Raw genomic sequence first — 57,108 nt, 5'->3', positions numbered from 1 at the left:
GGATACCTGCGCATGCATGCGCCCCAACAACTCAATCAGCGTGTCCACTTCCGAGTCAGAAAGCCCACTGAGCAGTCGCCGCTCGCGTTCCAGTGCAACCTTGAGCACCCGTTGATGAAGCGCTTTTCCGCTGTCAGTCAGGCTGACGGTGTAGCGCCGTGCATCCTTCGGATCGACCTGGCTGCAAATATGCCCCGCCACTTCCAGCGATTGCAGTGAACGGCTGACCGCGCTCTTGTCGAGCCCGATCGTCTGACAGATTCGATTGGCAGTGATGTCACTTTCGACGGCGAGCATCGAGAGCATTCGCCACTCGACGACACCGATGCCGAAATGCTTGCGATAGCACTGCGATGCCCCTGCCGAGAGTTTGTTGGACAGGAAATTCAGCAGCGCCGGGACATAGCGAGTGAGGTTCAGTTGTGATTCTGCAGACATTGAGCAAACACCTTGGATCGGCGAGATCTTGAATATTGGTTGACACCGCAACTAAATAATCGGAGGATTTCTCTACCGAACGTCACGGGCGATGACCTGCATGATAGGTCGTCGCCCTACCACATAAAAACAATTATCAGGTCTTGGTCATGAACCCTTTCAATTCAATCGCCCTCCACGCACAAGCGCCCGGCTGACCCCTCCCCAGCCAAAGCCCTAACCAATGTTTTTTTCAGCAGCCACTTCAGTGTGGAGGGACAAGTCATGCTTCAAGTCAACGTCACCCGCAAAGCAGACGAAGCCGAAGGCATCTGCAGTTTCGAGTTATGTGCCGCGGACGGCAGCGTGCTGCCGGCATTCGAAGCCGGTGCCCACATCGACATTCACATTGCCGATGGCCTCACACGGCAGTATTCCTTGTGCAACGATCCCAAGGAACGCCACCGCTACCTGATCAGCGTACTCAACGACCCGAACTCCCGTGGCGGCTCCAGAGCGATGCACGAACAGATACGGTCAGGGCAAACCCTCACTATCAGCAATCCGCGCAATCTCTTTCCGCTTGATCGCTCAGCCAGCCGACACCTGCTGTTTGGCGGTGGCATCGGTATCACGCCCATGTTGGCCATGGCCTATGAGCTATCGCACCAGGGAGCCGATTTCGAGTTGCACTACTGCTTTCGATCCAGCGAACGTGCGGCGTTCGTGGCGATGCTTACGCAAACACCGTTCGCTGATCGCATCAAGCTGCACGACGATAGCGGTCACCAAATCCAGAAGCTGGATGCGCCCGCCCTGCTCGCCACCCCCGACGCTGGCACGCATCTTTATGTGTGCGGACCGGCAGGGTTCATGAACTACATCCTCGATGCTGCGCAGAGCGCGGGCTGGTCACAGGACCGCGTTCATAAAGAGTTCTTCGCGGCTGAGCCTGTCGATCAAAGCACCAATGCGCCCTTCGAAGTCGAGTTGGCACGCAGTGGCCAGGTTTTTCAGATTCCCGCCGAACGCACGGTGTTCGAAGTGCTGGACGAGGCCGGCATAGAGATCGAGTCGTCCTGCGAGCAAGGCGTCTGCGGCACCTGTGTAACCCGTGTATTGAGCGGCATCCCCGAGCACCGAGACCAGTTTCTGACAGTGGCCGAACAATCCGCAAACGACCGCTTCACCCCATGCTGCTCTCGCGCCAAATCCTCACGCCTGGTTCTTGATCTCTGAATCGAACAACAACATAAAACCTGGAGAACACCCATGAACATTCAATCGCTTGCCGAAGAAATTCCAGCGCCTGCCTTGCCTGATTTTCCCCTGAACCAGTGGTACGTCGCTGCGCTGGGTTGGGAGTTGAAGGACAAACCCGTGGGCCGGACACTACTGGGCAAACCTGTCGTGCTGTTTCGCAAAACCAGCGGCGAGGTTGCCGCGCTGGAAGACCGCTGCTGCCACAGGGCTCTGCCACTGTCGAATGGCACGCTCGAAGCAACGGGCATTCGCTGCGGATACCATGGCCTGCTGTTCGACGAAAACGGCAAATGCGTCGAAATCCCTGGCCAGGACAAGATCCCGAGCAAAGCCAAAGTACCCGCGTATCACGTGCGTGAACAGGATCAGATCGTGTGGATCTGGTTTGGCAGCGCGGCTCAATCCGAGCCGACCTGCGAGCCACCGATCTACCCTGTCCACAGCAGCGGCAAGTACCTGTTCGACGGCAGCGTGTACCACTACAACGCGCCTTATCAGCTGATTCACGACAACCTCATGGACTTGAGCCATCTGGGCTATGTCCACCTGCGCACCATCGGCGGCAACGCCAGCATCCACATGAATGCCCGGATGACTGTGGAAAGTGAAGACAACGTGGTACGGGTGGTGCGCCACATGCCGGACTCCGTTCCACCTCCCACCTACACCGCCGCCTACCCCTTCAAAGGCACCGTTGACCGTTGGCAGGAGATCGAATTTCACGTCAGTCATCTACGTATCTGGACCGGCGCAGTGAATGCCGGCACGGATGACCTCAATGATCCTGATCGCGGTGGATTCCATATGCGCGGCTTCCACGGGGTCACGCCAGAGACCGAAACCACCACTCATTACTTCTGGACCATTGCCACCAACCCCGAAAGCAATCCTGAAGTCATCAAAGCCAAGGTCGTTGAGCAAACGGTATTGACCTTCGATGAAGACAAGGAAGTGATCGAAGCCCAGTACCAGAATATGTGCCGGTTCGGCGCGCGCCCGATGATCGACATACACGTTGATGTCGGTGCCAATCGCGCCCGCCGCATCATCGAGCAACTGCGCCAATCCAGCTCTTGAATGCAGCTGCACTTGCTACCGCTACATAACAAAAACCTCCTCAAGGAAAAAAACATGTCTGGCAATCGTGGTGTGGTGTATCTCGGCGCTGGCAAGGTCGAAGTACAGAAAATCGACTATCCGAAAATGCAGGACCCGCGCGGTCGCAAGATCGAGCACGGGGTCATTCTCAAAGTGGTTTCCACCAACATTTGCGGCTCCGACCAGCACATGGTGCGCGGTCGTACCACCGCGCAAACCGGCCTGGTGCTGGGTCACGAGATCACCGGTGAAGTGATCGAAAAGGGCAGCGACGTCGAGAACCTGAAAATCGGCGATCTGGTTTCCGTTCCGTTCAACGTGGCTTGCGGGCGCTGCCGTTCCTGCAAGGAGCAACACACCGGCGTCTGCCTGACCGTCAACCCGGCCCGTGCCGGCGGCGCCTACGGTTACGTCGACATGGGCGACTGGACCGGTGGCCAGGCTGAATATGTGCTGGTGCCGTACGCCGACTTCAACCTGCTGAAACTGCCGGACCGCGACAAGGCCATGGAGAAAATCCGCGACCTGACCTGCCTCTCCGACATCCTGCCAACCGGCTACCACGGCGCCGTCACTGCCGGCGTCGGCCCTGGCAGCACCGTTTACATCGCTGGCGCCGGTCCGGTCGGCCTGGCCGCCGCCGCATCGGCCCGTCTGTTGGGCGCTGCCGTAGTGATCATCGGCGACGTCAATACCATCCGCCTGGCCCACGCCAAGGCCCAGGGTTTTGAAATCGTCGACCTGTCGAAAGACGCGCCGCTGCACGAACAGATCGCCGCGTTGCTGGGCGAGCCTGAAGTGGATTGCGCAGTCGATTGCGTTGGCTTCGAAGCTCGCGGCCACGGCCATGACGGCGTGAAACACGAAGCCCCGGCCACGGTGCTCAACTCGCTGATGGGCGTGGTACGCGTGGCGGGCAAAATCGGCATCCCCGGCCTCTACGTCACCGAAGACCCGGGCGCTGTCGACGCCGCCGCGAAAATGGGCAGCCTGAGTATCCGCTTTGGCCTCGGCTGGGCCAAATCCCACAGCTTCCACACCGGCCAGACCCCGGTGATGAAGTACAACCGTGCGTTGATGCAGGCGATCATGTGGGACCGCATCAACATTGCCGAAGTAGTGGGTGTGCAGGTCATCAGCCTGGATCAGGCGCCGGAAGGTTACGGCGAGTTCGATGCGGGCGTGCCTAAAAAATTCGTCATTGATCCACACAAAACATTCAGCTCGACCTGAACCCTGAATTTCCCGGCCGACTCACGCCACTCCGGAGCCGAGTCACCGGCTCCGGGGCACCTTGCATGCTCCACTGACCAAAAAAACAAGAAGGTATCGACATGTACTCACTTCAATCCCTGCTCGACGGGGCGGTTTCGGCTGCCCGTCGTTCCCCTCCTCTCTCTATCAACAGCCTCGGAGCCTGACGTCATGAGCCAGTCGATTGGGCAACAGCTGGACGAAAAACCCATGGTCAGTTTCCAGTGGGGCGTGATTGCGCTCTGCTTTCTGATCAACATGCTGGATGGCTTCGATGTTTTGGTGATGGCATTCACCGCCGCCTCCATTTCCGCCGACTGGGGCCTGAGCGGCACTCACCTCGGCTACCTGCTCAGCGCCGGGCTTGTCGGAATGGCTATCGGCTCGTTGTTTATCGCCCCCTGGGCCGACCGTTTTGGGCGACGGCCACTTATCTTGCTGTGTGTCGGCATTGCGGGCCTCGGCATGCTGGCGTCATCCAGGGCGACATCCCCGGAAATGCTGGCCGTATTACGCCTGATCACCGGACTTGGCATCGGTGGCATCCTGGCCAGCAGCTACGTTATCGCCGGGGAGTATGCAAACAAAAAATGGCGCAGTCTGGCCATCAGCCTGCAATCCACAGCCTACGCACTGGGCGCAACGATCGGCGGTCTGATCGCGGCGCAGATCATCCCATCCATGGGTTGGCGTTCGGTGTTTTTTTACGGTGGCGTAGCGACGCTGTTGACCTTGCCGATCCTTGCATTCTGGTTGCCCGAGTCCCTGGCTTTCCTGCTGTCACGCCAACCCCGGCGCGCACTGGATCGTATCAATGCCGTGCTGCAACGAGTAGCGATCACTTCCCTTGAGCGGTTGCCCGAGGCACTGCGCGAATCCAGGAAACCGCTACGCGCCACCTTTGCCGAGCTTTTCTCGCCAGCCCTGCTCCGCTCAACCTTGCTGGTGTGGACCGCCTTCTTTCTAGTGATGTTCGGTTTCTATTTCGTCATGAGCTGGACGCCGAGGCTGCTGGTTTCGGCCGGTCTGTCGAATACCCAGGGAATCACTGGCGGCGTGTTACTCAACGTTGGCGGCATTCTCGGCACCTCGCTGATCGGTTTGCTGGCGGCGCGCTTTCGTCTGTCCCGCGTGCTCATGGCCTACCTGCTGGTCAATGCGGTACTGCTGGCGGTCTTCGTGCAATTCACTGCCAACCTGAACCTGGCCTTCGCCCTGGTGCTGCTGATAGGAATCTTTGTCAACGGCTGCGTAGCCGGGCTCTATGCCCTTACTCCGAGCATCTACAACGCCACTCAGCGCGTCACTGGCCTGGGTTGGGGCATCGGCATTGGTCGCGCCGGGGCGATTCTCTCGCCATTGGTGGCTGGTCGGTTGATCGATGCGCAGTGGCAGCCTGCCGATCTTTACCTGCTATTTGCCCTGTCCTTCGTCCTTGCAGCGCTCGCCGTCTGGCTGTTGAAGCCACAGCGGCTGCTCCAGCTGAACACCGTCGGCAACGCCTGAATCGACCGTCCATAACAATAAAAGCAGGACACATTACATGCAAAAAAACACTGATTGCCCTTGGCGCTACTGCCTGGGCATGGCGATAGCCTGCGCCTCTTCCACCTCCTACGCAGGGTTCGTGGACGACAGCAGCGCTACCCTGACCACGCGCAATTTCTATCTGGACAGAGACTACAAGGGCGACAGCCCTTATTCGGCCGCTCGCGAATGGGCCCAGGGATTCATCCTCAGGGCCAATTCCGGCTTCACCGACGGGACGGTCGGCTTCGGCCTGGACCTGACGGGCATGCTGGGGCTCAAGCTGGACTCATCGCCCGATCGAACCGGCACTCAACTGCTGCGCTACAACCCGAGGACCCGAGAGGCAGCAGACGAATATTCCGAGCTGGGCGTGGCGCTCAAGACGAAGATCTCCAAGACCCGCTTATCCATTGGCACGCAGTTCCCTGCTCTGCCGGTGATCAACGCGAGTCCTGCGCGGTTGCTGCCGCAATCCTTTCGCGGCGCCTACGCGACTTCCGAAGACCTGGACGACCTCACGCTGCACGCGGGACGCATGGATCGAGTGAACCTGCGCGACTCCACCGACTATCAGCCCATATCACTGGCGTCGCCCAATGGCCGCTTCAAACCAGGCGCCAGTTCCGAACGCTTTGACTTCATCGGCGGCGACTATCACTGGTCCGACACTTTGACGCTGCGCTATTTTCACGCCGAACTGAAAGACATCTACACGCAGGACTTTGCAGGAGGCATCCATCTGCTCCCACTCGGCCCCGGCAAACTGAAGACCGATGTGCGGGTCTACAGCAGCCGGGAAAACGGACGGGCTGAAGCCGGCAAGGTGGACAACCTGAACGCCGGTGCCATGTTCAGCTACCAGATCGCAGCCCACACCTTGGGTCTGGGCTACATGTATCTGACGGGCGACACGGCGATGGCCTACATTGCCGGTGGGGAGCCGACGGTACTCAGCGACGGCACCATGAGTGCAGACTTCGTCAACCCCAAGGAGCGGACCTGGGTAGCGCGTTATGACTACAACTTCGCCGCTGTGGGCCTGCCGGGGCTAACCGGCATGGCCCGCTATTTGAGAGGCAGCCACATCGACCTGCCTCATCTGGGGGGCAGCAACCTGACGGAGTCGTCGAAAGATCTGGAGCTGGCCTATGTCATACAGTCAGGCCCGGCCAAGAACCTCGCTCTGCGCATTCGCCATGCGTTGTATCGGAATGAGCAAAGTGCAGCCTCGACATTCCGCAGTGACAATGAAACCCGGATCAACGTCGACTACACACTCAAGGTCTGGTGACAGACAGCAGGAAACGCGTCTGTCCTCATGCATCCATGCGGATGCATGAGGGCAAACCCGATCAATGCGTTGGAAACACCACACCGACCTGCTGCGCATACTTCAGCCACGCCGCTTTCAGCCGCTGTACCGTCTCCGGTTGGGAAGCCGCCAGGTCGGTAGTTTCGCCACGATCTTGCCCTACGTCGAACAACTGCCATTGCAGCGGCTGCGCGTTATCGCCAAACCCTGCCTGGGGTCGCATGCCCAGCAGTTTGAGATTGCCTTCGCGATAGTACGCATTGCCGAACAGTTCGCCGGCCAGGCTGTCGTTGCCGTGTGGGCCGCCTTTTCCGGCGAGCATTGGCAGCATCGATTTGCCGGTAATCGGGTGTTTAGCGGTATCGGTAGGCAGAGGGATATCTGCCAGTTCGAGAAAGGTGGGTGCCAGGTCATCCACCCGTGCAACGCCGCGTTCTACACCCTGACGCTGCATTGCCTTGGGCAGATGAACAATCGCCGGCACACTGATGCCGCCTTCTGCGGTGGTGCCTTTGAACAGATGGAACGGTGCCGCGCTGACTTCGGCCCAGCGCAGGCCATAGTCGATCTGTGAACCCTTTTGCCCGAGGTTGGCGTAACTATTGTCGGTGTGCGCGCCCGGTGGGTAGAACTGGGCATGGTTCTCTCCCGCTGCGCCGTTGTCGGACATGAATACGATCAACGTGTTGTCGTACTGTCCACTTTGACGCAGGTATTCGACCAAGCGGCCGATGTTATGGTCAAGGTTATCGACCATGGCGGCGTAGATTTCCATCTTCCGCGCCTCGACACTTTTCTGCTCGAGGCTCAGTTGCTCCCATCCGGGCAGCTTGGGGTTGACCGGCAACGGCTTCGCAGGCTGTGCGTCGCTCGCCATGAGGCCGAGGTTTTTCATCCGTTCGATCCGCGCTAACCGAACGCTGTCATAGCCCTGATCAAATCGCCCTTTGTACTTGTCCAGGTACTCCTTGGGTGCTTGCAGCGGCCAGTGCGGCGAGGTGAACGCTGCATAGGCGAAAAACGGTTTGCCGTCCTTTTTGCTGTTTTGCAGGTAGCTGATCAATTTGTCGGTGTAGAAGTCCGACGAATAGAAATCCTCCGGCAACTCCACGGCCTTGCCGTTTTCGCGGTAGTGCACCTGCTCGATTTTCGTCGGGTCGACACTGGCGGGTTTGAAGTGCGATGCACCACCCTCCAGCAAGGTGAAGGACTGCTCGAACCCGCGCTGATCCGGGCCTTGATCCGCCTCAAGGCCCAGGTGCCATTTACCGACCATGAGGGTGCTGTAGCCGCCCTGTTTCAACAGTTCGGCGATCGAGTAGGAACGCTGGTTCAGATAGCCTTCATAACCCGGTTTGCCCCGTTGAAAGGGCTGCAAGGCTTCAGCCATGGTGCCGAGTCCGGCGAGGTGGTTGTCGGTGCCGGACATCAGCATCGAACGCGTGATGGAACAGGTCGGCGCGGCGTACATGTTAGTGAACTGCAAGCCATCCTTGGCCAGTTGATCCAGGGTTGGCGTATTGATATCGCCGCCATAGCTGCCCAGGTCGGAGTAACCCAGATCATCGGCGACGATCAGCAAGATATTGGGCTGGGCTGAGTCAGCACTGGCCGCCATGGCCAGGCTGCTGCCCAGTGTCAGCACGGCCGTCAGCAAGGTTTGAGGCAGACGCAAAAGAGGCATGTGTTCTCTCTTATTGTGTTGATCGAGGAGGGTTTTCAGCGCGGCTTACTCTTCGAATATCGCCACCGCACGAACAAACCCCGCCGATGCGTGCTTGATCTTGTAGGGGAAACACGACACCACGAACCCACTGGCCGGCAGCGATTCCAGGTTGGCGAGTTTTTCCATTTGCCCGTAACCGATATCGCGTCCGGCCTTGTGCCCTTCCCAAATGATCGAGGCATCGCCGTTGGCGGCAAAACGCTCACGGGTGTACTTGAACGGTGCGTCCCAACTCCAGGCATCGGTGCCGACAACCCGCACACCACGTTCCAGCAAATACATCGTGGCTTCACGACCGATGCCTACACCGGCATCCAGATATCCCGGTTGACCGAACAACGCTCCGGCACGGGTGTTGATCAGCACGATGTCCAGCGGCTGCAATTCGTGACCGATGCGTGCCAGTTCGGCTTCGATCTCGTCGGCAGTTACTACATGACCGTCCGCCATGTGCCGAAAGTCCAGCTTCACCCCCGGTTGCAGGCACCAGTCCAGCGGTAACTCATCGATGCCAAACGCTGGCTGACCGCCATCGGTGGTCGAGGCGTAATGCCAGGGCGCATCCATGTGCGTGCCGCTGTGGGTGGTGATCTGCAGCCGCTCGGCCGCCCAGGATTCGTTGCCCGGCATCTGTTCGAGTTGCAAGCCTGGGAACATCGCGGCCATTTCCGGCCAGCCTTGCTGGTGATCCATGTAATCGATCTTTGGCAGCAACGGCGGCGGATCGGTGTAGGGGTTGTTGTCGAGGGTGACCGAGAGGTCGACGAGACGACGTTTAGGCTTGGTGGGCAGTGACATGAAAGGTCTCTCCGGTCAGCGACAGGTGTCGAGGGGCTGCGGGGTTGAGGGAATTGCGGACCAGCGCGGCAGCGTTGCGGTCATGATTGAAACCGACGGCGCGGGCCTGCGGGGTTTTCAGCGGTGGCATGTGTCCGAACAACGCTTCCAGCCCAATGTCGGGCGCAAAACTGATCAGTTCTCGGCGCTCCTGCCCATAGCGCTCGGCCAGTGCGTCGATCACCTGGGCGATGGACAAATGCAGGACCGGCAACTGCCACACCCGCTGAGTGCCCAACGCGGCGCCATCCAACTCCGCAGCGTGGATCAGGTTGTTCACACAACAGCGCGCCGACATCCACCAGGCCGTCGCTTCTGGCGAGACCGGGCATTGATAGGATTCACCCTCGGCAAATGCACGCATCAGGTCGCTCATGAACGCCGAACGCAAGCCATTGGGCTCACGGGGCCGGGCGACGATGCCCGGCAGACGCAAAGCGCGACCATCGACATCACCGCGCCGGGCAAGATCGCTGACGGCGCTTTCGACCATGGCCTTGTGCGTGCCGTAGGACAATTCGGGGCGCAGTTCGGCAGCCTCGTTCATCCGTTCCGGCAGATGACCGCCGTACACCGCGACGCTGCTGGCATACACCAAAACCGGTGGCTGGTTCTTGTTGCGCAACTGGTTGAGCAGTTCAAGGCTGGCCAGCAGGTTGACCTGATAGCCGAGTTCGTACTGCTCTTCCGCCGCGCCACCGGGGATGCTGACCAGATGGAACACCACGTCGATGCCGTCGGCCAACACCCGGCGCATCAATGCCGGATCGGTCACGCTGCCGAAATGACGGCGCAGACGGGCATCCTCCGGCAAGCCCTGCAAGTCCCTGTCCAGCACCAACAACGAACCAATGTTCTGGCCGCGCAAATTGCCCCGCGCCAATAAACACCGCACCAGCTCTCGTCCGACAAAACCATTGGCTCCGGTAATCAACACACGCATAGGGCGCCCTCAGCCTTGAGCCTGAACGACACGTTGATCGATGGCGCCGAACAACGACTGACCGTCGCTATCCAGAACATCCATGTGCACGCGATCACCAAAGCGCATGAAGCCGGTTTGTGCGGCGCCGTGCTCGATCATCTCGATGGCGCGACGTTCGGCAATGCAGGCCGAACCCGCACTGCGCTCGGCATTCGAAACCGTGCCGGAGCCGATCAGCGTGCCCGCGCCCAGCCGGCGAGTCAGCGCGGCGTGGGCGATCAACTGGCCAAAGTCGAAATTCATCTGGCCGCCGTGGGGCTGACCGAACCATTGGCCATTCCAGTGCACCTGCAAAGGCAGGTGCACGCGACCGTCACGCCAGGCCTCACCCAACTCGTCCGGGGTAATGGCCAGCGGGGCGAAACTGGACGAGGGTTTTGCCTGGAGGAAGCCGAAGCCGGTGCGCATTTCCCGGGGTGCCAGGGCGCGCAAACTGACGTCGTTGATTTGCAGGATCAACTTGATGTGCTGCAGCGCCGTTTGCGCGTCGCAACCCATCGGCACGTCGTCCACCAACACCACGAACTCGCCTTCGAAATCGATACCCTGGCTCTCGCTCGGCAGCGAAATGTCGTCGCGCGGGCCAATGAAATCGTCACCGGCGCCCTGATACATCAGCGGCGTGTGTTCGACGCCGTCGATGGGATCAAGGTTGAACGCCTTCTGCATCAGCGCACCGTGGCTGAGGAAGGCCGAGCCGTCACACCACTGATAGGCACGCGGCAAAGGCGCCATGGCCTGGCTCGGGTCGAAGACAAAGGCGTCCGTCGCCTCGCCCGCATTCAACTGACGGGACAGCGCCTGCAAGCGCGGTTCGCTGCTGTTCCAGTTTTCTATGGCTTGTTGCAAGGTCAGCGCCACGGAACTCGCATCCAGTGCCCACGCGAGATCCCGCGAGACCACGACAAGCTGACCATCACGACTGGCGTTTTTCAGAGTAGCGAGTTTCATGCCGATGCTCCCTGGCCATTGCTCAACTCAGCGGCGAAGCGCCCGTCGAGAAGAATGAAGACCATGCGCGCCATCGCTTCGGTGCGGTTGCTCCATGCGTGGTTGGTGCCGCGTTGTACCACCACATCGCCGCGCTTGAGGTGCACTTCGTCCTCGTCCAGTACCAGCCACACTTCACCTTCGGTGACGATGCCGTAGTCGAGGGTCTCGGTTCGGTGCATCAATTTATGCTTCGAGCTGGCCTGCCCTGTACCGGCGTGGGACTCGCCGATTTCAGCGAACACCGCTGCGGCGTTCTCATCGCTGACCTGGTTCTGCACGCTGTCCGGCGGAATATCCACCACCCGGATCACGCTGCCCTGTGGCCCGGGGCTCAGTTGCAAGGGTTTGCTGCTGGGATCGCTGGCGTTGTCGAGCAAGGCCGGGCTGGTGCAGCTGTTCCACAGTTCGTAAAACACTGTGCCCGGCACTGCCGACAGCGGGAACACGTTTGGCGTCGGCCCGTTGCTGGCGACGATGGCCTGACCCTGCTGATCGTGGCCGGTGACCACTCGTTTGAATTCAGGAAGCGCTTGCATGGAAAATCCTCATTCAGTTTTCGTCGCCGATGGTCGTGCCACCGACAACAACATTCGCTTGGGGTGACAATCCAGCGAGCCGCGGCACAGCCAGGCAAAACAGCGCCACCAGCAGTTGCAGACCACCGACAATGGCCAGCGCACGGGGTAGCGCCATGGCGTCGCCACGGGTCATGCCGAGCACCACGAGGGGGCTGATAAATTCGCCGGCGAAGATAGCCGCGGTGAAACACCCCGCCGCCCGCCCGCGTTGATGGAAATTGACTTGCGCCATGATCCAGGTGATCAGCGTCGGCAGCATCAGACCGATGCCCAGACCGTTGATCGTCACGGCGACCACGACTTGCACATGGGTCAGCGCGTCAGCCATCAACAACCCACCGATGCCCGCCAGCACATAGGCGATCAACAGCATGTGCTGGCCACGCATGCCGCTGAACAAACGAAAACTCAACGCACCGACAAGCACGCCCAGTTGATTGGCGCCCATGGTCATGCCGATTTGTTGCGGGGCATCCACGTGCAGCAGGTTGAGCAGGTACCCGGCCTGCACCGGCACGATAAACAGGCTCAACCCCGCCAACAGCGACAGCACATACAGGGGCGCAAGCGCGCGCCATGGAAACTTGCCTGCCGGCAGCGGCTGCGTGGGTTGCGGGCGAGCCTGCGGCTCCCACAGTTTCCAGGCCATCAGCGGCAGGAAAATCAGGCCCACGGCGTACAGCGCGAACGGCGTGCGCCAGTCGTTCTGACCCAGGAAACCACCCAGCGCGATAAACACCGCCGCCGACAACGACGTAGCGACCATCTGCAAGGCAAACAGACGCTCGCGCCTGGCACCGCTGTAGTAGTCGCCCATCAGCGTGGTGCAGCAGGTCATGATGCCCGCCTCGGCCAATCCGATGCCACCACGGCTCAGGACGATCGCCGGCAGCGAGTCGAGCCAGAGCGGCAGCACACCGCAGAGCACGTACAGCAACATGCTCGCCAGCAGCAATGGCTTGCGCCCCAGGCGATCGGCGATCATCCCGGCGAATGGCGCCAGCAAGGCAATCACCAACGCCGGCAACGTCAACACCACAGGCACCAGCACGGCGCTGCCGGGCACGTCGGCGAAATGCGCCTGCATCCGCGGCAACACCGGGGCCAGCAACACCGCGCCCAGCACCGGCAAACAGCTGCCCAGCAGCAACAACAGCGATTGCGCCCATCCGGCTTGGCGGGCGCGCTTTTCTACAAAGGCATTAATGACCATGGCACTGCTCCTTGATGCGCAGATGAGGAACGTTGGCAACGACAGCCGCCTCAGAACCCGCCGCGTTGCTCACAGTCATCGGCAGATCGGCTCCCTGCGCCGCGCTGCGTGCGGGCAACAGGAAGTACGCCAGCGCCGGCAGCAACACCAAGGCACCGACCATGTTCCAGACAAACATGAAGGCCAGCAGCACGCCCATGTCGGCCTGGAACTTGATCGGGGAGAATGTCCAGGTCGCCACGCCGATGGCCAGTGTGATACCGGTCAGCATCACCACCTTGCCGGTGGACACCAGCGCGCGGTAATAGGCTTCGGACAGGCTCGCCCCTTGGCGCAGATGGCCCAGGAGGATGCTCATCACGTACAACGCGTAATCGACACCGATGCCCACACCCAAGGCGATCACTGGCAGCGTGGCGACTTTCACGCCGATGTTCAGCCAGACCATCAAGGCTTCGCAGAGGATGGACGTCAGCATCAAAGGGATCACCGCGCACAGCGTGGCGCGCCAGGAGCGGAAGGTGATCAGGCACAACAGGATCACCGCGCCGTAGACCCAGACCAGCATCTCGCGATTGGCTTGCTTGACCACAATATTGGTCGCCGCTTCGATGCCGGCATTGCCAGCGGCGAGCAGGAATTGCACCTCATCGGTGTTATTCGCGGCGGCAAATTTCTCCACGTGATCGACCAGACGGGTGAGTGTCTCGGCCTTGTGGTCGGTGAGGTAGGCGTACAGGGTCAACAGACTGCAGTCTTCGTTGTACAACCCGCGTGGCGCGCTGGCGGTGATCATGTTGAGCATCGCCTGGTTGTTCTGCAGCTCGTACCATTTCGGGTTGCCTTCACTGAGGCCGACCAGCATGCGCCGGTTGAGCAGCGCCAGCGAGTTGGTCGAATCCACGCCCGGCAAGGCGCGCAGTTGCCAGTCCAGGGCATCGACTTTGGCGAGGATGTCGTAGCGCGCACAGCTGCTGGCCGGTGTTTTTACCATCACCGCGAACAGGTCGCTGCTGGCGCCGTAATGACGGGTCAGAAAGGCATCGTCCTGGTTGTAGCGTGAGTCCGCACGCAGCTCCGGCGCACCCGCGTCGAGGTCACCTATTTTCAGTTGCAGGCTGACCACAAAACCGAGCGCCGCCAGCGCCAGGCTGATGGCGATGCACAGGCTGGCCCAGCGACGATGGGTGAACAGATCGAGAAAACGCCAGAACGCATGCCTTGTCTGGCCGCTTTGCTCGGCCTGTTCACTCTTCAGGCTAAGCTGTGCCGCACGCGGGGTGACGCCGACATACGAGAGCAACACCGGCAGCAGGATCAGGTTGGTGAAGATCAACACTGCCACGCCGATGCTGGCGATCACCGCGAGGTCTTGAATGACCTGGATCTTGATCAGCATCAGCACCGCAAAACCCACGGCATCACACAGCAGCGCCGTCAGCCCGGCGAGGAACAGCCGGCGGAAGGTGAACCGCGCCGCCACCACCCGGTGCATGCCCCGGCCGATGTCCTGCATGATGCCGTTCATCTTCTGCGCGCCGTGGCTCATGCCGATGGCAAACACCAGGAACGGCACCAGCACCGAATACGGGTCCAGTTGGTAGTCCAGCAATGGCAGCAAACCGAGCTGCCAGACCACCGCCACCAGCGAGCACAACACCACCAGCACGGTACTGCGCAGGCAGCGGGTGTACCAGAACAGCACGGCGGTGGTGATCAGGATCGCGACGGCGAAGAACAACAGGATCTGCTTCAGACCGGCAATCAGGTCGCCGACCTTTTTCGCGAAACCGGTAATGCGAATGTCGATGTCGGCGCTTTGGTAAGTGCTGCGCAGCGACTCCAGCTGCTCGGACAACACCGCGTAATCCAGCGGCTTGCCATCCGGGGTGGTCGCCAGCAACGGCACGTAGATGATGCTCGAGGTCTGGTCGAGCGCCACCAACTGACCGAGCTCATTGGAGCGCTGCACATTTCGGCGCAATGCTTCGAGGTTGGCGGCGCTGCCGCTGTAGTCGTCCGGAATAACCGGGCCGCCGTCGAGGCCGTCTTCAGTCACCGCGACCCAGCGTGTGGCCGGTGTCCACAGCGACTTCATGTAGGCGCGGTCGACACCTGGCAGCAGGTAGAGTTTGTCGCTCAGTGCCTGCAGGGTTTTCAGGTATTTGGCGTCATAAATATCGCCTTGTTTGTTCGCCACCACGATGCGCAGGGCGTTGCCCAACCCGGTGAGCTGTTTCTGGTGCTGAAGGTAGTTGGCAATGTAGGGCTGTTGCGTGGGGATCATCTTTTCGAAGCTGGCGTTGAGCTCGATACGAGTGGCTTGATAGCCGAGCACCAGAGTGGTCAGCACACACACCAGCAGCACCCACAGGCGGTGATTGAACAATGTGCGTTCCACCACTGAACCGGAGCGTGGATCGAAATTCGCCAGGCTTTCCGTGGCGTTGTCGAAAGACTTCATAACCTCACTCCGAAGCGGTAGCGATTGACGGCGAGATGCGCGTCAACCCAGTGAAACCAGCCAGCGTCAGGCTGCCATCGGCGGCCTGGATAACACTGGCAACGGGCTTGCCGAGCGGTTTGCCGTAGGGCTGGAGCAGTGCGCCGGGCTGGCCGTTGGTGCGAAACAAGGCGCCGCTCTGATTGACCAGCAGCAACTGGCCGTCATCGGTGCGAATCGCATCGCTGAAAGACACCGGCATTGGCACCGGCACAGGCTGGAAACTCGCGCCAAGGTCGCTGGAGGCAAACGCATTGCCCTTCAAACCGGCCACCAGCAAGACACCGTCATCGCGCATTTGCAGGGTGAAAAAACTGCCCGCGTAAGGGCTTTCCAGCTGCGTGAATGACTTGCCGGCATCCATCGAACGAGCGAGAAAACCCTGCTCGCCCGCGAGGAACCAGTGCTCGCCTTGTTGAGCAATGGCCGACAAGTGCGCGCCCATCGGGTTATCGATCTGGCCCATGATGGACTGCCAGGTGGCACCGCCATCGTCAGTGCGAAAGGCCAGGCCGTACGCCCCCACAATCAGGCCGTGCCGGGCATCGACGAATTGCAGGGCAAGGAACGGCTTGTCAGCCCCCTCGGCAGCAAGCCGTTCAGCCGTTTGCACACGCGCGGCGGCGGCATCCTGGTCGCTCGCAGAAGGCAGTTGCGCAGTGGCGGCCGCCAGCTCAAGTTGTGCCGCACGCAAGCCATCCAGTTGCACAACCCAGTGTTCACCTGCGTCGCGGGAGGCCAGCACGACACCGCCATGCCCCACAGCCCAGCCTGTGTTGGCGTCGACAAACTGCACGGCGGTCAGACTGACCGAAACCGGCACCGCTGCCTGACGCCAATTCACGCCGTTGTCATCGGAAAGCAGCACGATGCCCCGCTCCCCCACCGCCACCAGCCGCGTACCCGCACGGGCCAGGTCCAGCAGCACCGCGGATTTCGCTTGTGGCGCCTGCATCGCCGGCGTGTTGAGCGTGTCGCCCACCGCAGCGGCGTGCGCCAGGCTCAACGGCAACGCCAGAGGCAGCGCCACAAGGCACATCAGCCGACCAACCACCTGACAAAATCTGTTCATACCGACCTCGAAAAACCGTTTGAAACCGGATCGCGCTGCACCAGCCGCGATCCAGCCTGACTCAACGAACCCCGGCACCCGCCATCGCCGCAGGCGAAAACTCGGAGGCCTTGTAGCGATCCACCACGCCATACTGTTCGGGCTGGCCGGTGTAGACGTTCTGGATAAACCAGGCGCCGGAGGTCAGGTCGTAGAAGCCCGAAGACAATTGCGCTTGTGCAGGCAGGTCTGGCAGTACTGCCGGCAATGACCACAGGGTCTTGGCCAGTTGGCCATTGGCGTCCCAACGGTCGCCCAACATGGCTTGCCAGGTGTCTTCATCGAGGTAGTAGCGGCCCTTCGGCAATTGGTGACGCTTGCCCGGTGCCAGGTCCGCCTCGACCACCCATACCCGGTGCAATTCCCAACGCACGTAATCCGGGTTCATGTGGTGAGCGAGGAACAGGTCTTCAGGTTTGGCGGCGGCTTGTACCTTGTTGGTGTTGTAGGGGATGTACATCTCCTGCTTGCCCACCAGTTTCCAGTTGAAGCGGTCCATGCGGCCCTGGAACACACTCAACTCATCGAAGGACATCACCCCGGCAGTCGCCGGTGTCGGCGTATCGCAGCAGGCATTCGGCAGTTTGCGAACCCGGCGTTGCCCCGTCAGGTAAACGTGGGCCTGGGACAGATCGCCGTTGATGTTGGTGCGGCCCATGATCTGCTCGCCGGCGCGCAACGGTGGCCCGACGTTGAGCAGGCGGAACAGCCAGTAGTCACCGGCAAACGACTCCGGCGAACCGTCCTGGTAGTAATACGGCATCTCTTGAATGGCCTGACCATCGGTGGTCATGACCTGCTTGCCATCTGCGGTCATCAGGTAGTGACGAAAATGCATCGACACCGAGGTACCGCGCCAATTCAGCACGTGGTTCCACATGGCTTCGGCACCGTTCTTCGGGATCGGGAACGGGATGCCGCCAAAGGCACCTTCAGGGACGGGGCCGGCGCTGCTGTCGACCAGTTTGGCGCGGGTGGCGTTTTTCAGCGTGTTGTCATACACCCACTGCGGCGCGGCGGCGGTGCGACGGGTCTGGTACACATCGATGCGATACGTGTCGGGGAAACGCTTGAACATTTCCTTGGTGCCGTCGCTGAGTTTGCCGGCGTATTGCGCCAGGTTTTTCGAGGTGATGCTGAACAGCGGCTTGTCTGCGGCGAACGGATCGGTACGCTTGCCGCCTTCCTTGAACGAAGGATCGACCTTGGTGTAACCACCGTCCCACGCCGGAATGGAGCCGTCGGCATTGCCGGCGCGCTCGGCGCCGAAAGGCGTGAGGTTTTTCGACAGTTTGGCCGCGTCTTCCGCCGTTGCAGCCAGCGTCAGTTGGCTGCAAATGGCCAGGCTACCGAGCAGTGCGAAGCAAAGCGTTTTGAGCTTGAAGGCTCCGGTTTTCTTATTGTGGGTCATGCGCAAGTCCTCTTAAAACGTGGTCTTGACGGAGAAAGACAGGTAGTCCCGGTCTTTCAGCGATTGCTTGTAATTGAACTGGCTGGCGGCGTTGAGGTTGGTGTCCTCCGCGCCGTAGTAATGCGTGTAGGTCAGGCCGGCGGTGACGCGATCCAGGTAGGTGGCGGTGATGCCGATGTTCATGTCGCCGCCGTTGTCCGGGCCGAACGAGCTGACCACCGCCGACTTGCCCAACGGGAAGTAGCTGAGACCGACCGGAATGCTGATATCGATGCCGGAGAAGAACTGGCGGTAGGTCGGGGTGTAAACCACCTTGAACCCGAGGCCGTCATCGGTGGCATTGGGGTCAAGGGCAGCGCGGTTTTTGGTGACGCTCAGCAGTCGGTTCCAGGCGATCTCACCGACCAGTCCCGATTCCCTGGCAAGGAAGTTCGGCCCGAATGAGGCCAGCACGTTGAGGTTGACGTGGGCTGTACGGCCGACTGCGTAGAGGGCGTCATCATCGTTGTCTGCGACCACGCCGGGCAGCACGGTTTGCCCGTTGGAAACCAGCGGCATGTTCCAGCGCATCGAGGCTTCACCGGCAAAGCTGTATTCGTCGACCGTGGTGGAAAAACTTCCCCCGAAGGCGCGAATGTCTTCCGGGTACACCCAGTAGTATTCGCCGATCTGGCCGGTGCTGAAGTTCGGCGCCCCGGTGGAGGGTTTCAGATACAGCTTGGGTGTCTTGTCGTGATACTGGATCGCGTACAGGCCGTACTCGACCGTTTCCGCGCTGTACTTCAACTGCAAGCCGCCCTGCCCCGAACTTTTCGCTTCCTTGTCATTGCCATGGAAGAACGCCGCCGGGCTGGCGGGATTTCCACCGAGGAACGGAGGAAACGGCGCGCCGACGATCAAGCGTTCGTTGCCTTCGCCAATGGTGTCGCTGGTGGAGAAGTAACTGCCCGCGCCCGGCAGGCGCGTCTCTTCCCATTCCAATTGGTAGAACGCGCCGAGCGACACGTCGTCGGTCAGTTGAAACGTGCCCGACAGTTGATTGACCGGACGGGTGATTTCCTTGAACTGGGTGTTGGGTACGGACTGCGCCTTCACCACGTCGACCGGCGCCATACCACCGGCAATGCCGTTGGCCCCGAAGAACAGGCTCTCGCCCCAGATCAAGCCGTGGCGACCGGCACGCACGGACGTGGAGTGATCGGCCACTTCGCCGTTCCAGTACACGAACGCATCGAGTAATTCACCGTCGCCGCCATGCAGATGGCGGGTGTCGTCGGTGAATTCGTCGTAGGCCACCGAGCGGGCGTTGGCCCGTGCCGGGTCGTCGTTATCGTTGTCGTGCTGGTAGGAGCTGTCGTACCAGGCAGCGCCACTGAGGCGCGCGCCGACGTTTTTGAACGACATGTCCAGCTCGGAAAGGATGTCCGTACGGTTGGAGATCAGGCCCTTTTTGAAGGCCCGATCACCGTCGTCCTGGTTGAGTGCCACCTGGCCCTCGCTCAGTTTGCTGCTGGGATTCTGGGTGCGCCAGGCGGCGCTGTACTTCACGGTGTTATCCCAACGCAGGTTGAAATCCGGATTGCCGGTATCCACCGAAAAGGCATGGGCTGCCTGGCTGCACAGCACCAACGCCGCGGCCAAACTGAAAGCAAAGGGTGCAGACGAGCTGACCGGGCGGCGCGCAAGCGTCGCAGTCGTGGAACTAACCATCGCGTTAACCTCTTGTTTTTATGTAGGTAACTGCTGCGGGTGAATCAGATGGGCTCGGCCGTCAGCGCGAGCATCTGCTTGACCAGGCCAATGCGGTCGAACTCACGGTCGTGCTGCATTTCCTTGTCGCCGGCCAGCACCGAGCTTTCGCTGATGAACTTGCAGCGCTCGAAACGGCGCGCCATGAAGCGCTGCAGCTGTTGCTCAATGCTGCCGTCGCGGGTCAGTTCTTCGCTGAGCACGATGGCGTCTTCAATCGCCATGCCGGCCCCCTGACCGAGGTGCGGCGTGGTCGCGTGGGCAGCGTCACCGATCAACAGCACGCGACCGCGATACCAAGGCTCGTCGACGAAGACCACTTCCATCGGCTTGTAGACCACCTGACTGCTGTCGGTGATTTGCTCACGCAGTTCGCCGATGAGGCCGGTGAACCCCTGCAAACGCTGGCGCATCTGCTCGGCCAGCGTCGCCGGGTCCATCCACGGGTTGGACGGTTCGTGGGACGTGAGGAACAGATACATCAGGTCACCGGCCAACGGAACGAGACCGGCATTGCCTTCGGCACTCTGGTAGTTGGCGAGGTGATCGATTTGGGGCGCGCGCGGGAAGTTGTAGCGCCACACCGACTGGCCGGTGAAGCGCGGTGTGTAGGTGTCGCCGAACAGCAAATCGCGAACCTTGGAGAACAGGCCGTCAGCGCCGACCACCAGGTCGTAGACAGCGCTAGTGCCATCGGTGAACAGCACATTTACGCTGTCGCCTGTGTCGTTCAGGGATTCAACACTCAGACCCAAGCGCACTTGGGCGCCGAGCTCCAGCGCCGTTTCGCTGAGGACTTTGTGCAGCGCCAGACGCGAGATACCGACGTTGGCAGGATACGCAGGACCTGCCAGGCGCTGACCCGGAATGCGTGCCAGTAGCTGGCCGGCCGGGCCGTAAATGGCGACGTCTTCAAAGGCATACGCCGCATCGAGATAACCATCCAGCACACCCAGCTTGGCCATCTCGCGGACCACGTTGCTTTGCTGGATGATCCCGACGCCGTACACCGTCCACTCTGACTTGAGCTCGATCAGATCGACTTCAATGCCCTTGCGCCGCAGTGCGATGGCCGTACACAAGCCGCCAATGCCACCGCCCACGATCAGAACTTTGTTCACTGCACTCATGGTTCTCTCACTTTTTATTCTTGTGATTCGATGCAGCGCCGGGCACTGCGTCGTTAGGTTCAGCTTCCCGGCAAAGCAGGGATTTGACTAATCGCGAGTAGGGATGCGATGTATCTCCAAACGCGATACCTCGATCTGAGGTGGCGCGACCGCATCAAAGGGCATTTGCAGCACCAGCCAGCCCTCCTCCACCCGCCACGGCAACGCCTCCAGTTTCTGGCCCAGACACGGGCCGTAGACGCATTCCCCGGTACTCGGGAGAAACTGCGCCCCGTGTGCGTAACACATGATCAACTGGCCGTCGGCGGACAAAAAACGGTCCTTGCGATACTCCAGGCGTACGTCCAGATGCGGGCAACTGTTGCGATATATCCGTATGTTTCCCTCGTGCATTACGGCAAAAACACTGTCCTTGCCGCGTTGCAATGGATCGAATCCGCGCGCCTGCCCTTCCACCAACTCGTCCATCCGGCACAGGGGAAAATCACTGTGGCTCATGGCTGGCATCCGCCCTCAACCCTGTTTGGGTGGCGGACCGCCAGGTGCCCATTTTTCTTTCGAATTGAACAGGAACAGCTGCGAGTTATCGGCTGACAAAGGCGCACGGCGGGCCTCCCAGGCGTCATCGTGTTTGTCCATGTCCGCGTCGTATTCGATGTGGCAACCCAGTGGACTGTTGAAGTACCAGAACCAGTTGGAGCCAAAGAGGTGACGGCCAGGGCCCCAGAAACTGGTCCAGCCTTTTTGCTCGAAACGCGTGCCGGCCAACAGCACTTCGGTGCCGCTGCCCATGTGAAAGGTGAAATGCTCACAGCCCTTCATGTGTGGCGGGGTCTGGATCATGAACAGGCAATGGTGATCATCGGAGCCTGCGGGGCGCATGAACGGCCCGGCGCCGACAAAAGTGTCTGTGGTCCGGAAGCCCAGGCGTTCGGCATAGAACGCTTCGGCCTTGGCCGCGTCGGGGACGAAATACACCACGTGGGACAAGGTGCGTGGCACCGCGCTCATGTCGAGGGTGATGCCGGGCTGGTTCAGCGGGCGTTGCGGCGAATGGCCGGCGGCGTTGGTCAGGTCATCCGGGGCGTCGTACGCCTTGCGCACGGTGACCTGGAAAGCGATGGCGAAGCCCATGTCGTCGACACTGTGCAACACGCCGTTTTCACGGGTGACCTGACGATCCCGTGCCAACTCGTCTTCGATGGCGTCGAGGTCAGCCGCGCTGGCAACGCCGTATATGGTTTCGCGTATCGACGGCGCCGGGCCGATGGCAACCGGCAAAGACGGATCGTCTGCGCGGCGAATGATCACGGCAGTGCCGTCCAGTGCTTCAAAACGCCCGCCATTGCTGTCGACATCGACCGGCGCAAGGCCGTAGTCACGCAGGCAATCGGTACAGGCTTGGATGTCATCGACGCCAAAGATAAGGGCATCAAGGCCAATGATGTTCATGGCTACCACTCCATTGAAATTAGTATCCGGATGCACTTGCTGAAAGCTCGGTAAGCCATTCAGCGATGCATGAAATCCGGTGGTGGTGTCGGCCAGAGGTCCGACTGCGGCGAAGAGTGACGTGCGCTTTGGCAGCTGACTAATCGCGAGTGGGGATGCGACCTATCGGCAAACGCGATACCTGATGACTTCGGATGACGGCGCACGGGCGGGGTTGACGGGACGATGAATTCACCGGAATGTATCGTCAAAATAAATACAACAGTGGACGTACCTGATGCGTTTCAATCACCTCGATCTCAATCTGTTGGTGGCACTCGATGTATTGCTCGAAGAGCAAAACATCACCCGTGCCGCCGAACGCCTGCACATGACACAGTCCGCCACCAGCGGCGTTCTTGGGCGTCTGCGCAGTTATTTCGAAGACGAATTGCTGGTGCAGGTCGGGCGCAAAATGCAGCCCACGCCCTACGCCCAGGAGCTCGCCAAGCCGATTCGCGAAGTGCTGCTGACGATTCAATCCTCGATCACCGCCAAACCGGTGTTCGACCCCACCACCAGCAAACGCCACTTCCGCCTGGTGACTTCGGATTACCTGATCAGCGTGCTGTTCGCCCAGGTGATTCAGAAGATCCACCAGGAAGCACCGAACATCACCTTCGAGATGCTCGGTCCTGGCGATAACTCCGGTGAATTGCTGGTTCGCGGCGAGGTCGACCTGATGATCGTGCCTGAGCGCTACATCATCGACGGCCACCCGCACAAACTGCTGTTCGAGGAAGAACACGTCTGCGTGGTGTGGAACGGCAACACCCAGGTCGGCGACAGCCTGACCCTTGAGCAGTACATGGACATGGGCCATGTCTCCGTCGGTTTTGGCCGCACCCGGCACTTGAGCATCGAAGAATGGTTCATGAACCAGTACGGCTTCAACCGCCGCATCGAAGTCATCACCAACGACTTCAACACCCTGCCGCAACTGGTGGTCGGCACCCAACGCATCGCCACCATGCACCAGCGTCTGGCGCGGCTGTATGCCGAGCATTTGCCGCTGCGCATCCTCAATCCACCGGTAAAGATTCCGGTCATGCGCGAGGTCATGCTCTGGCACCGCAGCGTCGACGGCGACCCGATGCACCGCTGGCTGCGCGAGCGCATCTGTGAGTTCATCCAGCATCTGGAACAGGATCCTATCGCCGCTCGCGATACCTCGCATCCCGAGTCACGATTGGTCAATTAGCCGGTGCGTCCTTAACGTGCCTTGAGAACGCTCAAGGCAACCACAAGGACAACAACAATCATGTTCCGTTATTTCCCGACCAATTACGTGTGGAATCTCTCTGTCAACCTGGCCATCGAGATGGGCGCCCGCATTGGCGAAATCGAAGAGATGTGCGCACCGCTGCAGGAAGCCGCGCAGCAGCCTGACGCCGCTGGCACCAAGGCATTTCGCGAAACCTGGGCGAAGATGGCCGACAAACTCTGCGGCCTGGCCGAGGAAGACGAAGGCAATTGCCGATACCTGTCCGCCGGCGAAAAGTACAACCGCGCCGCCACCTATTACCTCACCTGTGAGCGCTTGCAGGCCCATGGCGCGCCGGGTCGTACCGAGCTTTATCAGCGTTTTTTGCAGACCTTCAAACGCGGCGTCGAACTGTCTCGGGAGAACTGCGAGCGCGTTGAAATTCCCTACGAGGGCAAACATATTTCCGGCTTGCTGGTGCGTGCCGAAGGCGTGAACGGCCCGGCGCCGATCCTGGTACAGGTCAACGGACTGGATTCGACTAAAGAGATGAAATACCGCGTCGGTCTGCCAGCCTGGCTGGCAAAGCGTGGCGTCTCGTCATTGATCATCGACCAGCCCGGCACGGGTGAAGCGCTGCGCCTGCATAACCTGATCGCCCGCTACGACAGCGAGCATTGGGCCAGCCGTGTGGTCGACTGGCTGGAAACCCGAAGCGACGTGGATGCCAAGCGTATCGGCCTGGAGGGCGTCTCTCTCGGCGGTTATTACTGCCCGCGCGCGGTGGCCTTCGAGCCACGGTTTGCCTGCGGTGTGGTGTGGGGCGCGAACCATGACTGGCGCGATGTGCAAAAGCGTCGACTGGAAAAAGAAGGCAGCTTCCCGGTCCCGCACTATTGGGCGCACGTGCAGTGGGTATGGGGTGCAAAAGACATGGACGAGTTCATGGCCATCGCCGAAAACGTCCATCTGGACGGCGTGCTGGACCGGATCAAGGTGCCGTTCCTGGTGACCCACGGTGAAAAGGATTCGCAGATCCCGTTGAAGTGGGCGCATCGTACTTACGAGCAACTGGTCAACAGCCCTAAACGTGAACTGAAGATCTTCACCGAACGCGAAGGTGGCGTGCAGCATTCCAGCTTTGACAACAGCATCAACGCGGGTCAATACATTGCCGACTGGGTTGCCGAAAACCTGGGTGGCCGCACCGCCTGACCCGGCCCCCTGTAGGAGCTGGCTTGCCAGCGATGGCGGCAGCACATTCACCACCGCTATCGCCAGCAAGCCGGCTCCTACAAATCTGTGTCATACCCAACATCCACCATGCCCCCGCAAACCCGTAGGAGCTGGCTTGCCAGCGATAGCGTTTGCACTGACCTCTGAACGAACTCAGTTTGGTGCTCGGGTGCCATGGAACGAGCTGATCTGCCAGCCCTCGGCCCCGAGCGTCCAGACCTGCGTGGCAAACCCCTCACCGCGAATCGACTGATCGCCGCCGCGCTTACGCAGTGTGTTGCATTGTGTACCAGTCATGACGGCCAGCTGTTCTCCGTAGAAGCGGATCAGCAACTCGCCACGCTCAATGTCCAGGTACTGTACGGCGCTTTTTGCGTACTCCAGATAGTCCGCCTTACCTTGCACCAGGCCCGTGGTGTGCACATACACCAGGTCATCGGCGAACAGCTCGGCGACGCGTGGGTAGTCTTCTTCAACCAATGCCCGGCGGCGTTCTTGCTCAAGTGCCAGAAGCTCGGTTTTTACCGCTGTGGTGGTCATATGAAACGCTCTCTGTGGGTGATGAGCGCGCACCATAGACTCGCGATCCAGGGTACAAAAAATCGTCGATCACGATGCCTGCCATCGTCACTCGCGATACCCGCCAGTTGATCTCGTTCATCCTCGCGAAGCCCGCGCGCTTACTGGCGTGCAGCAGCTATCGACGCCATCAATACCCGGCCATTGATGCAAGTTGCTGGTGGCATCCATACCCGCACCCTAGCCTCGCTTTGCATAACAATCAGCAAAGTGAAAACGCCATGAATGCCCTGCACCTGAAATGCCAGACCCTGTTCGACGGCACTGGCCTGGAAACCCGTCAACAGCAAACGCTGGTCGTGGAAAACGGCCTGCTGGCGTATGTCGGCCCGACCGCCCTGGCGCCGCAGCCGCAACCGGGTGACACCGTTGTGAACGCCGGCGATAACTTCGTCATGCCGGGTCTGGTGGACGTGCATACCCATTTGGCCTTCGGCAACGCGCAGAGCGAAGAAGACATCGATATCTGGACCAGCGACGAATTCCGTGCGCTGCGCGGCATGTTCTTCGCCCAACATGTGCTGGCCGCTGGCGTGACCAGCATGGTCTGCCCGGGCGATAGCGGTCAGCTCAGTATCGCGGTGCGCAATGCGATCGCTGCGGGCCTGTTCGAGGGCCCGCGCATCGCGGCCAGCAGCCGGGTCATCACCAATCGGCAGAGCCTCAACGACTGGTTTCCCAGCCGCGTGGGTGCTCCGGAATATTTCACCGCACGCCTGGTCACCAGCCGCAGCGAAGCCTTGGCAGAAATCCGCAAGCAGGCAAAGGATGGCGTAGACCTGATCAAGATCGCCATGGACGGCACCCACCGTCGCCCGAACGGTGAAATCATTGCCGCATTCACCGCTGAAGAAACCTATGAGATGGTCGAGGAAGCCCATCGCCTGGGCTGCAAAGTGGCGACCCATGCCTATGGCCGAGAAGCGGTGATGTACGCCGCACGCGCCGGGGTCGATCTGGTGTTCCACGCCTTTTACATGGACGACGCCTGTATCGAGGCCTTGCTCGAGGCTGGCAGTATCCTCGCGCCGACCATGACCTTCCCGCAGAACACCGTGGACTTTTGTCAGCCCCACGACCCCGCCATCAGCACCGGATACGCCGGTTACTGCGCACGCACGCTGGAAGTCGGTTCGGCGGTGCTCAAACGCGCCAAAGCCGCCGGCGTGCCTTTCGCCTGTGGCAGTGACAGTGGATTTGCCGTGACGCCTTACGGCGAGTGGCACGCGCGTGAATTGGAACTGCTGGTCACTCGCCTGGGCTTCACCCCCGCCGATGCCTTGTATGCCGCCACCGCTGTCGGAGCGCGTTGCATGCCCCGCGGTGAAACCATCGGCACTCTGGAAGTGGGCAAGCAAGCGGACTTCCTGTTGCTCGACGGCTCGCCGTTGCACGACATCCGCATCCTCCAGGATCGCTCGCGACTCAAAGCCGTGTACAAGGCCGGTCAGCCGGTGCGCTTGGAACGCAGCCCCTACAACCCCAAGCAAGTGTCTGATTTCAACTCGTTGAAGTGGACTGACCTGTATACCCGCGACCGGGTTGCCCAACTGGGCAAGTGGGCCGTATGAGGAGCGACGTCATGCACACACTTGATCTGCTAACAGCCACTCAAATCGCCAGCAGCGCGATCCGGATCGCTCAAGAAACCGGAATTAAACCCTTGGCCGCCGTCGTGCTGGATGCGGCGGGTCATCCACTGGCGGTTTTGCGCGATGAACAGGCCAGTTTTCTTCGTCCGCAAATCGCTACCGGCAAAGCACGCGGCTGCCTCGGAATGGGCTTCGGTGGGAGGGAACTCGCACGGCGTGCGCAAGCCATGCCGGCGTTCTTCGATGCGATCAACAGCCTGACCGGTGGCGAAGTTATTCCAGTGGCGGGCGGTGTGCTGATTCGCAATGCCGAGGGATTGATTCTGGGTGCCATCGGCATGAGCGGCGACACCTCGGACAATGATGAACGCTGCGCTGTGCAAGCCATCGACCAGGCCGGGCTGGTGGCCGATACCGGGGATTAACTGGCGAGTTGATCCAGCAACGCGGCCTGCTCCAGTAACAGGCCGCGAAACCACATCATCGCCGGATCCCGCTCCTGATACGGGTGCCATTGCAACACCTGCACGGCGTCCGGAAAGGCCAGCGGTGCCGGGTGAATGCGCAGCGGATAACGCTGGGCAAAACGCTGCGCTTGCCGACGAAACACGGTGGCGATTCGCGCGGTGCCCACAATGAATTCCGGCATCAGCGCGAAGCTTTCGAGGGCCACCGCCACCCGCCGATGCACACCCAACTCATGCAGGTGCATGGCATCCATCGCCAGGTTGCGACCGTCGGCAAACTCGCGGACCACGTGCTCGGCCGCGCAGTAGTGGGTCAGGCTCAAACCCGCGGCGTACTCCGGCTGCTGTGCGCAAACGATGCAACACAACTGGTCGCTCATTAATGGCACATGGGGGTAGGCAGGGTTCAACCGACGCTGCGGGACGATCACACAATCACTGCGACGATAGTCGAGCGCTTCGCTGACCACATCACCGTCGCGAGGCACCGGCAAATCCCGCAGGCTCAAACGCACACCCGGCGCGACACGCGCCAACTCAAGGCTGACCGCAGGCAAAAGCACCCCGGCCACGTAGTCGGACGCCACCAAAGTGAATTGCCGAGAACAACTGGCCGGGTCGAAATTCACTGGTGCATCGACAATCTCCCGCGTCAGCGCGAGCGCTTCATGCACCTTGGGCGCAAGCTCCAGCCCCAACGCCGTGGGCTCCAGACGCCGGCCGACCTGCACCAGCAACGGGTCATTGAAATGTTCACGCAAACGCCCGAGCGCCGAACTGGTCGCCGACTGGCCCAGACACAAACGCTCCGCCGCCCTGCTGACGCTGCATTCAGTCAACAAGGCATCCAGGGCCACCAGCAGGTTCAGGTCGAGACGTCGATACCTCATGCCATTTCCGTTGATAAAGGCAAGGACGCCAATCTAAGGGCCCGTGTATCAGTCATACCAATCGCATACCTCGTTAGCTGATATCGCGATTGACGATACTTGGTCGGTAAATGTGTGCAGTGACGCTGTCATGAATAGTCAATTAACTGTCGTCAAATGCGAAGCGCTCCCGCATCGGGGCCTTTTAAATGGAGGTACTAAAAAGTCTCTGGCAATTGAGTCGACGGATCCCACCGCGGCCCCTTAGTCACGAGTTGCCTGGTCCGCCAGGCAGGAGAATAACAATATGAAATCCGTGAAAAGTTTGCTGGCCGCCATCCCCCTCATGGCGCTGGCCATCGATGCGCAAGCCTACGTATCGAGTCAGGAAGCCGCCCGGCTGGGCACCGTCCTGACGGGAGTGGGCGCCGAAAAGGCCGGCAATGCCGATGGATCCATTCCGCCCTACAGCGGTGGCCTGACTACTGCCCCCTCCAGCTTCAAGACCGGCGACAGCATGCGCCCCGACCCCTTTGCGCACGAAAAGCCGTTGCTGTCGATCAATGGCAAGAACGTCGATGCGTACAAAAACATGCTGAGCGCTACCACCGTAGCGTTGGCGAAGCGCTATCCCGGTTTTCGCGTCGACGTGTATCCGACCCACCGCACGGCATCACTGCCACAGGCGGTACTGGACAACAGCCGCAAGAATGCCACCAACGCCAAGGCCATCAATGGCGGGATCGCCATCGACAATGTGATGCCCGGGGTGCCGTTTCCGATCCCGCAATCCGGCGCGGAAGCGATGTGGAATTTTCTCCTGCGCTACCAGGGCGTCAACATCCACTCCAAGTACGACTCCTGGAACGTCGACACAGCGGGCGTACCGAGCCTGGCGGTCACCGGCGAGGCATTCATCTCGTTCCCGATCTACGAGAACATGTCGAAGCCGTTCAACAGCTCGGACATTTATTATCAGTTGAAGCTGTCCTATACCGGACCCGCGCGCCGAGCCGGCGAGTCGATCATGCTCAAGAACGCCACCAATGCCACGGAGTTTCCTGGCCGTGCCTGGCAGTACATGCCGGCCCAGCGCCGCGTCAAACAGATTTCGATCCTGGCCTACGACACCCCCAACCCCGGCACCGCCCGAGCACTGGAGCTGTATGACTGGACGCTGGTCGGCAAGCAGGAAATGATCGTTCCCTACAACACCTACAAACTCACCTACGCCCGCGAAGCAAAATCTCTGACCACTCCTGACTTCATTTCCCCGGATTTCGTACGCTGGGAAAAACACCGGGTCTACGTTGTCGAAGGCAACCTCAAACCCGGTGCAAAGCACATCTACCAGAAGCGCCGCTTTTACCTCGATGAAGATACCTGGGCCGCAGTGGCGTCCGATCAGTACGACACCCGTGGCCAGCTGTATCGTGGCTCCTTCGCTTTCTTCAGCCAGAGCTATGACCAGCAAGTCCCGGACGCCACACCGTTCATGACTTACGACCTGTCGAAACGTACCTACAACATCAATGGTGTGGTCGGCCCCCATGGCGGCATCCGCTATATCGAGCCGCTATCGACGGCGCAGTGGGTGCCGGAGTCCATGGCGGGCACCGGTATTCGCTAGTCTGAGATGCATCAGGGCCCGACATCCGGGCCCTGATGCTCAGTCCTGCCGCAAGGCGCCATCGAACGCTGGCGTCAACCCCGACAATTCCAGCTTGCGGACAAAAGCGCCAATACGTTGCTGCTTGTAGGCGTCCACGTCCAGGTCTCGGTAATCGTAGAAACCCTGACCATCGCGCAAACCATTGCGACCGTTTTGCATGTTGTCCGCAATCACCTGCGGCGACTCGAAACGCGGCGACAGCGCGCCACTCAAGTAACGCGAGGCGTAGAAGAGAATGTCGCCTCCACCCCAGTCGATAAACTCAAGCAGCCCCAGCACCGAGAAGCGCAAGCCAAAACCGACGCGCACCGCCGTGTCGATGTCTTCAGCGCTGGCCACGCCCTCTTCCACCATCCGTGCGGCTTCGTTCATCGCCAGTGCCTGGATGCGCGGCACGATATAGCCAGCCACCGGATTGCAAACCACCGGCACTTTGCCAATTCGCTTGAGCAGTTGCAGCAAGCGCTCGACCACCTGCGGGCAGGTCGCTGCGCTGCGGCTGACTTCCACCAGCGGCATCAGGTGCGCCGGGTTCAGCCAGTGCGCGTTGACGAAGCGTTGCGGCTCGCTGACCATTTCGCTCAGCTCGGTGACCAAAAAGGTCGAAGTGGTCGACGCGATGATGGTCGACGCGGGGACCTGCTCGCTGACCCAGGCAAAGGTCTCCTGCTTGACCGCGATGACTTCCGGCACGGCTTCGAACACCAGGTCGCACAGACGCAATGCCTCGGCGGCCTGGGACCGGGATTGCAATGCCAATCGTGATAGTGCGATGTCCGCCTGTTCCGGCTCAAGCATGCCGAGGCGAACCAACATCTGCAGCTCGCCGCGGATGTTGTTGCGCACACGCTCGAAGTAGCCGCGCCGCTCCTCCTCGGCGCGATCCTTGATATCGATGAGGGTGACCGGCAGGCCTGCGTGAATGAATGCCAGGGCAATGCCCTCGCCCATCCGGCCGGCGCCGACCACGCTGACTTGCGGCAGCGCGGCGCTCATCAGTTGCAACCCTTGGTCAGTAGTTCGGTCATCTGTGCTCGACTCAACTTGGCCAGGCCGAGATTTTCCAGAGTGCGGCCCTCGGCGTAGAGATCACGCCCGGCGACGACCGAGGCAATGCTCAGCAGGCCCTGGGCAACCGGGGTCGGCACACCGGCCCAACGGCCGACGGACACCAGGAGGGACAAGCCCAGGCGTGTGTCTTCGAGCATGTAGCGATGCTTTTGCAGGTCGATGTCTTCGCGCCAGTCGCCGCTGTCGGTGAGCTTGCCATGGGCACCGCGACCGTACATCCACTCCTCGCCTTCGCTGCTGTTGTAGTGATCGGCCAGGGGGAAATGCGGCGCGCCATAGGTCAGTTTTTCTCGCACGGTCATGCGCTCGGCATCCAACTGGTTGGTGACGCGGCGGATCGACGGCTGGGTGCCTTCGTTGTGAATGTCCCAGGCCTCGAAATGCTCCAGGGGACCGGCGTTCATCATGATCAGCGGCGGATGGATGATGGGACCTGCGTTCATCAGCGCACCGCTCAGGGCGTCTTCAATCGGTTCGACGCTCGGATAGGCTTCGCGCAACACCGAGAACGCGTGCTCGGACAGGTGACTCGGGAACACGCCGGTCGGCAGGCGCGTGGCGTAGCAACTGATTACCAAATCGCTGGCGCCATGCTTGCGCACCAGGTACGGCAGCGTACCGGTTTCAGCAAAGGCGACTTTGCTCTGGTTGCCTGCGTCGGCCATGGCTTTGGCGAACACGTAGCTGCCGAACGTGCCCGGTGGCAGGAACACCACTTGACCGTCACGCAGGTGCGGCGCCACGTGTTTGGCCAGGTCTTCATGGGAAGTCGACGGCAGCGGGATGATGACCAGTTGCGCGTCGCCCAGGGCTTCGGCCAGGTTGTCGGTCAGCGATAGCTTGTCGCCCTGCTTTCCGACCGACAACTGGCGCGTGCCTTGGTAGTCCTTGATGGTCAGGCTGCCGATGGCCAGCAGTTCTTTGAGCGCGGCGCAGTCGCGACGCCACAGGCGGGTTTGATGCCCCTTTTCAGCCATTTCGACAGCCGCGGCATAACAGCCGTGTCCACCACCCAGCACGGTAATATTCATCGAGTCACTCCTCTTGTCAGTGACTCGATGCTATCGAGCTGCACCGCCGGCGACTTACCCGATTGCGCAGCCGACTGACCGATTGCGCAGAAGACTCAATGCTTCTGTCGGCGCAGCGTGTCTGACGGCAGGCAACCGTAGCGTTGCCGATAGGCGCTGGAAAAATGCCCGAAGCTGTTGATGCCATGACGCAACAGGATATCGGTGACCGTTTCACCCTCCTTGCCCTGCTTCAGTGATTCGTGGATCACCGCCAGGCGGCGGTCACGGATGTACTCGACCGGCGCTTGCTGGAGAAACTGCTTGAAGCCGTTCTGCAAGGTGCGCACCGAAACGCCGGACAATTCACTCAGGGTCGCCAGGCTGATCGTCTCGTCGAGATGCTCCTCGATGTAGTCACGGGCCTTCTTCACGTGGTGCGGCAGCGGCGCGCGCGCGTCGATCAAAAGATCCGCCGAGTAATTGTGCGGCAACTGGGTGAGCAGCAGCTGCATCAGGTATTCGGACAAGCCGCTGGCGATGCGCGAACCGTCCACGCCATCGCCGTAAAGCCGGCAGATGTAATCCAGGGTGTGATAGAGGCTGACGACGCCGGCGCCCAGGTGGTCGACGCTGACATCGAAGATCACCGACTGTCGCAGGCTGCGGCCGAGCAAGCGTTGCAGTTGCGTCTCCAGGGCATCGCGGTCGATACGCAGGATCAGGTTGCGGCACTCGCCATCGGTGACGATGCGGCTTGTCGCGAATGGCGAGGAAACGCTGAGGTAGCCCGACTGCATCGCCGCACTACGCCGCCCGTGGGCCACCTCGCAGTGTCCCTGCAAGGTGATGCGGAACAGGTATTGATCGGCAATGTCGCCGATGTTGATCTCCACCGGCGCGCCATAACGCAAGTCGAGCAGCGCCGAATCGCCGAAGAACACGCCGTTGAGACGGGTGTAAATCGGCTCGTCACGCAGGACGTTGAAACTGTGCGGGCACAGGTAATGGCTGACCTTGTCCTTGATCTCGCGGTAATCGGCCGAGCTGAACAAGCTGTGCCGTTCCAGCAGGTGTACATCATTCAACATCAGAGGCTCTCCTGACCTGAAGCGCAACGGCCCCGCTGCGTGGAAACGGAGCGAGGCCGAAATACCGACAGAGGACTGTTTATGTCACACCTGGGTCGGATACTCACGGGCATAGCTTTCGCGGAAACGACCGCACCCACGCCACAGCAGAAGCACCGTCAACACCGACGCCCCCACGATTACCAGCGACATCGACGAACCCACCGCCGCAGGCGACCCGAAATAACGGTCGGTCAACAGCGCCACCAGCGTGGTGCCCAGGCCCAACCCCAGCAGATTGCTGATCAACAAGAACACGGCCGAAACCTGCGCACGCACCTGATTCGGCGCGAGAATCTGCATCGCCGCCGTGGACGCTGGCATCGGGAACGAGGCGAAGAACATCGCCGGCACCAACAGCGTCACCGACAACCACAGTTGATCGACTTGAGGGAACATCACGGCCGGTATTGCCATGCCGAGGGCGCCGATCACGCCGGTGCGCATCGCGGCATCCTGATGTCCCTTCTTGGCCAGGTAATCGGTGAGCCATCCACCGAACAGCACCCCGGCGGTGTTGGCCAGCAACAGCACGGTGCCGAGCATGTAACCCGCCTCCATCGGCGTCAGGCCGAACTTGCGGATGTACAGCGCCGGGCTCCAGCTCATCATGCAGAAAAGCACCATGGCGTAGAACGAAAAGCCCAGGTAGTGGCAGGCGAAGGTGGCACGGTGGCGACCGAGGAAACGCAAGCCATCGCTCAGCGCGACCTTCTTCGCCCGGCCCTGCGCGTCAACCTGCAAGCCTTTGCGCGCCGGGTCACGCACGGTGAGCCAGATCAGCAGACCGACCACGATGCCGGGCAGGCCGACTATGAAAAACGCCAGTTGCCAGGCTTTCATTGCGCCGAGAAAGGCGACCTCAATGGTGTGCATGTCCTTGAGCATGGCGATCACGTAACCGCCCACCAGGAAGGCCAGGCCACCACCGACGAACGAGCCGATCGAGTAGATGCCCACGGCGCGGCCGAGTTTCTCCTTGGGGAACATATCGCTGAACATCGAGTAGGCCGAGGGCGACAGGGCCGCTTCGCCGACACCGACGCCAATGCGCGCGAGGAACATGTGCAGGAAGTTCTTGCTCAGGCCGCAAGCTGCCGTCGCCAGGCTCCAGAACACCACACCGACGGCGATGATCTTCGGTCGCGAGAAGCGATCAGCCAGATAGGCGATGGGCATGCCCATGAAGGCGTAGAACAACGAAAACGCCAGCCCGTGCAACAAGCTGAACTGGGTGTCGCTGATCTGCAGGTCGGCTTTGATCGGCTCGATCATCAGCGCGAGGATCTGCCGGTCCACAAATGAGAAGATGTAGGCGACCATGCACAAGCCGACCACGTACCACTCGTAAAGGTAAGTTTTCTTTTTCTGCTGTTGCAGAACCGCGTTATCGACCTGGATATTCACTCGTATTTGCTCCTCTTGGAATCCGCTCATGCGCGCAGCGCGCCGGGTAACGGTGCACGGGACACCGACTGGAAAGTTGCGGGGCAGATGTAAAGGACAATGGGTTGGAACATGGTCAGTCCTCTTATTGTTATGGTGTAAGCACGCTTACCAGAATTTCCAGGTGTACGTCGTGGCGACACGGAATTCGTTGTAGTCGTAGCCAAACTTCTGTTTCACATCGATGTTGCGCAGGTCCAGCCCGAGGCCTTGCAGCGGTCCACTCTGGACCACGTAGTTGAGCCCCAGATAACGTTCGCTTTCTTCGTTGTCGCTCAGGTTGCCGCCACGGTCCCAGTTGGTGCCCTTGGTGTAGCGGGTGTAGAACTTCAGCCCCGGCATGCCCATCCCGGCAAAGTCATAGCCATAGCGCGCCGACCAGGACTTTTCATCCGGGCGGACAAACCCCAGGGATGACCAGTGCACCAGGTAAGGTTGCGGAATGTAGCCGTTCATGGTCGGGAACACGCTGTCACCGAGCATGCGCTGGTAACTGAGGCCAAACATGTGCGCGCCCTTGAGCAAACTGAACAAGGCACCGTAGGAGCGGTTGTCGATCTCACCGTTTAACGCTTCGCCGTCTTCATTGTTATTGAAGTAGCGCAAGTCGGTTTTAAGTTTGTAGCCATTGCCCAGGTCAGCCATGTGCATCAGGCCGAAATAGTGCTGCTGATAAATATCGTGCAACACGCCATAGAAATAGCTGGCTTGCAGGTTTTTGCTGATGTCGTAAGTCACGCCACCAAAGTCCAGGCCATCGCTGTCGATATTATCGGTGGAGCCAAACTTATACAGTTTCTCGTGGTTGGAAGACTCTCGTGTCACGGCAGACCAGAAACGGCCACCGGTCAGCGTCAACCCATCGACTTCCTTGGACTCAACCACGGCGCCTTGGTAGATGGTGTCCAGTTGGCGACTGGGGTCATCGAACGCCACCGGCAATTGCGGGCGCAGATCGCCGACTTTCAACTCGGTCTTGCTGTAACGCATCTTGAAGGTTGCACCGGCGCGACTGTAGTCATCGGCGGTCTGTTGATCGCTGACGCTGTACGGCAGCGAACCGTCGTTGCCCGACGAGTCCAGGCGCACGGCGTATTGCGCATCCACATCAAGGCCGATGGCCAGGGCGGTATCGGTGTACCCGGAGGTAAACTGCGCATCGAAACCCTGAGACCAACTGTGCACTTCAGAAACCGGCGCATTGGTATTGGTGTAGTTACGGTGCAAATAGAAGTTACGCGTATCGACCTTGAAGTGACTGTCATCAATAACATCGGCATAGGCTGCCAATGGCGAACAGATCATTCCCAATGCGCTGGCAATACCGAGCCCACGGCAAGATTGCTTTACCTGAAGCATCCAACATCTCCACTCTTATTGTTATGGGGTAAAACGCCACGCGAGCTCAATGGAACAGTCCGCTACGACGACACGCCTCTTGTCTACGCAAGGTATGCGAGTGAACGTCGCGCCGGTATCGAGATGAACAGCATCAGAGAGGGGGAAATCTTCAACCCGGCTAAAGGTTTCCCTTAGTCGACCCGAAGGTGGAACGTGATGCGCTCGCAGAGGAATTGCGAGTTCGCTGTTCGGCGCGGCAGCAGACAAGTGCCCCGGCCGAAGGCAATCAAGCCGAAACGAAACAGCGACCGTTTTCGGTCGCTGTTTTAGTAGGTGCGGTGTGGCTACACGAGATAAAAAATGCTTGCGCGTCAGAACGCAGGCACGACATCGCCGTGATAACGCTCAAGGATGAATTTCTTCACTTCAGGCGAATTGAGCAACGCGCCGAGTTTCAGTACGGCAGGGGCGTTCGCCTTGTCGCGACGTACGTACAGGTAATTGGCGTACGGCGACTCCGAGCTTTCGATAAACAGAGCATCCTTGTGAGGCTCCAGTTTTGCTTCCAGTGCGTAGTTGGCGTTGATCAATGCGAGGTCAACCTGGTTAAGCACGCGCGGCAGCATCGCCGCTTCCAGTTCCTGGAATTTCAGATGCTTGGGGTTGCTGACGATGTCCAGGCGCGTCGCCATGATGTTGTCGGGATCCTTGAGCGTGATCAGGCCTTGTTTGGCGATCAGCAGCAACGCACGACCGGAGTTGGTCGGGTCGTTGGGGATGGCGATGGTGGCGCCGTCCTTGAGCTCACTGATGGACGTGATCTTCTTCGAATAGGCACCAAAAGGTTCGATGTGCACGGCGACGATGGGCACCTGATCGCTGCTTGGGCGGTCTTTTTTGTACGCCTCGTAATAGGGTTTGCTCTGGAAGTAATTGGCGTCCAGCAAGCCCTCATCCGTCTGCCGGTCTGGCTGGATGTAGTCAGAGAAGACTTTGACATCCAGCGTCACCCCTTCCTTGGCCAGCTCAGGTTTGAGGAACTCCAGGATCTCGGCGTGGGGCACAGGCACCACCGCGATTTTCAGGGTTTCGGCATAGGCAGAGCCCATGGCGGCGACCAGCAGGGCAACGGAGAGCGCGACGCGTTTCACGATAGTTTTCCTTCGAAGCGTTTCAGGGAGAAAGAGGAAAGATCCAGGTCGGTCGAGCCGCGCATGCACCACTGTGCAAACGCCTCGCCCAGTGCGGCGGAATGCTTGAAGCCGTGACCGGAACAGGCTGACACCACCAAGGTGTGCTGCAACGACGGATGTTCGTCGATGATGAAATGGCGATCCGGCGTCACGGTGTAGGCGCAGACCGCCGACTTGACCACCTTCGAGGTAACCCCGGCGATACGGCCGTGGACCTGGTGCTCATACATGTCCTGCTCTTCGGCCGCCGAAACTGTGCGATCCATTGTTTGCGGTAATGAAGCAGTGTTGTATTGCGCGGTGGCGATTTTCAGGCTGCCCTCGCCGTGTAATGCGGGAAAGCCGTAGTTGATTTTGTCGTCACCACGACCGTGGGTGAGGATAAATGTCGGCGAGTGCCCAACCAGCCCGGCGCCCTCCTCCAGCTCGAACCAGAACAGCTTCTGCCGGTAGACACTGAGCAAGGTGTCAAACGGCTTGCCGAGCAATTCGCTGCTCCAGTTGCCGGCGCTGATCACCAGCTTGTTGGCAAACAGCGTGCGCAAGTTCGTGGTGACTTCGACACCCTGCTCGTTCGAGCTGATCGCGGTGACGGTCTCGCCTTTGTGAAGAACTGCGCCGTGTTGTTCAGCCAGTTTGAGCTGCACATCGATGCAACGTTCTGGGCGTACAAAACCTCCACCCGGCTCGAAATAGCCGATGGCCGTGTCGTGCACGTTGGCAAATTGGGGGAAGCGCTGGCGAATCTGCTCGGCGGACAAGACTTCGTGCTCGATGCCGTAGGCCTGCGCCAGGCCGATGGTGCGCAAGGTGAAGTCGGTTTTGTCGTCGGGGTCAAACTCGGGACTCGACGTCAAAACCAGCAGGCCGGACTGTTCGAACAGCGACTCCCCCGACAGTTTCTCAAGCTCGCGCCAGATACGGTGGGAGTTGCGCACGATGGGAACGTATTGCGCGCCCTCACCGACCGACAGCCGAGTAATGCGCGTATCGCCGTGGCTGGAACCCTGGTTGTGAGGTGGATGATGGCGGTCAATACCCACGACATTCACCCCCGCCTTCGCCAACTGATAAACCGTGGCGGCCCCCATGGCACCCAAGCCCAGCACCACCACATCACACCGCTCGGACATCAACGCTCACCTGTCAAAAAGACGCTAGTTGAATTTGAAAGCGACCAAGAATCAACGACTAAAAGAGCATATGCATATTCCCCACCGCGTATTACCGAGCGCTCTGCTGCGGTGATACATGAATAAAGAGGTGAACATTCAACCCCTGATTGTCCGCGCCTCCAACCACGACGCGATAATTTTCAAACTGTCAGATATGACACAGGCAAGACCGCCACCTTCAAACTATCGCCACTTCCCCGGGGAAAAATCACCACCCTGCGTAACTCGCCCTCTATCGGATCTCGCATTGACATATCGATAAATCTCGATATCCTCAGCTCATGGAATTACTCGAAATATTCAAAGCCCTCTCAAACCCTACACGCCTTGAAATCTTGAAAGGCTTGAAGGACCCCGTAAAGAACTTCCCTGCGCAGGATGAAGGGGACGTTCTCACGGTGGGGGTCTGCGTCAGCAGTATTCAAGAAGGCATCGGGCTGTCGCAGTCAACGGTGTCTGGTTATCTTGCAACCCTGCAACGAGTGGGCTTGGTCGAAGTCAGGCGCATCGGTCAGTGGACTTACTACAAACGCAATGAAGCAACCATCAGTGTTCTTGCTGAGCTCATAGGGAAAGAGCTGTAATTTTTTACCGCAATATATCGAGATATCTCGATATCCCTTTTTGTCGATATGAGGTTTCACAATGAAAGCGATGACACTTAAAGCATTTGGCGGCCCTGACTCGTTCGAATTGCGCGACGTGCCCAAGCCCGTGCCGCGTGCGGGACAAGTCCTGGTGCGAGTCCACGCAACCTCCATCAACCCCTTGGATTATCAGGTTCGACGTGGCGATTATCCCGACCTGGTGCAACTGCCGGCCATCACCGGACACGACGTATCGGGCGTTGTCGAAGAAGTCGGGCCGGGTGTGACGTCCTTCGCTCCGGGAGACGAAGTCTGGTACACCCCGCAAATATTTGACGGGCCAGGCAGTTATGCCGAATACCACGTCGCGGCCGAAAGCATTATCGGGAAGAAGCCACCATCCCTGAGCCATCTGGAGGCGGCAAGTCTGACCCTGGTTGGCGGGACGGCGTGGGAAGCACTGGTCGTGCGTGCAGCGCTCAGAGTCGGGGAAAGCATTCTTGTGCATGGCGGTGCTGGAGGGGTTGGCCATGTGGCGATCCAGCTGGCAAAAGCCATGGGTGCAAAGGTGTTCACGACCGTGCACGAGGCAAACTCCGAGTTCGTACGAAGTTTAGGTGCCGACGTGGTCATCGACTACGAAAAGGAGGATTACGTCGACGCCATCATCCGGGAAACGGATGGTCGCGGAGTCGATGTCGTGTTCGACACCATCGGCGGCAACACACTGTCGCGCAGCCCCGACGTGCTCGCACAACTTGGCCGGGTGGTCACGATTGTGGACATTGCACAGCCGCAAAACGTGGTTCAGGCCTGGGGCAAGAACGCGAGTTATCACTTCGTTTTCACAAGGCAGAACCGCGGCAAGCTTGATGAATTGAGCGCGTTGGTAGAGCGCGGTCAGCTGCGCCCACACGTTGGCGCAGTCTATTCGCTTGCCGACATTGCGCTCGCCCATGCCCGGTTGGAGAGTCCCAACAACGGCCTTCAAGGAAAAATTGCGATTGCGGTCGAGCCATCGCTCATCTCGTAAGTGCGTACTTTTAACCGTTTAAGTCATATCGGAGAAACGCCATGATTTATGAGATCGCTCTGCTCCCCGTCCACCAAGAACGCATTGAAATGTTCAGGCTTGCATTTGCCGAAGTCGCCCCTTTGCTTACCCGGGCAAAGGGTTACGGTGGCCACTTGCTCGCGCAAGGGATTGAAACCCCCGAGCAATTCAACCTGATCGTGCGCTGGGCTTCACTTGCGGATCACACGCCGGGCTTCGAAGAAAGTGAAGACCATCGGATGTTCATGATGGGCCTGGAGGAATATTTTTCGGAAGAACCGAGGGTCTACCATATCGAAGGGGCCGCTTTTTCTGCGGGCGAACCGATGATTTGAACAGAACCGCTAACATGGGTAATGCCAGAGCCTCAAGAGGTATGTGGCTCTAAACCATTTAGCCATTGCCGGTTACGTTCAACTGGCCCGCTCCAACGCCGAAAACAGGCTGACGTACTCCAAAGAAAGCTTATGCCGTGGTGCCAAATGGATCATTGGCACCGACACTTCATGGGACTCACGCATTTTGACCGTGCTGCTCAAATAGTCCGGTAACACTGGCAAGCCTTCGGCCACCAACTCGTCGATCAGCATTTGATGCAGGCTGGCACGCGCCACAAACTGGTTGACCACTACGCCCTCCACGATCAACGACTCGTTATGGTCAGCCTGCAACTCGGCCACTTGGGCGATGACGTTGTAGAGCGCATGACGAGAAAAACTGTCGCAATCGAAAGGAATCAACACGCGGTCGGCGGCGATCAGCGCACTGAACGTATAAAAATTCAGGGACGGCGGCGTATCGATATAAATGCGTTCGTAATCTTCGGAAAGCTCTACCAACAAGCGCCGCAGCTTATTGATCTTGAATTTCGACTCAAGCTTTGACTGTAGGTCGGCAAGCTCGTGGCTGGCCGTGACCAGATGCAGATTGGCATAGCGGGTATCGGTAATGGCCACTCGATTCTTTTTACTGGCCGGTCCGCTGGATAAGGTTTGCTTGAAGAAATCGGCGATCCCCATGGGGATGTCATCGCCTGTCAGCCCGGTCAGGTATTGGGTCGAATTCGCCTGAGGATCGAGATCCACCAAAAGCGTCCTGTAGCCTTCGGCAGCACTGACAGCAGCCAGATTGCAGGCGATGCTCGATTTGCCAACGCCACCTTTTTGATTGAACACGACTCGACGCATGAGAGAGGTCACCTGAAAAAAACCTCCCTCGATCATAGGAATGAAACATTTCAGTAATATTTCTGCGCGACAATTTTGTTTCATTTTTAAGACAGCACACACCTCCGACTGCTTGACTCGATCAGCCGTGAGCCAGAGGTGTGTACCGCAAACAAGGAAGTCAACGATGCGCTGCTCGCCGGATGAAATACGCCACCAGATCCTGGACGCCGAACCCGTGTTGAAAAGGCTCGATGTCGAGATGGAAGGGATTCAGTTTGATCCGCTGGTCCCGTCAAGCGTTTGCGCTGCCTACGCCAAGGTGGATCGGGTGATAGAGCATCTGCTGGCGCCGTTCAAGGCAAACCCCATCCTCGGGCCATTAACGACGCAGCTGAAGCCCCAATACTTTGATGGTATTCGAGCGAAGGTAGCGCACGCCCGGAACGGGAATCGCTTAGCTGCGCCGGTCCCAAAATAGAGATACGGCGCAGCTTTCGGTTCACGACTCACCGACAGCAAATCTCACTCTGTGACAGTCAGATGGTTCAAGTTTCTGGCCGCTTGATGAGCGCACTTCAAGCGGCATCAGAGGCTGACCGAACTCGTTATCCAACAGCACGGAACGGGGCTCTTGCGGCTTGAACAGGAACCGCTCCCCCCACTGTCTCAGGCTAACCACAACCGGAAAAATCTCTCGCCCTTTTTCCGTAAGCGCGTACTCCTTGTAAGCACTGCCATCTGACGCCGGTCGAACATCGAATATCCCGATTTCAACCAGCGTTTTCAGTCGCGACGCCAGAATATTCTTGGCCACGCCCAGGCTCTTTTGAAATTCGCTGAATCGGCGAATGCCGTCGAACGCATCGCGAATGATCATCAGCGACCATCGATCGCCGATTGCCTCCAGCGTTCTGGCAACCGGGCATTCGCTGTTTTGCGGTGGAGCGTCTTCGAGCATTTTTTTTGACCTTCCGAAAGGTGGATTCGCCGAGGCTGCCTGGCAGACTGACGGAATGTGGTTGCAATTTGAAACCTGAATCAGCAACAATCGAATCTAGTTTCCAATTGAAACCAGTTTAGCGCCATGGAGGCGTACATGACAGCAGATACCGACTCGGTCACCCAGGGATTCGCCAAGTCTGAACGATCCCCCGGCCTTTCTCCGTCGCTCGCTTTCCTGTTTTCTGTCACCTGCGCGCTTGCAGTAGCCAACGTTTACTTCGCACAACCGTTACTCGATTCAATGGCTCAGAGCCTGAATGTGGCGTCATCGATGATCGGGATTGTGGTCACGGCGACTCAGGTGGGTTACGCGCTGGGATTGCTGTTCATCGTCCCACTGGGCGATCTGGTCAACCGTAAGCGCCTGATTCTGACTCAAGTGCTGCTGTCCGCCATTGCGCTGGCGGCTGTTGGTGCAGCACAACAGTGGCTAGCCCTGTTGGGAGCCATGATCGTAATGGGTTTGCTGGCCGTGGTCGTTCAAGTCCTTGTGGCATACGCCGCCGCGCTGGCGACACCTTCACAGCGTGGGCATGCAGTCGGGACGGTAACCAGTGGAATTGTCCTGGGCATTCTTCTTGCGCGGTTTACTTCTGGCCTGATTGCGGACATCGCGGGCTGGCGCGCCGTTTATTTTGTGTCCGGCGGATTGATGCTGACCCTCGCGGCGGTGCTTTGGAAAGTGGTGCCCGCCGCAGCGCCATCCAGGCATCAGGATTCTTACCTGGCGCTTATCCGTTCGCTCTTCAGGCTGTTTGTGAGCGAACCGGTTCTACGAATCAGGGGTCTGTTGGCCCTGCTGATCTTCGCCGCTTTTTCCGTGCTATGGACATCCATGGTCCTGCCGTTAAGCGCCCCGCCGCTGTCGCTTTCACACACTGCAATCGGCTTGTTTGGACTGGCGGGCGTAGCCGGTGCCCTGGCTGCCAGAAGCGCTGGACGCTGGGCCGACCAAGGCCTGGGGCAACGAGTGAGTGGTATTTCGCTGGGGATTCTGACGCTGTCCTGGCTGCCCATCACGTTTGCCGAAACGTCCCTGTTAGCGCTGGTTTGCGGCGTTATCTTGCTCGACTTCGCGGTGCAAGCCGTACACGTTACCAACCAGAGCCTGATTTTCTCCGCACGGCCGGACGCCCAAAGTCGCATGGTCGGTGCTTACATGTGCTTCTACTCGGTCGGTAGCGCGCTGGGAGCCGCTGCCGCGACCCAGATTTTTGCGTTATGGGGCTGGATGGCGGTGTGCCTGCTGGGCGCTTCGATCAGCGCTACTGCCTGGGTTCTGTGGTTTCTCACAACTCATCGCAAATGCAGGCCGGTGGCGGTTGGGTGACCGAGGCCGACAAGCTGACGGTCACTTCAGCGCCTGAATAACCGACAACCCCAGCAAGCAAACTTATTGGCTACTACACAATAGCGGGATATTCATCGCTACTGTCTGGCCAGGCAGTCAGCACCTGAAAGCCTTCTTCCGTGACCGCCACCATATGCTCCCACTGGGCCGAAAGCGACTGATCCTTGGTCACAACGGTCCAGCCGTCATCCAGGGTTTTTACATGGCGCTTGCCCAGGTTCAGCATCGGCTCGATGGTGAAAATCATGCCGGCTTTCAGCTTCAGTCCCTGGCCTGGAAAGCCGTAATGGAGGATCTGCGGCTCATCGTGGTACACCTTGCCGATGCCGTGACCGCAGTACTCACGTACGACACTGTATCCAGCATCTTCGGCGACCTTCTGAATGGCATGGCCAATGTCGCCCAGCGTCGCGCCGGGGCGGACCATGCGTATGCCGGCGCACATGGCTTCATAGGTCGTCTTGACCAGGCGTCGAGCGTCCGGCGCAGGTTCGCCAACGAAGTACATGCGGCTGGTGTCACCAAACCAACCATCCTTGATGACCGCGATGTCGATGTTCAGGATGTCGCCATCCTTCAACACCCTGTTCGAAGGGATGCCATGGCACACCACCTCGTTGACGGATGCGCACACGGTTTTCGGGAAGCCGTGGTAGCCGACATTGCCCGGAATGGCTTTCTGCACATTGACGATGTAGTCGTGGCAGATCCGATCGAGTTCATTGGTGGTGACCCCCGCTTTCACATGGGGAGTGATCATGGCCAGCACCTCGGCGGCCAGCGTGGCGGCCGTGCGTGATTTGGCTATGTCTGCCGGAGTGTTGAGGGTGATATTCGCCTTCATTGCTTGGCTCCAGACGTTGCATGAACCTGGGAGCCGTGCGAAACATCCGCGAGCGCGCAGAGCTGTTTTACATCGAGACCGCCAGCCAGTTCAGCACGAATCAGCAGTCGGCAGATGTCGCTATGATCGAGGTTTGGATGCAACTCCGCGAGCATGCCGATGCGCATCCAGTGCTCGGCCTGCGCGTTGATCGAGCGACTCAGCGCGTCGCTGGCGACGCGCAAGTTCTCGTGCATGTCTTCTGAAATTTTTACGATGCCCATAGCCAATCCGATATGAAATGCATATGGATCGTATATTAATCACTTCCAGTACGAGAGCGCAATTTCAGAATGACGGCCGCTCCTTCAACAGCTCCGCAATCAACTGCGCAGGCTGCATCTTCGCGGACTGGGCGATCTGGTTGAGGGTGTCGCTCGGCGATGTCACCGTCAGCCCTCGTTGGCGCAGTCGTGCAACCAGTTCATCGGGTGTGTTCTTGAACAGGGCTGCGCTGTCGGTCAACGGCGCTTTGGTCACCAGTTGCACCGCTGCAAATGCCGGATTACCACCCTGCTTGCCACCCATACCGGAAACGACGAAAGGCACGGCAACCAAAATCGACAGCAACAGCGGCCAATAAAGCGACTTGCGTTTGATATAGCCCATTAAAGGCCCCCAGTTCTTCCACAAGTGCAATGCAAACGGCACCAACAACACGATGCTGAGCCATTCATGCATGCCATGAAACAGCGCCGGCGCCCAATGGAAGAACAACGCCACGCCAGAAACCAAAGAGACGAGAAAGAAGCCAGTAGTTAGCGGAGTTGCATAGCGATTGATCAGGTTTTTCAAGTAAGGACTTCCATGGCTCTATGGTCTTGGCACCCGCGGGCCAGCAGGCGCGCAGGCGCGCAGGGTCTATAACAAGGAATGTTATGGGACCGCCATGGTAACGCCGATCTGTGTAAGGGTTTTGTAAGCCAGAGTAAAGTTTGACGTTACATTGCGCCCGGCAACTAATGGGACTAAGCCCTACTTTTCAAAGCGCTCCGTGTTGTGACGATCGCGCTCATAGCGATGCTTGAACGGAAACGCCGGCAACCAGGACTCCCGACGTATAGTCCAAAGTTCATAGGTGGGGGCAAACTGGTCGGGGGCATCCAGAGATCCCAGGTTCACTTCGATTTCGTCGTCGCTGCGGCCGAACACAGACGAACCGCAGCGCGGACAGAAAAACCGCCCCGCATAGTCCCGGGTTTCGCCATGGATCGTGACCGCGTCCTGAGGAAAAATCGCCGAAGCGTTGAACAGCGCGCCATTATGTTTGCGGCAGTCAAGGCAGTGGCAAACGCCTACCCGGTAGGGTTGCCCCGAAGCCTCAAATCGAACGTTGCCGCACAGGCAACCGCCAGTGAATCGGTCCATGCTGCGTCTCCTCTTTTCATCAGGCACCGGTTTGCCCGAGTGACGGAGCGGCGGGATCAAAGCGCCGCCCCATGACCGGTGATGGTGAAAATAGCAGCTGCACGACCGCCACGCAGCCATGACCCGGTGCGATTAAACGATTTTCAGCGCGTTGAGAATCACCAGCGATTGCTCGGCGAACGCTTGGGCCTGTTCGTTCAGTTCGGCAATGTTTTCTTCGGCGGTCGTCAGGGCTGTATCGCCCTTGAGAATGCCCTCGCCTTGTTCGGCGATGATGCTCCACGCCAGCTGCGCCCATTCAGACGGCTGTTTCTTGCCATGCTTGATCGCAATCAGGAACAGCTGCTGAAAACGACTGACAGGTACGCCACCGCCGGTAACCGGGCTGGCCATGATCTGGATCGTGTTGCCGTACAGCGAGCGTTTACACAGTTGCAGGTTGAGATCGTCGCAACGTGCCTGTACCCGGTTCTCGGCCGCTTCGCTCTGACACGGTGCCGCTACGCCCATGCCCACCAGCACGTTGACGGCCTGCTCCAGATCGCCATAAGCCAGCGCAGGCGAGGCACCCAACACCTGACGCAAGGTTTTCGGTGCATAGTCATTGGCCGCCAACGCTTCGAGCACTGGGCCGTATATTTCTACCTGCAATGACGCTTCGCCTGCTGGCCCCTTGACCGTACCCGATACGCTCTCCGCCCTTTGCAGCAGGACAAAACGCGTATTGAGCAAGTGCTCGCGTCGCTCAGTGGCTGACAGTCGGCTGGTGCCGCGTACGTACAGATCCCGGCGGAAGTTCTGGTTGACGAAGTAGTCACGCGCTTGCTCGCGCATGATCGGGTGTTCGATGCCTTGCAGAAAATCCATGCCTTCGGCGCTCAGGTTGAGCGCGTCCACTGCGTCCAGCGGCACGGCCGTCGTCGCGTAGTCGAGCTTGGCATGAACTAGTGCATCGACGACGTCGCTAAAGTACATGCAGTTCCAGTCACGGTTGAAGTATTCATGGGCGATGTATTGCCGATTCTGCCCTTTGATGCTTTGCAGATTGGCGCTCATTCCCGGCGCTGCATGGGCGTATTTGGGATTGGCTGCCAGCAACGCTTCGGAGAAATTCAGCGCTGCCTCGATACGCTCCGCCGGGCGTGCCGATGTCTTGGAGGCAAAGCGGTCATGCAGGCTGAACAGCTGACGCAATGGGGCTGAAGGCGACCAGCCCGGCAGACAGTTGTAGTCGATGTACAGCAAACCGCCTGGCTTGAGGTGTCGGCGGGCGAATTCGACGATCAGTTTTTGATTGTCGCGGCTCACCCAGGTCCAGATGCCATGCAGGCTGATGCTGTCGAACTGCGGCAAATCGTTGCGCGCCAGCAGTTGTTCGAAGCTGTCGTCATATAGCCGGGCATTGCTGTCACAAGCGTTCGCCAGTCCAATGGCATGGGCAGCCTGAGCCGGATGGAAGTCCGTCCCGACGTAGGAGCCCGGGTTGGCGGCGGCATGGATATTAATCGAGACACCCTGGCCAAATCCGAGTTCGCAGTGATACGCGTCGGCACTTTCTACCGTGGCAATGCCACGCAGCAGCAGGCAGTAGCGCTGGAACACTGGATTGATTTCCCGGCAATAACTGTAGGTGTAACCTTCGTCCGTGAAATAACCTTCGTTCCAGGCTGTGCTCATGCGTTGCATCCTTATGGTGTCGAAACTGAAAAGCTTGCACTTATAAGGGGTAGCCATTGCGCGCCACAAGCAGAAAATCGTGCATCAGGTTTTTTTGAGGAAATAACTGTTAAAGGGTTACCTATCCTTTCATCCAAGCTCACCATTCCGGACACTAAAATGCCCGCCACCGAAACTACCCTCCTCCAAAGCTGGCACCACAACGCCCAATCCTGGATCGATGCGGTACGCACCGGCGCCATTGAAAGCCGTCACCAGGTCACCGACCAGGCGATCCTGCTGGCGATACTCGGTCGCCAGCCCGAGCGCGTGCTCGATCTCGGTTGTGGCGAGGGCTGGTTGTTGCGTGCATTGGCTGCACGAACCATCGAGGCAGTCGGGGTGGATGGCGACGCGACGCTGGTCGAGGCGGCGCGAGCGGCGGGCGCTTCTCCGGTGTATTTGGCGAGCTATGACGAGTTGGTGGAGGCAAAGGTTGACATCGGCAGCGAATACAATCTGATTTGTGCGAACTTCGCCTTGCTGCACCAGGACATCATCCCTCTGCTCGCCGCCATGAACGCGCTGCTCGCGCCCGGTGGCGCGCTGATCATCCAGACGCTGCACCCATGGACCGCGGCGGCGGGCGACTATCAGGACGGTTGGCGGGAGGAGACCTTCGCCGGGTTCAAGGGACTGTGGCAACCTATGCCTTGGTACTTTCGCACGCTGTCCAGTTGGCTCAATGCGCTGGACATGGCCGGTTTTCGACTGACCAGCCTGCAAGAGCCGCAGCATCCGCAGAGCCCTGTGCCGCAGTCGTTGCTGTTGGTGGCCGAGTTCGATCGATGAATCCGGGCAAGGTGTGTCGCCCGGCCGGAACCTGTTTCAACCACAAAAGCAGAGCCCACGATTGAACATCGATACCCGAATCAAATTCCGCCATCTGCTGTGTTTTCTCGAGGTCGCGCGCCAGGGCAGCCTGGCTCGCGCCTGCGACAAGTTGGCAATCAGCCAACCGGCGCTTTCCAAGACCCTGAAGGAACTGGAATCCCTGCTGGAAACCACCCTGTTTGAGCGGGGTAAAAAAGGCTCGACGCTGACCGAGGCCGGGGTGGCCTTTTTGCGCTATGCCGGGCCGAGCGTGCAATCGCTGCGCGACGGGGTCAACAATTTGCGCTCGGGTGTGCATGAGCCCATTACCGTGCAGCTCGGCGTGCTGTCCACCGTCGAAAGCCTGTTGGTACCTGAAGTGGTCTGCCGCTTACACGCGCGACATCCCGCGCTGGTGGTCAGTGTTGTGACTGGACCCAGCGCTTATTTGCTGTCCCGACTGCGTGTCGGAGAACTGGATCTGGTGGTCGGCAGAATGACCGATAGCCCGTTGATTCTCGGGCTGGCGTTCGAACACCTCTACAGCGAATCCATGACCCTGGTGGTACGCAGCGGCCATCCGGTGCTCGCTGATCCGCTGGGGCAAAAGAACCTCGAAGACTATCCGCTGGTATTACCGTCGGCGGGAACGACGATCCGCAAATTCGCCGACAGCCTGTTCGTGCAGCACGGGATTACGCCATCGCGACAGCGCTTGGAAACCCTGTCGGTCGCCCTGAGTCGGCGCTACGTGCAAAGCAGTCAGGCTATCTGGGTTGCGCCACTTGATGCCGTCCGACAAGACTTGCGCCAAGGCGAGTTGGTGGAACTGGATCTGGGAATGCGTGAACCCGGCGGCTCCGTAGGGCTATGTACAAACCCTGCTTTGCCGGTGACGACGGCGGCGCAGTGGTGCGTAGAGGCACTGCGTGAGGTCGGGGAAGAATATCGTGAAGGCCAATATCCATAACCATCTGGATATGGATAAGGTCGGTTTTTTCAATTTTGCGTTGGGTCGCGCAAGAGGAAACTGGGTTACGAGTCGCTGCCCGCGCAGTGCCCGCCTCCGTCCCAACATAACAATAGGAAAAACGACATGTCTGATGCGCACGACAGCCGCTTCGTCATTCGTGACCGTAATTGGCATCCCAAAGCCCTGACACCCGACTACAAGACGTCGATCCTGCGATCCCCGCGCCAAGCACTGGTGAGCATTCCCCAATCTGTATCCGAAACCAGCGGCCCGGACTTTTCCCATCTGCAAATGGGCCGGCACGATAACGATCTGCTGTTGAATTTCAATCACGGTGGCCTACCCATCGGCGAACGCATCATCGTCGCCGGGCGAGTGTGTGATCAGTACGGCAAGCCGATCCCCCACACCCTGGTGGAAATGTGGCAGGCCAATGCCGGTGGTCGCTATCGGCATAAAAAAGACAGCTACCTGGCCCCGCTTGACCCGAATTTCGGCGGCGTTGGCCGTGCGTTGACCGACCGTGATGGCAACTACAGTTTCCGCACCGTCAAACCCGGCCCCTACCCATGGCGCAACGGCCCCAACGATTGGCGGCCGGCGCATATCCACGTCTCGATCAGTGGCCCGTCGATTGCCACGCGCTTGATTACGCAGCTGTATTTCGAAGGTGACCCACTCATCCCCATGTGCCCGATCGTCAAGTCGATCGCCAATCCGGATGCGGTGCAGAGCTTGATCGCCAGGCTTGATATGAGCATGGCCAATCCGATGGATTGCCTGGCTTATCGCTTTGATATCGTCTTGCGTGGCCAGCGCAAGACCCACTTCGAAAACTGCTGAGGAGGCACGCTATGCCCGTTCAACTGCTGCCTGAAACCCCATCGCAAACCGCCGGCCCTTATGTCCATATCGGACTGGCGCTGGAGGCTGCCGGCAACGCGCCTCGTGAGCAGGAAATCTGGAATGAAATGGCTAAACCCGGCGCACCGGGTGAGCACATTTTATTGCTCGGCCATGTGTACGACGGCAATGGCCACTTGATTCGTGACGCGTTTCTGGAGTGCTGGCAGGCGAATCACGAAGGCGTCTACGACAGCGCTTACAACCTGGAAAAACCCTTCAACTGTTTTGGCCGTACCGCCACGACAGATGTCGGTGAATGGACAATCAAAACCGTGAAACCCGGCGTGGTGAAAAACGCCTCGGGCGTACCCATGGCCGCGCATATCAACGTGTCGCTGTTTGCCCGGGGTATCAACATTCACTTGCAGACCCGCGTGTACTTTGACGATGAACCTGAAGCGAATGCGGTGGATCCGGTCTTGAATCTGATCGAACAACCCCATCGGCGCGAATCGCTGATTGCCAAGCGCTGCACGGTTGATGGCAAGTTGGCGTACCGTTTCGACATTCATGTTCAAGGTGAATCGGAGACCGTGTTCTTCGATTTCTGATGACGCCGGCACGGTGTTGAGAGGCTCGCGCTCAACACCGCTTTCGCCGCTTTTAGGCCCGTTGCAACACCGCCTCCCCCGCCTTCGGTGGCAATCGCAGATTGTCCAGCAAGGCGATCCCCGCAATCACCGCCACACACAGGAACGTCAACTGAAAGTCGGCCGTCTCGGCGTGCCCGGCATTGCCGTGGATGCTCATCGCAAGACGCAGAAGCAACGCGCCCACGGCAACCCCCATCGCCATGCTCAGCTGGAAAAACATACTGAACAAGGTCGAGGCATCGCTCATCTGCTCCTTGGGCACATCGGCAAAGCCCAGCGTATTGAACGCGGTGAACTGCATCGATCGCGACAAGCCGCCGACAAACAGAATGAACAGAATCAGCGCCCAACTCATCTGCTCATCCAGCAAGGCGCACGCCGCTATCGCCAGTACGCCGAGGGCGCCGTTGATCATCAACACCGGGCGAAAACCCCAGCGTTGCATCACCGCCGTGGTGAACGGTTTCATGGCCAGATTGCCCGCAAACACTGCGAGCACCAGCAGCCCCGCATCCAGCGCAGAAAGCCCGAAGGCCAGTTGAAACATCAGCGGCAGGAGAAACGGCAAGGTGCTGATGGCGATCCGAAAAATCGACCCGCCGCAGAGGCAGACGCTGAAGGTGCGAATGCTCAAAACACCCAATGCCAACAGCGGTTGCGCATGCCGACGCAAATGTCGCCAAGACAGCAAACCGAGCACCACGCCGGCACCACTGAGTAACAACGCCGGCAGCCAATTGGCCTGCCCTTGCCCCAGCATCTCCAGGCCGAACAGCAACGCCGCACTGGCGCTGCCGGCCAATAGAAAACCGCTGAAATCGAATGTCCGGGCAATGACGTGATCTTGCTTGGGAATCAAGACGAACGCGGCAATCAGCGCCAGCACACCCAACGGCAGATTGAGGTAGAAAATCCACGGCCAGGACGCGTGAGTGACGATGAAACCACCCAAGGGAGGGCCGAGTACCGGAGCGACCAGACCGGGCCAGGTAATGAAGGATATCGCCCGTACGAGGTCTTTTTTCTCGGTCGTGCGCAGCACTGCCAAGCGCCCCACCGGCACCATCATCGCGCCGCTGATGCCTTGCAGCACGCGCGCGGCGACAAAGGTTTCAAGACTGTCACTCAATCCGCACATCAACGAAGACAGGCTGAACAGCACGATTGCCGAACTGAATATCAGGCGTGAGCCGAAGCGATCCGCCAACCAGCCACTGATGGGGATGAACACTGCCACCGCGAGCATGTACACGCTCATCCCGATGTTCACATCCACCGCCGGCACACCAAAGGTCCTGGCCATGTCCGGCAGCGCGGTGGCAATCACCGTGGCATCGAGGTTCTCCATGAAGAACGTGACGGCGACCAACAGGGCAATCATTGTCGAGCGGCGTTGAGACATCAGTCATCCATGGTTGGCTGCGAAATGAATCGTTAGTTTAACGCGGTCTCTGTGGCGAGGGAGCTTGCTCCCGCTGGGTCGCGAAGCGGCCCCCTCAGCACCCAAAGAACGGGCCTGCTGCGCAGTCCAGCGGGAGCAAGCTCCCTCGCCACAGGTTGGTGGAAAAGGTCAGCCCCAGCCATGAGCCTCTTCGATAAAGTGCAGCACTGCACTGGACCGCTCGTCTATCCGTGAAATCAGCGACAGTTCACTGACCATTTCCGGTTGCGTCAGCGGCACAATGCGTATGCCCGGCATGGTCAGGCGAGTCATCGTTTCCGGCACGATGCTCAGGCCGATGCCGGCGGCCACCAGCCCCGGAATGCTCATCAGCGACGGCACGTACATGATGTTCTCGGGGTGCAGCTGGTTTTGCCGGCACGCCTGCAGTGTGTGCGAAGTCAAACCGATGCCGGCGCTGTCCTGCAAAAACACGAACTTCTCATGCCGCAGTGTCGCCAGTTCGCCAGTAAAACTGTCCGCCAGTTCATGGTTGTCCGGGACCAGCAGCACGAGCCTGGACTGGCTGAAATGATGGGTGCGCAAACGGTCCGGCAGGTGATCCTTGAACACCCGGGCAAAGGCCAGGTCGAGCTTGTGGTCGAGCAACATGTCGAACTGCGCGCGAATACCCGCGTCCACCAGCGATACTTTGACTTCGGGAAACGTGCTGAAGTAATGCCGCAGCAGTTGCGGCAGGTTGGCCTCGAACAGCGCCGAGTGATAACCGATGTTGATCTCGCCGACTTCACCGCGTCGGGCACGCCGCGCGGCAGCAATCGCCAGTTCGCTGGAGTCGATAGACTGCCGCGCATGGGGCAGGAACGCTTCGCCGGCAGCGGTCAACGCCACTCCGCGGTTTTCCCGGCGGAACAAGGCGAGCCCCAATTCAGCCTCAAGCGTGCGCATCAATTGGCTCAGCGCCGGTTGCGCAATACCCAGTTGTTCAGCCGCCCGGCTGAAGTGCTGCAGGTCGGCGGCGACCACGAAGGCTTTCAGGTGACGCAGTTCCATAATTGCTACCCATAAGGCTGGCTTATCTATTTATCGTGATTTCGATAATTATTTTGCAAGCAGTATGCGCTAACGTCTACTCACTTCGACGATTCCTGCCAGCTGCATTGTCCAAGCGGAATCGGATGGGTATCCCAACACCATAAAAACAATGACGAGCACCTTTATGAGCACAACCAGTCACGAGACTCATGATTTGCGCATGCCTCGCAAAGCGGTGACCGCCGCGACCATTGGCACTGCCCTGGAGTGGTTTGACTTCACGCTGTATGGCGCGATTTCCGCAACCATTCTGCCCAAGCTGTTTTTCCCGGCGATGGAGCCGACAGCCGGCCTGCTCGCCTCGCTGGCAACCTTCGGTGTCGGCCTCGCCGCACGCCCATTGGGTGCGATTACCTGTGGCTACCTGGGTGACAAACTCGGTCGCCGCAACCTGATGCTGGCCACTGTGACCATGATGGGACTGGCGTCGGTGCTGATGGGTCTGTTGCCAACTTATGGTCAGATTGGCGTCTGGGCACCGATCCTTTTGGTTCTGCTGCGGGTCATTCAAGGCTTCGCGTTGGGCGGTGAGTCCACCGGCGCCCAACTGATGGCATTGGAACACGCCTCCCCTGATCGCCGCGGGCGTTATTCCGGCATGCTCGGCTTGTGCTCACCGCTCAGTCAGATATTGGCCAACGGCGTGTTAATGGGCCTGGCAGCAACGCTCTCAAGCGAGCAATTCGAAAGCTATGGCTGGCGAATTCCTTTCCTCATGAGCTTCGTGCTGGTGGTAGTCGCGATCTTCATCCGCCTGAAAGTCGATGAAACCCCAGCCTTCGTTGCCTTGAAAAAGAACCCGGTCAAGCAGGAAAAGAGCCCGCTCAAATCCGCCGTGGGCAGCCACTACAAAACCATTCTGCGACTGATGTTGTTCTTCTGCTCGCCCGCTGCGCTGTTCTATCTGATCGTGATTTTCTCCCTCAGCTACCTCACCAAGCACCTGGGCTTCAGCCAGTCGACAGGCTTCATGTCGCTGATGGTGGCCAACATGTGCGCGATTTTCGGTGCGCTGGCCGGTGGTTATCTGTCCGATCGTTGGGGCCGTAAAAAGGCGCTGGCATTTGGGTCGTGCATGACCTTGCTGATCCTGTTCGTCTACTTCCCGATCCTCAACACGCTGAACGTCCCGGCCATCATGGCAATCATGGGGTTGTTCCTGGGCTTCACCCAGTTCCAGAGCGGCATCCAGCCTGTGGCCTTCGCCGAAGCCTTCCCGACCCAGGTCCGTTACTCGGGCTCGGCACTGGCCTACACCGGCGCCAACCTGGTGATCGGCGGCCCAATGCCGATGATCGCGGTCTACCTGATGAGCCAGTCGAACAACTCGCCATGGCCCCTGGTGACGCTGTGCGCGGTGATCAACCTGATCTCGCTGGCCATGATCGTCATCGGCCCGGAAACCCGTGGCGTCGACCTGAACGCCGATGCCAAAGATGACGCGGTCGACACTCGCGCTCAAGCCATTCTTTCCAAATAACGCAGCAGGACGACCATGAACCGCACCGTCTTCATCCTCAACGGCCCTAACTTGAACCTGCTGGGTCGTCGTGAGCCACACATTTACGGCCACACCACGCTCGAACAAATCCGGCAACGCAGTGAACGGCTGGCCGAGGAACTTGACCTGGTATGTGATTTTCGCCAGACCAACCACGAAGGCGTGATGGTCGACTGGATTCAAGAGGCCTTCGAGCAAGGCGCAGCAGTGATCATCAACCCGGCCGGCCTCTCGTTCCATTCGATTCCGGTCCTGGATGCGCTGAAGTTACTCGACGCGCCGCTGATTGAGCTGCACCTGTCGAACATCCATGCACGGGACGAACTGCATCGCCACTCGATCATGTCGGGCGTGGTCAATGCAGTGATCTGCGGCATGGGTGCCGACGGTTATCCCCTCGCCATCCGGGCCATTGATGACTTGCTGCGTCGTCAGGTAGCCAACCAGTAACACCTCTTCGCAAGACGCTTACACGGCGGTCCCTCGGCAGATTGTTGCCAGGGCCGCCTGCGGCTGAAATTCAGTCGCCGGCTGCAAAAAACCGCCAGAAAAATAATAATTGAATGCGAGAAAGCCAACATGCATCACTCTGTTTTTCGCCGTAACGTACCCGCACATTACAAATTAATCGGCCTGACCCTGGCACTCAGTGCCGCCTCGGCAACTGTCGCTCATGCCGATGAAAACGCCGGTTTTATCGACGGCGCGACCTCTACGCTCAATCTGCGCAACGCCTACATCAATCGTAACTTCGTCAATCCCGCCTACCCGAATGCTGCCGCGCCGCAGAACAAGGCTGAGGAATGGACGCAAAACTTCATCCTCGATACCCGCTCCGGTTACACCCAAGGGCCGGTAGGTTTCGGGGTTGATGTGCTGGGGCTTTACTCGCAGAAGCTTGATGGGGGCAAAGGTACAGCCGGCACGCAACTGTTGCCTGTCCATGGTGATGGCGAGCCTGCTGACAATTTCGGACGCCTGGGCGTTGCCGCCAAAGCCAAGGTTTCAAAGACAGTGCTGAAAGTCGGCGAATGGGTCAGTACCCTGCCGATCCTCCGTTCGGATGACGGTCGCTCGCTGCCGCAGACCTTCCAAGGCGCGCAGATTACCTCCCAGGAGATCGGCGGGTTGACGTTATATGGCGGTCAATTCCGGCAGAACAGCCCGCGCAACGACGCCAGCATGGAAGACATGTCCATGAACGGCAAAGCGGCGTTCACGTCCGACCGATTCAATTTCGGCGGCGGTGAATACACCTTCAACGAAAAGCGCACGACGGTGGGTGTCTGGTACGACGAACTCGAGGATATCTATCAGCAACAATATTTCAGCCTGAGCCACAGCCAACCCGTGGGCGACTGGACACTCGGCGCCAACATGGGCTTTTTCACCGGCAAGGAAAACGGCGCCAGCCTGGCCGGCGACATGGACAACAAGACCGCTTTTGGTTTGTTCTCGGCAAAACTGGGTGGCAACACGTTTTATGTCGGCCTGCAAAAGCTCACCGGCGATACCGCGTGGATGCGGGTCAACGGCGCCAGTGGCGGCACCCTGGCGAACGACAGCTACAACTCCAGCTACGACAACGCACAGGAACGTTCCTGGCAGGTTCGCCATGACTATAACTTCGTCGGACTGGGTGTTCCGGGCCTGACGATGATGAACCGCTACATCAGTGGCGACAACGTGCACACCGGGGCTATCACCGACGGCAAGGAATGGGGCCGCGAATCGGAACTGGCCTATGTCGTTCAGTCCGGCGCCTTGAAAAACCTGACCGTTAAATGGCGAAACTCCAGTATCCGTAAAAACTTCAGCACCAATGAATTTGACGAAAATCGTCTATTCATCAGCTACCCGATTTCGTTGCTGTAAAGCGGTAAGCAGGCTGCGTTCATCTGCAACGAAACAGGATGAACGCAGCTTGCTGATCTATAGCCTTGTCACTTACCTCAACGACTTGAACCCGGCGCGAACTTCCTGCGAGAACAACTTCGGCTGCTCCCACGCCGCAAAGTGCCCGCCTTTGGGCAATCTGTTGTAGTGCACCAGTTTTGGATACGCCCTCTCCGACCAGCTTTTCGGCGCTGCGTACAGCTCATCGGGAAA

At 59.3% G+C, this 57,108-nt stretch carries 55 protein-coding genes (2 of these 55 running past the window's edge); 22 read left to right on the top strand and 33 right to left on the bottom strand.

All coding sequences use genetic code 11. The annotated features are described in order from the left end of the window. Positions 1-438: the 5' portion of a MarR family winged helix-turn-helix transcriptional regulator gene (locus tag KGB21_RS04760; RefSeq protein WP_223503927.1), read on the bottom strand. Its footprint begins 33 nt before the window's first position; 438 of the gene's 471 nt are visible here — the first part of the coding sequence; it begins with the start codon at positions 436-438; its stop codon lies beyond the left edge, outside the window. A gap of 264 nt (positions 439-702) precedes the next feature. On the opposite strand from KGB21_RS04760, the gene KGB21_RS04755 reads away from it, so the two are divergent. The 5 genes from KGB21_RS04755 (at position 703) to KGB21_RS04735 (ending at position 6,853) form a co-directional block, all read left to right on the top strand. Further along, positions 703-1,656, top strand: a complete 954-nt coding sequence (locus tag KGB21_RS04755) for a PDR/VanB family oxidoreductase (protein WP_223503925.1) — start codon at positions 703-705, stop codon at positions 1,654-1,656. Positions 1,657-1,689: 33 nt separating this feature from the next. Next, positions 1,690-2,757, top strand: coding sequence for an aromatic ring-hydroxylating dioxygenase subunit alpha (locus KGB21_RS04750; protein WP_223503923.1), 1,068 nt, complete (start codon positions 1,690-1,692; stop codon positions 2,755-2,757). A gap of 54 nt (positions 2,758-2,811) precedes the next feature. Continuing rightward, entirely contained in the window at positions 2,812-4,011 is a 1,200-nt protein-coding gene (fdhA, locus tag KGB21_RS04745; protein WP_223503921.1) for a formaldehyde dehydrogenase, glutathione-independent, read from the top strand. A 192-nt stretch (positions 4,012-4,203) separates the two neighbouring features. Continuing rightward, entirely contained in the window at positions 4,204-5,538 is a 1,335-nt protein-coding gene (locus tag KGB21_RS04740) for an MFS transporter (RefSeq protein ID WP_223503919.1), read from the top strand. Between the two features lie 37 nt (positions 5,539-5,575). Continuing rightward, entirely contained in the window at positions 5,576-6,853 is a 1,278-nt protein-coding gene (locus tag KGB21_RS04735; protein ID WP_223503918.1) for an OprD family porin, read from the top strand. 61 nt (positions 6,854-6,914) lie between these two features. On the opposite strand, the gene KGB21_RS04730 is transcribed toward KGB21_RS04735, so the two are convergent. From KGB21_RS04730 to KGB21_RS04670, 13 genes are all read right to left on the bottom strand, one after another. Beyond that, a complete protein-coding gene (locus KGB21_RS04730) occupies positions 6,915-8,558 on the bottom strand; it encodes an arylsulfatase (RefSeq protein WP_223503916.1) in 1,644 nt (547 codons plus the stop codon). A gap of 45 nt (positions 8,559-8,603) precedes the next feature. Then, a complete protein-coding gene (locus tag KGB21_RS04725) occupies positions 8,604-9,398 on the bottom strand; it encodes a cyclase family protein (RefSeq protein ID WP_034150538.1) in 795 nt (264 codons plus the stop codon). Further along, a complete protein-coding gene (locus KGB21_RS04720) occupies positions 9,376-10,380 on the bottom strand; it encodes an NAD-dependent epimerase/dehydratase family protein (RefSeq protein ID WP_223503914.1) in 1,005 nt (334 codons plus the stop codon). The genes KGB21_RS04725 and KGB21_RS04720 overlap by 23 nt, the downstream gene beginning before the upstream one ends. Before the next feature lie 9 nt (positions 10,381-10,389). Next, positions 10,390-11,373, bottom strand: coding sequence for a fumarylacetoacetate hydrolase family protein (locus KGB21_RS04715; protein WP_223503913.1), 984 nt, complete (start codon positions 11,371-11,373; stop codon positions 10,390-10,392). Then, entirely contained in the window at positions 11,370-11,951 is a 582-nt protein-coding gene (locus tag KGB21_RS04710) for a cupin domain-containing protein (RefSeq protein ID WP_223503911.1), read from the bottom strand. Before KGB21_RS04710 ends, KGB21_RS04715 begins: the two co-directional genes overlap by 4 nt. A 13-nt stretch (positions 11,952-11,964) precedes the next feature. Continuing rightward, entirely contained in the window at positions 11,965-13,206 is a 1,242-nt protein-coding gene (locus KGB21_RS04705) for an MFS transporter (RefSeq protein ID WP_223503909.1), read from the bottom strand. Next, complete coding sequence (locus tag KGB21_RS04700) at positions 13,196-15,670, bottom strand: efflux RND transporter permease subunit (protein ID WP_223503907.1); 2,475 nt, start codon at positions 15,668-15,670, stop codon at positions 13,196-13,198. Before KGB21_RS04700 ends, KGB21_RS04705 begins: the two co-directional genes overlap by 11 nt. A gap of 4 nt (positions 15,671-15,674) precedes the next feature. Beyond that, on the bottom strand, positions 15,675-16,781 hold the full coding sequence (locus KGB21_RS04695) for a WD40/YVTN/BNR-like repeat-containing protein (RefSeq protein ID WP_223503905.1): 1,107 nt from the start codon (positions 16,779-16,781) through the stop codon (positions 15,675-15,677). A 61-nt stretch (positions 16,782-16,842) separates the two neighbouring features. After that, positions 16,843-18,231: a DUF1329 domain-containing protein gene (locus tag KGB21_RS04690; protein ID WP_223503903.1), complete on the bottom strand. Its 1,389-nt coding sequence runs from the start codon at positions 18,229-18,231 to the stop codon at positions 16,843-16,845. Positions 18,232-18,243: 12 nt separating this feature from the next. Continuing rightward, positions 18,244-19,941: a DUF1302 domain-containing protein gene (locus KGB21_RS04685; RefSeq protein ID WP_223503901.1), complete on the bottom strand. Its 1,698-nt coding sequence runs from the start codon at positions 19,939-19,941 to the stop codon at positions 18,244-18,246. A 44-nt stretch (positions 19,942-19,985) separates the two neighbouring features. After that, entirely contained in the window at positions 19,986-21,110 is a 1,125-nt protein-coding gene (locus KGB21_RS04680) for an FAD-dependent oxidoreductase (protein WP_223503899.1), read from the bottom strand. A gap of 87 nt (positions 21,111-21,197) precedes the next feature. Then, the gene (locus tag KGB21_RS04675; RefSeq protein WP_223503898.1) at positions 21,198-21,608 is read right to left on the bottom strand and encodes a Rieske (2Fe-2S) protein; all 411 of its coding nucleotides are present in this window, start codon (positions 21,606-21,608) and stop codon (positions 21,198-21,200) included. Between the two features lie 15 nt (positions 21,609-21,623). Next, complete coding sequence (locus KGB21_RS04670; RefSeq protein ID WP_034150528.1) at positions 21,624-22,562, bottom strand: VOC family protein; 939 nt, start codon at positions 22,560-22,562, stop codon at positions 21,624-21,626. Between the two features lie 277 nt (positions 22,563-22,839). Here KGB21_RS04670 and KGB21_RS04665 point away from each other — a divergent pair, with 277 nt between their 5' ends. Together KGB21_RS04665 and KGB21_RS04660 are read left to right on the top strand one after the other, a co-directional pair. Next, positions 22,840-23,802: a LysR family transcriptional regulator gene (locus KGB21_RS04665; RefSeq protein ID WP_223503896.1), complete on the top strand. Its 963-nt coding sequence runs from the start codon at positions 22,840-22,842 to the stop codon at positions 23,800-23,802. Between the two features lie 60 nt (positions 23,803-23,862). Continuing rightward, on the top strand, positions 23,863-25,020 hold the full coding sequence (locus tag KGB21_RS04660) for an alpha/beta hydrolase family protein (RefSeq protein WP_034150526.1): 1,158 nt from the start codon (positions 23,863-23,865) through the stop codon (positions 25,018-25,020). A gap of 174 nt (positions 25,021-25,194) precedes the next feature. Here KGB21_RS04660 and KGB21_RS04655 read toward each other — a convergent pair whose 3' ends face one another. After that, entirely contained in the window at positions 25,195-25,581 is a 387-nt protein-coding gene (locus KGB21_RS04655) for a nuclear transport factor 2 family protein (RefSeq protein ID WP_034150524.1), read from the bottom strand. 260 nt (positions 25,582-25,841) lie between these two features. Between KGB21_RS04655 and KGB21_RS04650 the strand changes: the two genes are divergently transcribed. Then, a complete protein-coding gene (locus tag KGB21_RS04650; RefSeq protein ID WP_223503962.1) occupies positions 25,842-27,191 on the top strand; it encodes a metal-dependent hydrolase family protein in 1,350 nt (449 codons plus the stop codon). 11 nt (positions 27,192-27,202) lie between these two features. Beyond that, positions 27,203-27,637, top strand: coding sequence for a GlcG/HbpS family heme-binding protein (locus KGB21_RS04645; RefSeq protein WP_223503894.1), 435 nt, complete (start codon positions 27,203-27,205; stop codon positions 27,635-27,637). On the opposite strand, the gene KGB21_RS04640 is transcribed toward KGB21_RS04645, so the two are convergent. Beyond that, positions 27,634-28,569, bottom strand: coding sequence for a LysR family transcriptional regulator (locus KGB21_RS04640; RefSeq protein ID WP_223503892.1), 936 nt, complete (start codon positions 28,567-28,569; stop codon positions 27,634-27,636). The two genes, KGB21_RS04645 and KGB21_RS04640, sit on opposite strands and share 4 nt — an antisense overlap. A gap of 286 nt (positions 28,570-28,855) precedes the next feature. On the opposite strand from KGB21_RS04640, the gene KGB21_RS04635 reads away from it, so the two are divergent. Continuing rightward, positions 28,856-30,178: a DUF1329 domain-containing protein gene (locus KGB21_RS04635; protein WP_223503890.1), complete on the top strand. Its 1,323-nt coding sequence runs from the start codon at positions 28,856-28,858 to the stop codon at positions 30,176-30,178. A 39-nt stretch (positions 30,179-30,217) separates the two neighbouring features. On the opposite strand, the gene KGB21_RS04630 is transcribed toward KGB21_RS04635, so the two are convergent. The 7 genes from KGB21_RS04630 to solA form a co-directional block, all read right to left on the bottom strand. Then, positions 30,218-31,216 (bottom strand): 3-hydroxybutyryl-CoA dehydrogenase, encoded by a 999-nt coding sequence (locus KGB21_RS04630; RefSeq protein ID WP_223503888.1) that lies wholly within the window; start codon positions 31,214-31,216, stop codon positions 30,218-30,220. After that, a complete protein-coding gene (locus tag KGB21_RS04625; protein WP_223503886.1) occupies positions 31,216-32,322 on the bottom strand; it encodes an NAD/NADP-dependent octopine/nopaline dehydrogenase family protein in 1,107 nt (368 codons plus the stop codon). The genes KGB21_RS04630 and KGB21_RS04625 overlap by 1 nt, the downstream gene beginning before the upstream one ends. A gap of 95 nt (positions 32,323-32,417) precedes the next feature. Beyond that, on the bottom strand, positions 32,418-33,392 hold the full coding sequence (locus KGB21_RS04620; protein WP_223503884.1) for an AraC family transcriptional regulator: 975 nt from the start codon (positions 33,390-33,392) through the stop codon (positions 32,418-32,420). An 84-nt stretch (positions 33,393-33,476) separates the two neighbouring features. After that, positions 33,477-34,838, bottom strand: coding sequence for a spinster family MFS transporter (locus KGB21_RS04615; RefSeq protein ID WP_223503960.1), 1,362 nt, complete (start codon positions 34,836-34,838; stop codon positions 33,477-33,479). Positions 34,839-34,985: 147 nt separating this feature from the next. Then, complete coding sequence (locus KGB21_RS04610; RefSeq protein ID WP_223503882.1) at positions 34,986-36,236, bottom strand: OprD family outer membrane porin; 1,251 nt, start codon at positions 36,234-36,236, stop codon at positions 34,986-34,988. A 353-nt stretch (positions 36,237-36,589) separates the two neighbouring features. After that, positions 36,590-37,369: a MetQ/NlpA family ABC transporter substrate-binding protein gene (locus KGB21_RS04605; RefSeq protein ID WP_411741320.1), complete on the bottom strand. Its 780-nt coding sequence runs from the start codon at positions 37,367-37,369 to the stop codon at positions 36,590-36,592. Then, positions 37,366-38,544 (bottom strand): N-methyl-L-tryptophan oxidase, encoded by a 1,179-nt coding sequence (solA, locus tag KGB21_RS04600; RefSeq protein WP_223503881.1) that lies wholly within the window; start codon positions 38,542-38,544, stop codon positions 37,366-37,368. Before solA ends, KGB21_RS04605 begins: the two co-directional genes overlap by 4 nt. 323 nt (positions 38,545-38,867) lie before the next feature. Between solA and KGB21_RS04595 the strand changes: the two genes are divergently transcribed. From KGB21_RS04595 to KGB21_RS04585, 3 genes are all read left to right on the top strand, one after another. Then, positions 38,868-39,170 carry an ArsR/SmtB family transcription factor gene (locus KGB21_RS04595; protein WP_034150513.1) on the top strand — a complete coding sequence of 101 codons (303 nt, stop codon included), beginning with the start codon at positions 38,868-38,870 and terminating at the stop codon, positions 39,168-39,170. Positions 39,171-39,231: 61 nt separating this feature from the next. Continuing rightward, positions 39,232-40,206 (top strand): zinc-dependent alcohol dehydrogenase family protein, encoded by a 975-nt coding sequence (locus KGB21_RS04590; protein WP_223503879.1) that lies wholly within the window; start codon positions 39,232-39,234, stop codon positions 40,204-40,206. 41 nt (positions 40,207-40,247) lie between these two features. After that, the gene (locus tag KGB21_RS04585; protein ID WP_223503877.1) at positions 40,248-40,562 is read left to right on the top strand and encodes an antibiotic biosynthesis monooxygenase family protein; all 315 of its coding nucleotides are present in this window, start codon (positions 40,248-40,250) and stop codon (positions 40,560-40,562) included. 78 nt (positions 40,563-40,640) lie between these two features. Here KGB21_RS04585 and KGB21_RS04580 read toward each other — a convergent pair whose 3' ends face one another. After that, complete coding sequence (locus KGB21_RS04580) at positions 40,641-41,414, bottom strand: ParA family protein (protein WP_223503956.1); 774 nt, start codon at positions 41,412-41,414, stop codon at positions 40,641-40,643. Positions 41,415-41,580: 166 nt separating this feature from the next. Here KGB21_RS04580 and KGB21_RS04575 point away from each other — a divergent pair, with 166 nt between their 5' ends. Continuing rightward, positions 41,581-41,874 carry a hypothetical protein gene (locus tag KGB21_RS04575; RefSeq protein ID WP_223503874.1) on the top strand — a complete coding sequence of 98 codons (294 nt, stop codon included), beginning with the start codon at positions 41,581-41,583 and terminating at the stop codon, positions 41,872-41,874. Positions 41,875-41,895: 21 nt separating this feature from the next. Here the strand turns inward: KGB21_RS04575 and KGB21_RS04570 are convergent, their stop codons facing one another. Beyond that, a complete protein-coding gene (locus tag KGB21_RS04570) occupies positions 41,896-42,354 on the bottom strand; it encodes a winged helix-turn-helix transcriptional regulator (RefSeq protein ID WP_223503872.1) in 459 nt (152 codons plus the stop codon). Between the two features lie 138 nt (positions 42,355-42,492). On the opposite strand from KGB21_RS04570, the gene KGB21_RS04565 reads away from it, so the two are divergent. After that, complete coding sequence (locus tag KGB21_RS04565; protein WP_223503870.1) at positions 42,493-43,728, top strand: MFS transporter; 1,236 nt, start codon at positions 42,493-42,495, stop codon at positions 43,726-43,728. 73 nt (positions 43,729-43,801) lie between these two features. On the opposite strand, the gene map is transcribed toward KGB21_RS04565, so the two are convergent. From map to KGB21_RS04540, 5 genes are all read right to left on the bottom strand, one after another. Beyond that, a complete protein-coding gene (gene map / locus KGB21_RS04560) occupies positions 43,802-44,593 on the bottom strand; it encodes a type I methionyl aminopeptidase (RefSeq protein ID WP_223503868.1) in 792 nt (263 codons plus the stop codon). Further along, a complete protein-coding gene (locus KGB21_RS04555) occupies positions 44,590-44,856 on the bottom strand; it encodes a ParD-like family protein (RefSeq protein WP_223503866.1) in 267 nt (88 codons plus the stop codon). Before KGB21_RS04555 ends, map begins: the two co-directional genes overlap by 4 nt. A gap of 64 nt (positions 44,857-44,920) precedes the next feature. Further along, complete coding sequence (locus KGB21_RS04550; RefSeq protein ID WP_223503864.1) at positions 44,921-45,427, bottom strand: DUF4405 domain-containing protein; 507 nt, start codon at positions 45,425-45,427, stop codon at positions 44,921-44,923. A gap of 180 nt (positions 45,428-45,607) precedes the next feature. Beyond that, on the bottom strand, positions 45,608-46,000 hold the full coding sequence (locus KGB21_RS04545; protein ID WP_223503862.1) for a GFA family protein: 393 nt from the start codon (positions 45,998-46,000) through the stop codon (positions 45,608-45,610). 132 nt (positions 46,001-46,132) lie between these two features. After that, complete coding sequence (locus KGB21_RS04540) at positions 46,133-47,677, bottom strand: class I SAM-dependent methyltransferase (RefSeq protein ID WP_223503861.1); 1,545 nt, start codon at positions 47,675-47,677, stop codon at positions 46,133-46,135. 159 nt (positions 47,678-47,836) lie between these two features. Here KGB21_RS04540 and KGB21_RS04535 point away from each other — a divergent pair, with 159 nt between their 5' ends. From KGB21_RS04535 to pcaG, 4 genes are all read left to right on the top strand, one after another. Further along, complete coding sequence (locus tag KGB21_RS04535; protein WP_223503859.1) at positions 47,837-48,508, top strand: class I SAM-dependent methyltransferase; 672 nt, start codon at positions 47,837-47,839, stop codon at positions 48,506-48,508. A gap of 61 nt (positions 48,509-48,569) precedes the next feature. Next, the gene (pcaQ, locus tag KGB21_RS04530) at positions 48,570-49,499 is read left to right on the top strand and encodes a pca operon transcription factor PcaQ (protein ID WP_223503857.1); all 930 of its coding nucleotides are present in this window, start codon (positions 48,570-48,572) and stop codon (positions 49,497-49,499) included. A 126-nt stretch (positions 49,500-49,625) separates the two neighbouring features. Next, positions 49,626-50,345, top strand: coding sequence for a protocatechuate 3,4-dioxygenase subunit beta (gene pcaH, locus KGB21_RS04525; protein ID WP_223503855.1), 720 nt, complete (start codon positions 49,626-49,628; stop codon positions 50,343-50,345). Positions 50,346-50,356: 11 nt separating this feature from the next. Continuing rightward, positions 50,357-50,959, top strand: a complete 603-nt coding sequence (gene pcaG, locus KGB21_RS04520; protein ID WP_223503853.1) for a protocatechuate 3,4-dioxygenase subunit alpha — start codon at positions 50,357-50,359, stop codon at positions 50,957-50,959. Positions 50,960-51,011: 52 nt separating this feature from the next. On the opposite strand, the gene KGB21_RS04515 is transcribed toward pcaG, so the two are convergent. Together KGB21_RS04515 and KGB21_RS04510 are read right to left on the bottom strand one after the other, a co-directional pair. Then, positions 51,012-52,403, bottom strand: a complete 1,392-nt coding sequence (locus KGB21_RS04515) for an MFS transporter (protein ID WP_223503851.1) — start codon at positions 52,401-52,403, stop codon at positions 51,012-51,014. 168 nt (positions 52,404-52,571) lie between these two features. Then, the gene (locus KGB21_RS04510) at positions 52,572-53,456 is read right to left on the bottom strand and encodes a LysR family transcriptional regulator (protein ID WP_223503849.1); all 885 of its coding nucleotides are present in this window, start codon (positions 53,454-53,456) and stop codon (positions 52,572-52,574) included. Between the two features lie 166 nt (positions 53,457-53,622). Between KGB21_RS04510 and KGB21_RS04505 the strand changes: the two genes are divergently transcribed. The 3 genes from KGB21_RS04505 (at position 53,623) to KGB21_RS04495 (ending at position 56,874) form a co-directional block, all read left to right on the top strand. Beyond that, the gene (locus tag KGB21_RS04505) at positions 53,623-54,978 is read left to right on the top strand and encodes an MFS transporter (RefSeq protein ID WP_034150496.1); all 1,356 of its coding nucleotides are present in this window, start codon (positions 53,623-53,625) and stop codon (positions 54,976-54,978) included. Between the two features lie 15 nt (positions 54,979-54,993). Beyond that, positions 54,994-55,449 (top strand): type II 3-dehydroquinate dehydratase, encoded by a 456-nt coding sequence (locus KGB21_RS04500; protein ID WP_034150495.1) that lies wholly within the window; start codon positions 54,994-54,996, stop codon positions 55,447-55,449. A 129-nt stretch (positions 55,450-55,578) separates the two neighbouring features. Next, the gene (locus KGB21_RS04495) at positions 55,579-56,874 is read left to right on the top strand and encodes an OprD family porin (RefSeq protein ID WP_223503847.1); all 1,296 of its coding nucleotides are present in this window, start codon (positions 55,579-55,581) and stop codon (positions 56,872-56,874) included. Between the two features lie 72 nt (positions 56,875-56,946). On the opposite strand, the gene KGB21_RS04490 is transcribed toward KGB21_RS04495, so the two are convergent. Then, positions 56,947-57,108 carry the end of an epoxide hydrolase family protein gene (locus tag KGB21_RS04490; protein WP_223503845.1) on the bottom strand. The gene runs 1,044 nt beyond the window's last position, so only the last 162 of its 1,206 coding nucleotides appear in the window; its start codon lies off the right edge, out of view; it ends in the stop codon at positions 56,947-56,949.

It is taken from the genome of Pseudomonas sp. GL-RE-29 (assembly GCF_019947275.1).
Classification (GTDB): domain Bacteria; phylum Pseudomonadota; class Gammaproteobacteria; order Pseudomonadales; family Pseudomonadaceae; genus Aquipseudomonas; species Aquipseudomonas fluorescens_A.
Note: the sequence above shows the minus strand (reverse complement) of the source record. Positions and strands in the feature narration are given on the sequence as shown.

Coding starts and splice junctions, on each gene's coding strand:
- KGB21_RS04590 (WP_223503879.1), top strand. CDS start 39,232: ATGAAAGCGATGACACTTAAAGCATTTGGCGGCCCTGACTCGTTCGAA.
- KGB21_RS04660 (WP_034150526.1), top strand. CDS start 23,863: ATGTTCCGTTATTTCCCGACCAATTACGTGTGGAATCTCTCTGTCAAC.
- KGB21_RS04630 (WP_223503888.1), bottom strand. CDS start 31,216: ATGAGCGCCGCGCTGCCGCAAGTCAGCGTGGTCGGCGCCGGCCGGATG.
- KGB21_RS04620 (WP_223503884.1), bottom strand. CDS start 33,392: ATGTTGAATGATGTACACCTGCTGGAACGGCACAGCTTGTTCAGCTCG.
- fdhA (WP_223503921.1), top strand. CDS start 2,812: ATGTCTGGCAATCGTGGTGTGGTGTATCTCGGCGCTGGCAAGGTCGAA.
- KGB21_RS04665 (WP_223503896.1), top strand. CDS start 22,840: ATGCGTTTCAATCACCTCGATCTCAATCTGTTGGTGGCACTCGATGTA.
- KGB21_RS04565 (WP_223503870.1), top strand. CDS start 42,493: ATGACAGCAGATACCGACTCGGTCACCCAGGGATTCGCCAAGTCTGAA.
- solA (WP_223503881.1), bottom strand. CDS start 38,544: ATGTCCGAGCGGTGTGATGTGGTGGTGCTGGGCTTGGGTGCCATGGGG.
- KGB21_RS04570 (WP_223503872.1), bottom strand. CDS start 42,354: ATGCTCGAAGACGCTCCACCGCAAAACAGCGAATGCCCGGTTGCCAGA.
- pcaH (WP_223503855.1), top strand. CDS start 49,626: ATGTCTGATGCGCACGACAGCCGCTTCGTCATTCGTGACCGTAATTGG.
- KGB21_RS04595 (WP_034150513.1), top strand. CDS start 38,868: ATGGAATTACTCGAAATATTCAAAGCCCTCTCAAACCCTACACGCCTT.
- KGB21_RS04505 (WP_034150496.1), top strand. CDS start 53,623: ATGAGCACAACCAGTCACGAGACTCATGATTTGCGCATGCCTCGCAAA.
- KGB21_RS04725 (WP_034150538.1), bottom strand. CDS start 9,398: ATGTCACTGCCCACCAAGCCTAAACGTCGTCTCGTCGACCTCTCGGTC.
- KGB21_RS04705 (WP_223503909.1), bottom strand. CDS start 13,206: ATGGTCATTAATGCCTTTGTAGAAAAGCGCGCCCGCCAAGCCGGATGG.
- KGB21_RS04685 (WP_223503901.1), bottom strand. CDS start 19,941: ATGGTTAGTTCCACGACTGCGACGCTTGCGCGCCGCCCGGTCAGCTCG.
- KGB21_RS04730 (WP_223503916.1), bottom strand. CDS start 8,558: ATGCCTCTTTTGCGTCTGCCTCAAACCTTGCTGACGGCCGTGCTGACA.
- KGB21_RS04675 (WP_223503898.1), bottom strand. CDS start 21,608: ATGAGCCACAGTGATTTTCCCCTGTGCCGGATGGACGAGTTGGTGGAA.
- KGB21_RS04720 (WP_223503914.1), bottom strand. CDS start 10,380: ATGCGTGTGTTGATTACCGGAGCCAATGGTTTTGTCGGACGAGAGCTG.
- KGB21_RS04735 (WP_223503918.1), top strand. CDS start 5,576: ATGCAAAAAAACACTGATTGCCCTTGGCGCTACTGCCTGGGCATGGCG.
- KGB21_RS04750 (WP_223503923.1), top strand. CDS start 1,690: ATGAACATTCAATCGCTTGCCGAAGAAATTCCAGCGCCTGCCTTGCCT.
- KGB21_RS04510 (WP_223503849.1), bottom strand. CDS start 53,456: ATGGAACTGCGTCACCTGAAAGCCTTCGTGGTCGCCGCCGACCTGCAG.
- KGB21_RS04700 (WP_223503907.1), bottom strand. CDS start 15,670: ATGAAGTCTTTCGACAACGCCACGGAAAGCCTGGCGAATTTCGATCCA.
- KGB21_RS04555 (WP_223503866.1), bottom strand. CDS start 44,856: ATGGGCATCGTAAAAATTTCAGAAGACATGCACGAGAACTTGCGCGTC.
- KGB21_RS04695 (WP_223503905.1), bottom strand. CDS start 16,781: ATGAACAGATTTTGTCAGGTGGTTGGTCGGCTGATGTGCCTTGTGGCG.
- KGB21_RS04545 (WP_223503862.1), bottom strand. CDS start 46,000: ATGGACCGATTCACTGGCGGTTGCCTGTGCGGCAACGTTCGATTTGAG.
- map (WP_223503868.1), bottom strand. CDS start 44,593: ATGAAGGCGAATATCACCCTCAACACTCCGGCAGACATAGCCAAATCA.
- KGB21_RS04535 (WP_223503859.1), top strand. CDS start 47,837: ATGCCCGCCACCGAAACTACCCTCCTCCAAAGCTGGCACCACAACGCC.
- KGB21_RS04640 (WP_223503892.1), bottom strand. CDS start 28,569: ATGAGGTATCGACGTCTCGACCTGAACCTGCTGGTGGCCCTGGATGCC.
- KGB21_RS04650 (WP_223503962.1), top strand. CDS start 25,842: ATGAATGCCCTGCACCTGAAATGCCAGACCCTGTTCGACGGCACTGGC.
- KGB21_RS04645 (WP_223503894.1), top strand. CDS start 27,203: ATGCACACACTTGATCTGCTAACAGCCACTCAAATCGCCAGCAGCGCG.
- KGB21_RS04710 (WP_223503911.1), bottom strand. CDS start 11,951: ATGCAAGCGCTTCCTGAATTCAAACGAGTGGTCACCGGCCACGATCAG.
- pcaG (WP_223503853.1), top strand. CDS start 50,357: ATGCCCGTTCAACTGCTGCCTGAAACCCCATCGCAAACCGCCGGCCCT.
- KGB21_RS04540 (WP_223503861.1), bottom strand. CDS start 47,677: ATGAGCACAGCCTGGAACGAAGGTTATTTCACGGACGAAGGTTACACC.
- KGB21_RS04625 (WP_223503886.1), bottom strand. CDS start 32,322: ATGAATATTACCGTGCTGGGTGGTGGACACGGCTGTTATGCCGCGGCT.
- KGB21_RS04500 (WP_034150495.1), top strand. CDS start 54,994: ATGAACCGCACCGTCTTCATCCTCAACGGCCCTAACTTGAACCTGCTG.
- KGB21_RS04580 (WP_223503956.1), bottom strand. CDS start 41,414: ATGCGTCGAGTCGTGTTCAATCAAAAAGGTGGCGTTGGCAAATCGAGC.
- KGB21_RS04755 (WP_223503925.1), top strand. CDS start 703: ATGCTTCAAGTCAACGTCACCCGCAAAGCAGACGAAGCCGAAGGCATC.
- KGB21_RS04670 (WP_034150528.1), bottom strand. CDS start 22,562: ATGAACATCATTGGCCTTGATGCCCTTATCTTTGGCGTCGATGACATC.
- KGB21_RS04515 (WP_223503851.1), bottom strand. CDS start 52,403: ATGTCTCAACGCCGCTCGACAATGATTGCCCTGTTGGTCGCCGTCACG.
- KGB21_RS04690 (WP_223503903.1), bottom strand. CDS start 18,231: ATGACCCACAATAAGAAAACCGGAGCCTTCAAGCTCAAAACGCTTTGC.
- KGB21_RS04680 (WP_223503899.1), bottom strand. CDS start 21,110: ATGAGTGCAGTGAACAAAGTTCTGATCGTGGGCGGTGGCATTGGCGGC.
- KGB21_RS04575 (WP_223503874.1), top strand. CDS start 41,581: ATGCGCTGCTCGCCGGATGAAATACGCCACCAGATCCTGGACGCCGAA.
- KGB21_RS04635 (WP_223503890.1), top strand. CDS start 28,856: ATGAAATCCGTGAAAAGTTTGCTGGCCGCCATCCCCCTCATGGCGCTG.
- KGB21_RS04715 (WP_223503913.1), bottom strand. CDS start 11,373: ATGAAACTCGCTACTCTGAAAAACGCCAGTCGTGATGGTCAGCTTGTC.
- KGB21_RS04655 (WP_034150524.1), bottom strand. CDS start 25,581: ATGACCACCACAGCGGTAAAAACCGAGCTTCTGGCACTTGAGCAAGAA.
- KGB21_RS04495 (WP_223503847.1), top strand. CDS start 55,579: ATGCATCACTCTGTTTTTCGCCGTAACGTACCCGCACATTACAAATTA.
- KGB21_RS04610 (WP_223503882.1), bottom strand. CDS start 36,236: ATGCTTCAGGTAAAGCAATCTTGCCGTGGGCTCGGTATTGCCAGCGCA.
- KGB21_RS04585 (WP_223503877.1), top strand. CDS start 40,248: ATGATTTATGAGATCGCTCTGCTCCCCGTCCACCAAGAACGCATTGAA.
- KGB21_RS04740 (WP_223503919.1), top strand. CDS start 4,204: ATGAGCCAGTCGATTGGGCAACAGCTGGACGAAAAACCCATGGTCAGT.